The sequence below is a fragment of the Acidisoma sp. L85 genome, from assembly GCF_009765865.1.
In the GTDB taxonomy this organism is placed as follows: Bacteria; Pseudomonadota; Alphaproteobacteria; order Acetobacterales; family Acetobacteraceae; genus Acidisoma.
The window spans coordinates 444,208-501,003 of record NZ_LMUQ01000026.1 but is presented as its reverse complement, the minus strand read 5'-3'; the positions used below and the strand labels follow the sequence as shown (position 1 = coordinate 501,003).

Below are 56,796 nucleotides of genomic sequence, written 5' to 3'. Positions count from 1 at the left end.
CACCGGGGCGCCAGGTGCCACGCTCAGATGCACCGCTTCCTCGGGGGTCGCTTGCTTCACCTCGATCGAGCGGCGAGCCCGTGTCGTCACGATCTGCCGCCGGCGGAGGAAGTCATAGAGCGAGGCTTCCGAAAAATCCTGATCGACCAGCGCCGGGCATAGCGCGAAGGGCAAGAGGGAGGTGACGAGGCAGATCGGCGCCCCATCGATAAAGCGCAGCCGTTCCAGCACGAAGACCTGATCGCCAGGCACGAGGCCCAATGCGCTCGCCTCCGCCACGGGGCAGGGGATCACGGCCTGGGTCAGGATGCGGTTCTGCACCCGTTTGTGCTGCGTTCGAGCATCCTCGTCGAAGCCGATAAACGACTGCATCGCGTGGTCGGTATATTTTGCCTGAGAACTGAAGGTGCCCTTCCCGGGTAGGCGCTGGATGGCGCCCTCCTTCTCGAGCTCGGCGAGCGTGCGGCGGATCGTCGTCCGGCTCATGCCGAGTTCGGTGCAGAGGTCACGCTCGGAAGGGAAGGGTGCGAGCGGAGGCATCGCGCGTAGCCGATCCAGAAGCCGCGCCTTGGCTTGGAGGTAGCGAAGCACGCGCGGCGCGACGGCGGCGTCCTGGGTCGTGACCGTCACCTCTGATTCTCCTGCTTCGACAGGAATGGGCGGCCCGCAAAACCCGCCATCGCCACGGCAACTGCGGAAGAACGAACCGCCAACCGCCGCACCGTCACTCGCGCCGGGCGCCCACGCCCGACAGGGCTATGCCGAAAAGCGCGCAGACGACGCTGGTCACCACGACCAGAATGCGCAGGTTGGTCGCGGTCTCCTGGCCCTCGGCGGTGACCCGCGCACCCACCTCCCGCCGCGCCGTGGCGACCCGCTCGGCGAGGCTGCCCGTGTCGCCCAATACGATATGCGCCTGGTCGCCGAGCCGGTCCCGCATCGCTTCGAGCGCCGCCTTAGGGTCCGCTGCGTTGGCCGTGGCCAAGGCATCGTCCAGCGCCTGCTCACGAAGCATGCCTCGCGCATAGGGAATCGGCGTGGCGTAGCTCGCGAAAAGGCCCACCAGACAGACAAGGAGGAAGGAGACCGCGAGGAAGCCAAGCCGGTTGCCGTCTACGCGCTGCGCCATCGAAGAAGTTCCTGAACCCGCCGCCGCGCCTGAACGGCGAGCGGAAGCCCGCCTCTCGCCCCCTTCGCCCGCGCCGTCAAGCATCGCGGGAGCCGACCCCAGACTTGAAGCGTCGCAGTGCCGAGCCTGTCGTGCGTGAAAGGCCTAAAAGGACGAGCGGGATACGACCTGCCACGTCGCCCTTTCATTGACAGTGAGCCTCTCTCTCCTTATGCAGCGGCCTGTCTGGAACAGGGCCGGGAGACCGGCCCTTTCCGTTGTGAATAACTCCTGCCCGGTGCCGCACGGCCGCACCGGCCACGCTAAGATTGGGCTTCGTCATGAAGGTGCGTAACTCCCTGCGCTCTGCCAAGGTTCGCGACAAGAATTGCCGCGTCGTGCGCCGGCATGGCCGCGTCTATGTGATCAACAAGAAGAACCCCCGCATGAAAGCCCGCCAGGGCTGAATTTCGGATCGGGCGACCGGGCTCTGGTCCGGCTCGTCCGAGATTGCGGGCGGATAGCAAGGCAGCCCCGCGTATGGCGATCGATCTCATTTGTCTCGATGCCGACGACACGCTCTGGCACAACGAGACATTCTTCCGCCTGACCTACCAGCGCTTCGCCGCCCTGCTCGCGCCCTATAGCGAGGCAGGCATCGTCGCGGAGCGGCTGGCGGCGACTGAACGCCGGAACCTCTCCATCTACGGCTATGGCGCTAAAGGCTTCACGCTCTCAATGATCGAGACGGCGCTGGATGTCATCGGAGACGATGTCCCGCGGCCTGTCCTCAGCGAGATCCTCACCGCCGGCCGCGAGATGATGCGCCACCCGGTAGAAGTGCTGGACGGTGTAACCGAGGCGCTCGACGCTCTGGCGCAGCGCGGCAGGCTGGTTCTCGTCACCAAGGGCGACCTGTTCCACCAGGAATCGAAGCTGGCCTCGTCGGGCCTAGGCGAGCGCTTCTCCGGCATCGAGATCGTCAGCGAAAAGACCCCCGACATCTACCGCCGCGTCTTCGCCCGCTACGGTGCCGCGCCGGAGCAGGTCCTGATGGCCGGCAATGCGATGCGCTCCGACGTCTTGCCCGCGCTTGCCGCTGGCGCTTACGCGGCACTGGTGCCGTACGAGATAGCCTGGGATCACGAGTCGGATGCGGCACCCGTCGACCAGCCGCGCTACCGGGAGCTATTCAGCCTCGGGGAACTGGCAGGCTGGATCGACGAGATCAACGCCGCTTCAGCCTAGCGCGGGCCGGCGCCTACCCGGTCACGCCCGCCGCTTCTTCGCCTGGTCGGCGTAAGCCCGAAGCACCGCATTGATCCTGGTCTGATATCCTGGTCCCTGCTGCTTGAACCAATCAAGAATGTCGCTATCGAGCCGCAGGGAGAGCATCTTCTTCGACGTTGGTATCACTAGGGTGGCATTCTTGTACCAGTCGTCGGGCGCATCCCTGTAGTCGGGGTCATCGGCGATATCCCGTTCCAGTTGTTCCTCCGACTTCGCATCGAAGCGCGCCCAATCGGTCTTGCTTTCGCCTCGGGCACGCATCGCCTTTAGCTCAGCCGAGGTATAGCGCCTGATATCTTCTTTTTTCTCCATTTCTCGACCTCCGCATTGAGATGATCCGCATATCCTCGCCGCGTCGTGTAAAGACCGTTGTGGCGTAGCGGTTGTCGATCGTGCCCATTGCCAGCCAGCGTTGCTCGTTGCCTGCAAAGCGAGACTTTTCGGCGACGTGAGGATTTTCGAAGAAGACTATCGCATTCCGAAAATCGACATCATGCTTCGCGATGTTCGAGAGTCGCTTTGGCTCGTCCCACTCAAATTCTACACTGGCGACCCTAGCAGCTACCGTGTTGAGTGTAACTACGGAATGTATATACAACCAACTCGAACCCGAGGCAGGTACGATCGTCGCCTACCCCTCGAACGGGTCTCGCATCAGGATTGTGTCGTCCCGCTCCGGACTGGTGGAGAGCAGCGTCACCGGGCACTCCACGAGTTCCTCGATGTGGCGCACATACTTGATCGCCTGGGCCGGCAACTCACCCCAGCGCCGGGCGCCGCGCGTCGATTCGGTCCATCCCTCCAGCGTCTCGTAGATGGGTGTCGCGGCCGCCTGGGCAGCGGGAGCGGCGGGCAGGTGCCGCAGCGTTTCGCCGCCGAGGCGGTAGCCGACGCAGACGCGCAGCTCCGGCAGGCCGTCCAGCACATCGAGCTTTGTCAGGGCCAAACCCTGGATACCGCCCACCTTTACCGCCTGCCGCACCAGCACCGCATCGAACCAGCCGCAGCGGCGCGGCCGTCCGGTCACCGTGCCAAACTCATGGCCGCGCTGGCCCAGAATGAGGCCGGTTTCATCGTGCAACTCGGTGGGGAAGGGGCCGGAGCCGACCCGCGTCGTATAGGCTTTGGCGATGCCCAGCACGAAACCGACTGTGGACGGCCCAACCCCGGAACCCGAAGCCGCCGTTGCTGCGACGGTATTGCTGCTGGTCACGAAAGGATATGTGCCGTGATCGACATCCAGCATCACCGCCTGTGCGCCCTCGAACAGGATGCGGCGCCCAGCGCGCCGCGCCTCGTCCAGCCGCAGCCACACCGGCTCGGCGAAGGGCAGGATCAGCGGGGCCAGCTCCAGCAGCCGGTCGAGCAGTGCCGCCTTCTCGAAAGGCTCCGCGCCTAATCCCCGCAACAGCGTATTGTGGTGCAGCAGCAACTCGTCGAGCTTGGCGGATAACGTCTCGGGCTCGGCGAGATCGCAGACGCGGATTGCGCGCCGCGCCACCTTGTCCTCATAGGCCGGCCCGATGCCGCGTCCCGTGGTGCCGATCTTGCGATCACCACGCGCCGCTTCCCTTGCCCGGTCCAGGGCCGCATGAAGCGGCAGGATCAGCGCGGCATTCTCAGCGATGCGCAGCGTCTCCGGCGTGATGCTGAGCCCCTGGTTCGACAAGCGCAGGATCTCGGCCAGCAGCGCCTCGGGATCGACCACCACGCCATTGCCGATGATCCCGAGCTTCCCTCGCACCAATCCGCTCGGCAGCAGCGAGAGCTTGTAGGTCTCGTTCCCGACAACCAGCGTATGGCCTGCATTGTGGCCGCCCTGGAAGCGCACCACGATATCGGCGCGGCTCGCCAGCCAATCAACGACCTTGCCCTTGCCCTCATCGCCCCATTGAGCACCGATGACCGCGACATTCGCCATGATCGATCTTCCTAGTCGAGGGGCACGGCCGAGCCGTCCCGCAGAATATGAGTGCAAAGCAAACGCCGCGCCTCGCCGTCAGGATCCGCCTGAGTATCAAGCGCCGCAACCGTCGCGAAGCCATTCTCGCGGGCAACTCTCGGCGCGTCCCCGTCCGCATCCGCTGGCACATAAAGGCGTGGCCGGGGCGCGGGCTGCGGCGCCACATCCAGGATCGCGTCAGGGAAGAGGGTAAGCCCTGTCGCGGGCTCCTGCTCGCCGCTGATATAGCGGCCGCCCCGGCCGAGCTCCTGCTGCCGCCCGAGCGCGAAGACCGTGATGCAGGGACCGGTGTGATAGCGGAAGCCACGAAACTCCACGGGATCAACCGTGAGGCGCAGATGCGGCGCGCGAGCCTGGATGGCGGCGACCACCGCCGCCAGACGATCGGCCAAAAGCCGCGCCTCGCGTGGCAGCGCCGCCGCCGCTAAGGCGGCGAGGGCGCGCTGCGCTTCGCCAGCTGCCAGCAGCAGCGCCGTCAAGGTCTCCGCCATGCCGCCGCCAAGCTTCGCGACCGCGGCGGCATCCTTGCGATCGAGCGCATGGGCGAGGGCGGCGCGGCGATCGCCGGTGGCGCCCTCTGCGTCGAGAAGAAGAGACGCCATGGTCGGCATGGTGAGGTCGAAGCTGATCTCGGTCAGTCCCACCGTCGCCAAGGCATCGGCGCCCGCCAGCACGATCTCCGCGTCCGCCTGCGGTGCATCGGAGCCAATAAGCTCGATCCCCGCCTGTGCCACCTGCCGGTCCGGGGCGAGATGGTGGCCGCGCACGCGGAGGCATTGGCCGGAATAGGATAGCCGCAGTGGGCGTGGTGCGCCGGCCAGCCGCGTCGTCGCGATGCGCGCGACCTGCGGCGTGGTATCCGCCCGCAGCCCCATCATGCGCTGGCTCACCGGATCCATGAGCCGGAAGGTCTGCTCCGCGACGGCGGCGCCGGTGCCCGCGAGCAGACTATCCTCGAACTCCAATAGAGGCGGCCGGATACGCTGATAACCATGGGCGGCGAAGCAACCCATCATCGCCTCCACGGCGGCAGCCTCGACTTCCGCATCTGGCGGTAGCAGGTCGCGTAGTCCCGCAGGCAGCAAAGCCAGATTTGGCGGAAGGTCGTCGGTCACGGGCATGGGTCTCGCGCAGAGGGGGCAGGCCGCGGTCCGGCGGCGGCGCCTATAGCATCCGCCGGGTAGAAGGCAAAACCGCTGCGGCGCGAAACGCGAGATCCGGCAACTGAACGTTTGCTATTCGTAACGTTATCGGCACTCTTGAGCGATGCTCTTTGGCACCCCGGTTTTCGTGCTCGCCTTCCTCCCCGCGACGCTCCTGGGCTTTCACCTCCTGTCCCGCCACTCACCGCCGGCCGCGCTCGCTTTCCTGATCGGCGCCAGCTTCGTTTTCTACTCCTGGGGGCGCCTGGACGACCTGCCATTGCTCATCGGCTCGGTCCTCGCCAATTTCGCATTGTCTCGCGGTGTCTCCGGCATTCGCGGACGAGCTTGGTTCGCGGCCGGCGTTGCCGCCAATCTCGGTCTGCTCGCGCTCTTCAAATACGGCCCTCTCGTCGCCCCACTGATCCGCCTGCCGCTACCAGGGCTCGCACTGCCGCTCGGCATAAGTTTCTTCACCTTTCAGCAGATCATGTTCCTCTCCGCCTCCCGCAAAGCACGCGGGCGCATGAGGATACCTTTCCTCCCTTGCGCCGCCTTCATCGCTTTCTTCGCCCATCTCATCGCCGGGCCGCTCGTGCGCCCCGCTGAAATCATCCCGCAGTTCCGCCGCGCCGCCCGAAGTGGCATCCGCGCTGAGATGCTGGCCGATGGCGCCACCATCTTCATCCTCGGTCTCGCCAAGAAACTCGTGCTGGGCGATCTCTTCGCGCATTTCGCCGACCAGGGCTTCGATGCCGCCGCGCGGGGCGCCACACTGAGTCTTTTGGAAGCGTGGTGCGCGGTTCTCGCCTTCAGCCTGCAAATCTACTTCGACTTCTCCGGCTACTCGGACATGGCGATCGGCCTTGCCCGCATGTTCGGCATCCGCTTCCCGCTGAATTTCGCGAGCCCCTACAAAGCACGCACGATCCGGGATTTCTGGCGGCGCTGGCACATCACCCTCAGCCAATTCCTGCGCGACTTCCTCTACATCCCGCTCGGCGGCAACCGGCACGGCGAGGCCCGGCGCCTCCTCAACCTCATGGTGACGATGCTGCTCGGCGGCCTTTGGCATGGCGCGGCCTGGCGCTTTGTTCTCTGGGGCGGGCTGCACGGCCTCTATCTCGTTCTGCAGGAGACATGGGACCGCATCGCCCCGCCCTGGGCGCGCCTCCCGCGGTTCTGTGCCCAGGCGCTGACCTTGCTCGCCGTGATCCTTGCCTGGGTGCCCTTCCGCGCGGCGGATCTGCCGACAACGGAGCGCATGCTCCATGGCATGGCCGGGCTGAACGGTTTCGCGGTTCCGGCGCCGCTCGTGGCGCTATTACCGATCCTTGGACGGCTCGGCCGCGTCGTCCCTGTCCTGCCCGCGCTGGGGGATGCCCGAACCCTCAGCCTGCCGGACCTCCTCGCCAGCCTCGCGGTCGGCTGGGCCATCGTACTCTTCCTGCCGCATCTGCACGAGATGACGCCGAGGCGGCGCGCATGGTCGGTGCTGGCAAGTGGCGGCTTCACGCTTCAGGCGCTGTTCTTTTCCAGCGACGCGGTGCCCTTCCTTTATTTCCGCTTCTGAGGCGTGCCATTAGACGCCTCCTCGCCTTGGCGGGACTCTTGGCGGCCTCGGTGCTGCTCCACCTCGGCGCCTTCGCCTTCGTCCTCGACCGCCCGCTCAGCCTCGGCACGTTATGGCGGGAGTTGGACGCCAAGCTCGCCTACGCGGCCTCGTTACCCAGCCCGCGTCTCGTCATCCTTGCGGGCTCGAATGCCCTGTTTTCCCATCGCTGTGCCATCATCGGGCCGATGCTGCGGCTGCCCTGCGTCAATGGCGGCGTCGCGCTGGGCCTAGGACTCGACTACCAGTTCCTGCGCTGGGAGGCCGTGCTGCGGCCCGGCGACCTCGTCTATCTGCCGATGGAGCTGCAGCAATATGCGATGACTCCACGCGCGGCCGTGGCCGGTCCGGACCTCGCAATCATGCTGCGCCACGACCGAGCGAGCCTGCTCGCCCTGGGTCCGTCGCGCTGGCCCGCCGCATTGCTCTCCGGCACGCTCGAAGACTTGATCCTAAGTGTCGTGGAAATCGCGGCGAGTGCGGCGCGGCCCGACCTCGCCCGCCACGCGCTCGAGGACATCAACGACGCGGGCGACGGCATCGGCCACTCGCTGAGGCGCGCGGCGGCGAACCGCGCATTCCTGTCGGGGCTACACCGCTCCGACCCATCACTGCACGCCATCCTAGCCGGCCGCGGAACCCAGGAGATCGCCGCGTTCCTCGGCTGGGCTGCGGCCCACCAGGTTCGCGCTATTGGCGGCTGGCCCACTGAATTCGCCGACGCGCCACAGGATCCCCGGCTCGTCGACACCCTGCGCAGCTTCTACGCCGCCGAGGGCGCCGCCTTCCTCCCGCTCGGCAACCAGGGGCGCTACCCGCGCGGCGACTTCTTCGACACTCAGGATCATCTGGCCGAGGAATGTCAGGCCCGCCATTCCATCCGTGTCGCCCAGGCGCTTGCGCCTTTGCTTCACGAGGTGGGAGCGGCAGCGCCTTCAGGCTGGGCGGCGTCCCTAGCCGCCGCTTGCCCCGGCAACCCCGGATGATCAGGCGTTCCACGTGAAACTTGATCAGACTGCGGTTGCGCGGCAGGCGCCTCGGCGGCGGGGAGGTCGATCCAGGACAGGTGACCGCCCTTGCCGGCGCCTGTATCGAGGAAGATCGCGCGCCCGCCGGAACGGGCACGGATCTCGAGCGGCCGCCCATCGGGGCTCCGCCGGTCATGGCCGACATAGACCGTGAGATCGTCGGGGATGCGGTTGACCCATCGCAGGCTGCGTTCGGGGAAGCCATCGGTCTGGGAATGTCCGGTGGGTTCGCCGAACAGCGCCCGCGCCGTGACGCCCAGGGCACGGCCAATCTCCGTTTCTGGTGCGTCTCCCAGCAACATCTCGGTGTGGAAGCCCGCATGAACGAACATGCGGTTGCCGACCCGCAGCCAAAGAGGCGCCCGCCTGGCCTCCAACGCGAAGCGCTGCCGCAGCGGCGCATCGAGCTGCGCCAGTGTCGCGATCAGTTGCGGGTTCAGCCGCACCGCTTGCCCCGCCAGGACGCGCGCCAGCTTGAGGTCGTGGTTGCCGAGAAGAAACAACCCGCGCCCCTCGTCGATCAGCCGGAACATGAGCCGCAGCACCCCGGCGCTGTCCGGGCCGTAATCGACGAGATCGCCGAGCTGGATCACGAACCGGTCCGTATCGACGGCATAGGCGAAAGCTGTGGCGTCCCCATGCACGTCCCCGACCACGCGAAGCGGCCGGCCGGCGGGAGAACGAAGAGTACCAGTCTCGGTCATTCTGACCATATATGGGACATCGGCGGCTTGAGTCGCGCCTTCGCTGGCCTCAATCTGCATGGCTAGACATCAGCGCGGGAAAACCTGAGCACTCGGCCGGTGCGACAGGCTCAGGTCATGGCGACCGGAGCCTGTGGCGGCAACAGGCCCTGGCTTGCAGCGACGGAGGATAGGCGTGGAATATCGGCTTCTCGGACGGTCGGGCCTCAAGGTCTCGACCCTTACTTTCGGCACGGCGACCTTCGGGGGTGTGGGCGACCTCGCGAAATGGGGCAGCACGGATGTCACCAATGCCCGCCGCTTGCTCGACATCTGCATCGATGCCGGGATCAATACGGTGGACACCGCGAATCTCTATTCCTACGGCAAGTCCGAGGAGATCCTCGGCGAGGCGATGGAGGGGCGGCGCAATCAGCTCATCGTCGCGACCAAGCTCGGCTTCCCGATGGGCAAGGGGGTCAATGACCACGGCCTGTCCCGGTTCCAGATCATTAAGGAATGCGAGGCCAGCCTGAAGCGGCTGCGGATCAGTCATATCGATCTCTACCAGATGCATCAGTGGGACGGGCTGACGCCGCTTCAGGAGACGCTGGAGGCTTTCGATGCGCTCATCCGCGCCGGCAAGGTGCGCTACATCGGCGCCTCGAACTTTTCCGGCTGGCACCTCATGAAGGCGATGGAAACGGCGCGGGTGAACCACTTCGTGCCGATCGTCAGCCAGCAGATCTACTACTCGCTGGAATCGCGGGATGCCGAATACGAGCTCATCCCGATCACGCTGGACCAGGGCCTGGGCGTGCTGATCTGGAGCCCGCTCGCGGGCGGCCTGCTCTCCGGCAAATACCGTCGCGGCAAGACGCCGGAGGAGGGCGGGCGTCACCTCAATGACTGGCACGAGCCGCCGATCTACAATCAGGAGAAGCTCTACGACACGATCGAGGTGCTGGTGGCGATTGCCGAGGCGCGTGGCATTTCCGCGGCGGAAGTGGCGCTCGCCTGGCTGCTGGGCCGGCCGGGCGTAACATCGGTCGTCTTCGGCGCGCGAACCGAGGACCAACTGCGCAAGAACTTGCGCTCGGCCGACCTGACGCTGACGGCCGAGGAGCGCAAGAAGCTGGACGACATCAGCTTGCCGACGCTGATTTATCCGTATTGGCACCAGCGCAATACGGCAGCCGACAGGCTCGGCCCGGCGGACCTCAGCCTGATCGGACCGTATCTCGACAAGTGAGGGTTGGGGCCGCCGATCCATTCTCCGGACCGGCGGCCAAGCTTGGCCTTGTGTTGCACTGCTCGGTCGCGGGCCGCCGCAAGGCTCTATCCCACGGCAGGGCGCGGTGAATGCTACGCTCTGTCGATCGCAGTCTGAATGCAGCCGGGAAGGTTGACCAGGCCGCAGAGATGATGATCGCGCGCGGCAAGATCAGGACCCAACTCAGTCCGTCGTTAGACCCGACGCGGCCGAATAGCAGGTGGGAGCGGCCGGTTGGGGAGGGGAATTACGTGGGGACCATTCTCCATCGCAAAGTTGTAGTCGATCTCCCGCTTTATCGCTTCTGTGGCTCGAGTATCGCCGGTCAGATACGTGATCGCTCCCAGAAGGCAGTTCCCGAACTGGACTGTGGAACCTTTCCCATCACTGTCCGGACTTTTGCGACGGAAATAGTCGGTGAAGTTTTTGCCGATGAACGGGCTGTTCCTGCTCGCGCCGAGGAATATGAAGGCCTCCTTGCCGTGGGTTAGCTCCTCCGATGACTGCCCGGATGGGCGAAGGTGAAACCGCGCGGCGGGGCCTCCTCCTGCGCCGCCTTTGTCAGGGGGCGGCGTTGAAGTTCGGATTATGCGTGACATTCTGAAACTTTCATTTGGGCCGCGGGCGGTGCGGCCTAGAGGATGTTGACGCAACGGGCTGTCCAACCCTCCAGCGTCTGAACATGCCGCCCCACCTGCTTAACAAATGAATAAACCGAGGATCTTTAGATGCGCCAACGTTGATGCTTGTGGAATGCCAACGCGGATTAATTCAAACGCAAACGCGAAAACTTGCGAGGTTTCTTAGCGAAGCTTGGCTCACCCCCATTGTCTTGCATGACAGCGAATCGTCAGGCGAGCTGACGCTTTGTAGCCAGACATCACACTCCAGCCGCTCCGTCGCTTTCGCGCCCGATACCTAAAATCCGCGCCGCCGGACCCACCGTCCAGCCCTGCACGATGAGGGAAATAATCACCAGGACGAAGGCAGCGCCGAACAGCAAATTGGCATTCTTCACCCCCTCGAGCATTGGGATCACCGTCAGGAAAATCGGCACCCCGCCACGCAAACCGACCCACGAGATAAAGCCCGACTCGCGCCAGGAAAATCCCAGCGGCGTCAGACAGGCAAACGTCGCCAGCGGCCGCGCCACCAGGATGAGCACGGCGGCGATGGCAAGGGACGGGACAATGAGCGGCGTCAGAGCATGCGGCGTCGCCAGCAGCCCAAGCATCAGGAACAGCACGATCTGCGCGAGCCAGGCCAGCCCTTCGATAAAATGCCCCAGTTCGATGTCGGACGGGTAACGGCTCTGGCCCACCATGACCCCGGCGATGAACACCGCGAGAAAGCCGCTGGTCCCCAGCACCTGCGAAATGGCAAAAAGCAGCAGGATCGCGAAGAGGCCGAGAATTGGTACCAGCGAGGCCTCCAGCCGCACCCGCTTCAGCAGCATCACCATGCCGAACCCACCGCCAAGCCCCAGCAACGCGCCGCCGCCCATCTCCTTGAGGAACAGCGTCGCGACGCCACCGACAGTATGCGATCCCGGATGCACCGCTTGCTCGCATAATAGCAGCACCAGGAAGACCGACATGGGGTCGTTGAGACCGCTCTCGATCTCCAGCACCGCGTGGAGCCGGGTGGGGACATGGAACGGCAACCCGCGCAGCAGCGAGGCCACCGCGGCGGCGTCGGTCGGCGCCATCACCGCCCCAATCAGCAGACCGAAAACGATCGGCGTGCCGGTGAGAAGATGCGCCGCGATGCCAGTCAGTGCCGCGGTGATCAGGATGCCGACGGTCGCGAGCGCGGTCGCGGGCAAAGCGGCCAGCCGCACCGCCTGGCGATCGGTTTTTAAGCCACCCTCGAACAGGATAATCGCCAGCGCGATGCTGCCGACCAAGTAGGACGTGTTGAAACTCTCGAATTGGATGCCGCCCGGTCCATCCTCTCCGGCCAGCATGCCGATGACGAGGAAGACCAGCAGTAACGGCGCGCCGATGCGTCGCGACAAATGCCCTAGAAGGATGCTGACGAGGCCGAGCAGTCCCCAGACTAGGATGAGATCGTGGCTATAGGACATCGGAACCAGTCGCCAAGGTCATCGGGACACCACCTCTGTTCAGGCTGCATGATGACCGCCCGCTTGAGGAAGCGGAAGGGTCGGCGCAGATTGGAGCACACATGAACGACCGATCGAACCTGTTGCCGGATCCCGCCCTCGCGCCTGATCTCTTTGCTGCGCTCCACGCCATGAGTTTCGACGGCACGGGCATCACGCGAGAAGCCTATGGGCCGAAAGAGACCGCCGCCCACGCGCTGGTCCGGGCCAGGGCCGAGGCCGCCGGGCTTCTCACCGAGACTGATCACGCCGGCAATCTCTACATGACCCTCGCCGGTCAGGACCGCGACCTTCCGCGCATCATCCTCGGCAGCCATCTCGACAGCGTGCGCTCCGGCGGCAATTTCGACGGTGCCGCCGGAGTGCTCGCCGGCTTGGCGGTTGCCACGGGTCTGGCCCGATCCGGATTCCGTCCGGCACGCGACATCACCGTGATGGCGATCCGGTCGGAGGAGGCCGGAAGCTGGTTTCCGGTGAGTTACGTCGGCAGCCGAGCCGCGCTCGGCACGCTGCCGCCAGAAGCGCTCGACGTGCCGCGCCTGGACGACGGCGTGACGCTCGCCGAGCACATGCGTGGCGAGGGTTTCGATCCGGCGGCAGTGCGTGCCGGCCGCCGCGCGCTGGATCCGGCGCGGGTCGCCGCCTTTGCCGAACTGCATATCGAACAGGGGCCGAGGCTGGACGAAGCTGAAGTGCCTCTTGGCATAGTGACCGGCATTCCAGGCTCCCGCCGCTACCGGGCCGGCCGGGTCATCGGCGAATACAATCACTCAGGCGCGACACCCCGGCGGCTGCGCCACGATGCAGGCCTCGCGCTCGCGGAACTTGCCTATCGTCTGGACGCCGCTTGGGCTGAAATGGAGGCGGCGGGGCACACGCTCGTCTGCACCTTCTGCGTCCTTGCGACCGCTCCGGAAGCTGGTTTCACGATGATCCCCGGCGAGGCCCATTTTCAGCTCGATATGCGCAGCGAGCGGCGTGAAAGTGTCGATGTGCTGCATGAGACGCTGTTGCGCCTGGTGGCGGAGATCGCGGCGTCGCGCGGCGTCCGTTTCGACTTGGGCGCAGAAACCGGCAGTGCCGCCAGCCTGCTGGACGCCGCCTTGCAGGCCGAGATGGCGGCGGCGGCCCAGGCCTCGGGCGTCCGCTTCCAACATCTATCCTCGGGCGGCGGCCATGACGCTGCCGCCTTCGCTCAAGCGGGCATCTCATCCTGTCTGCTCTTCGTCCGCAACCAGCATGGCAGCCACAATGCACGCGAGGCCATGCGGATGGAGGATTTCGACGCTGCCTGTCGCGTCCTGATCCGCTGGGTTGTCAGCCGCGCCGGATAGCACCGCTCGTCACGGTTGTTCCGCGGCGGAGGCTGGCAACACGCGATGCTCCCCCCACATTTGCAAACAGGACAAGGGGGGCAGACATGGCCGCAACTTACGAGAATCGCGTCGCCTCACACCGGTTGGAGGCAGGATCCTCCGCAGCCTTGGTGGGCTCGCCGGCCGGAACGAACCTCGGCAATGCCTGCGCGGGTATGACGCCCGAGGACCTCGAACAGCTTCGCTGGGTCGCCGAGGTTCTCGGCGCCGATCGCAGCATGGCGATGCGCGTCGGCAGCTTCGTCAGTGACCAGGCGGAAGGCTTTGTCGATGCCGCCGGCCGCTTCATCATGAACAACAGCCGCTTCAGCGCCCGCAAACTCGCGGAGATGAGCCTGCGCCGCCTCTACGATACCGCGACCCGAGGCATGGATACGAGCGAGGTGGAGGATGATGGCCGGCGCGTCGCCGCGGCGGGCCGCCGGCACAAGCTGGTGAGCACGCTCAGCGGCGCCGCGACGGGTTTCGTTGGCGCGCCGGGCATGCTGTTGGACATCCCGCTGACCACCGGCCTCATGCTGCGCTCGATCGCCGGCATCGCTCGCGGCTTCGGCGAGGATCCCTCGACCGAGGAAGGCCGCCGCGCCTGCCTGGAAGTCTTCGCCCTCGGCACGGATGGCACGGCCGGGGCGGAGGGCCAGGTGAATTACTGGGCCGCACGCGCCGCCCTCAGCCATCTCGCGATCGACGGCTTTATGCGCCGTGTGGCGACGATGCTGGGCATCGCATTTTCGCAACGGCTGCTGACACGCGTGGTTCCGGTGGCGGGCGCCTTGGCGGGAGGGGCCATGAACTACGCCTTCATGGCCCACTACCAGCAGATGGCCCGGGTCCACTTCACGTTGCGCGGGCTGGAACGCCGCTACGATTCAGACACGGTGCGGGCTTGTCTGGACCGCCTCGTTCGACAGAACGGCCCGCGTGCCGCCAGATCGCTGAGCGATGACACGAGGCAGATCAGCGACTGACGAGCGAGGGCCGGACGGCGCGGGCGGCAAGCGCCCGTAAGGTCCGAACCGCAACGGAGTCGGTTCGGATCCCTCTGAGCAGTTACGCGATAACCTTAGGCTGGTTGGGTTTAAGCGCGATTCGAGAGGAACCAGTCGGAGCAGCACGGCCGTGGTTGTCTCGGTAAGGCGGGCCGTCAGATTTGTACAGAGTTTCCCTGGCATATTGGAGCGTGTTTGCGATTTCCGCCTGTTGCGTGGGTGGCAAGGAGGCGACAGGCACGCCGTGTTTGGTCTGTGACTTGACCACCAGCCCGGTCGCTAGCTGAAATCCTGCGGGGCATCCTGGCCCGCGGATCGCTTGGATCTCCTCGCCGACGCTCACCGCCGAAAAAAAACCCTCGGATCGCGCAACCCGAGTAGGGCAGTAACGCAGGACTTAATCCGCGTATCGAGCGCGCGACGTTGCACATCAGGGCCCTTATTGTCGTTTACTTGAAACCGGTCGCGGTCGGTGTTCCCACTCTTCTTAGACATGCACTCGGCGTAATTTGAATTGGTACCACGGCCACTTCCTCCATTGCGTTGAGAAGAGCGTAGTTTGAATCCAGGATGGTAAAGCGTCCGTTAGTTTACCTGCGTTCGGCAGGCTGCCCGCGTTGGATGCTAGGACTGCAAAAGGGGGAGATCGCCTGGGCGCGGCCTCGGCGATTTCTCCCTTGCCCCAATCGTTGCGCCACTCCTATCGCGAGTGGCTACGCTTCAACCGCCAGTTTCTTCCGCTGGTAGCACCCGCAGGCTCCAGCTCAAATCGCGGCTCGTGCCAGGGGGGATGCGCATCATCCCTGGCTTCTCGTCTAGCGTGCCGGCGAAGCCGGCGGGGTCAGCGAAGCCGTGCCAAGGCTCGATGCAGAGGAAAGGGGCGCCTCCCGGCTTCGACCAGATGCCGAGCTGTTCGAATCCCTCCCAGGCGATTTCCAGTGCCGGCGTACCGCGCGCGGAATAGCGCAAGGACCGGCTGGCGAGCTGCGTGAAGACCAGCGCGTCTTTCGCGAAAAGGTCCGGTTCGAGCCGCAGCACGCGGTCAATCACCGGCGAGACCGCCTCCTCCGTCAGCAAGCCATTCGCGACCCGATGCACCGGGGCATTCTCGGCCCGGGCGAAACGCACCTCATGAGCTTCCTTCGCCACGCCGGGCAGGATCGGCCAGGCAAAGCCCGGATGCGCACCTAGCGCCGCCGGCAGCACGACATCTCCAGTGTTGGTCAGGCGATAGCGGGCCGTCAGCGCCCCACCTTCGATGGCGTAGGCGAGTTCGAGCTGGAAGGCGAAGGGGTAGAGCGCGCGGCTCTCCGCGCTGTCCCGCAGCACCAGGCGGCAACCGGTGCTGCTTTTATCGGTCCAGGCGAACTCCATGTCGCGCGCAAAGCCATGTTGGCCGAGGCGATAGCTGTCGCCCTCGTGCAGGTAGTGGTCGTCGTGCAGGCGGCCAACTATCGGGAAGAGCACGGGGGAGTGCCGAGGCCATTCAGGACCCGCCTGCCACAGCAACTCGCGGCCGCCGCCGTCCCGGATCGAGACCAGCTCCGCCCCCCGCACGGTCACCGCGACGGATAGTCCGTCCCGGCCAAATTGATGGGTATCCGCTGTCCCGCTCTCCGTCGCCATCTGCGCCTCCCTTGCCGTTGTCAGGATAGGGCGATGCGCGGTGTAAGGGAAAGCTACGAGATGCGGCTTTGGCCGAACCCGGCGCGGCGACCCTTTGGCGCTCGATTGTGGCAAGCGTTCACGGCGCCAGTCGCCTGTTCAGATCGGTAAGCAGAGCGTGGACGGTTTCGTAATTCGCCACGCTCATAACTTCGAAATGCTTTGAGACTTGTAGGCTCCTGTCTGTTACCGTCTTTGCGCGCAGATCAATCTCGATATCGCCTCCATTGCAGCGCACGACAGTGGGACGGCCAGCGTCGAATGTGACATAGCACTCGCGGAGTAACCCACGTTCTGCGCGGAGCACGAAGCTCACCGTTGTATTCCCCCATAATCCTGGGATGGCGGGTCTGGAACACAGCGTTTCGGCCAGGATGCTGGCGTCTGGCGGGGAACCCGGACTCGGCTTTACCCACATCCGGTCGCGATTCTTCTCGGTCAATGGCGTGGTTAGAGCGCCGGCGTTGAAAGCGGCGCACGAGGTATCACCTTGATAACTCGCATTTGGCAAAAGTCGCTGACTGGACATTATACGGCTCATCTATTTTCATCCTTCGATAGCTCGCCTGACGTCACGCGCGGAGCGAGGACGGTCACCTGACCGGGCGAACCAGGCTGGATCGAGGCTGGCCGACACTCCCTTAAAATTTCACCCCCAGCCGCAGGCAGAGACTAGGACCGCCGCATGGCGGCGAGCGGCGCCCGACCCGGATGGCTTGCCGCCCCCACAGCGAATGTGCGAGTTTAGGGCTGCCTTAGGAGGTTCCTCCGTGCGTCGCCCACGCCCGCTGCTGCCGTTGTCCTCCGACCGTCCGCTCGTCGGCCCTCCCTAGCGGGCCCGTTCGGCGGAATGACGGAATGCAACAGAGACAGGAGTAGGTCGTGATCGATCTGCACGAATGGTTTAGCGAACATCATGTGACGGAAGTCGAATGCCTGGTGCCCGACATCACCGGCATCCCGCGTGGTAAAATCACGCCCGCGCAAAAATTCCTCCAGGGCGGCGCGCTGCGCATGCCGGAATCGATCTTCATTCAGTCCGTCACCGGCGAATATCCGCCCGACGAGGAAGACCGCCTGACCGACCCCGCCATCATCGACATCACCCTGGAGGCGGATGCTTCCACCATCCGCCTCGTGCCTTGGGCGCGCGAACCGACCGCGCAGATCATCCACGACTGCCACTACAAAAATGGCGACCCGGTGCCGATGGCGCCGCGTCAGGTGCTGCGCCGCGTGCTCGCCCTCTACAAGGAGCGCGGCTGGGAGCCGGTGCTCGCCCCGGAACTCGAATTCTATCTGGTCGGCCGCAACACGGATCCCGACTATCCGCTGGTCCCCCCTGTCGGCCGCTCCGGGCGGCAGGAAACCGGCCGCCAATCCTACTCAATCGATGCGGTCAACGAGTTCGATCCGCTCTTCGAGGAGATGTATGATTTCTGCGAGATGCAGAATCTCGACCTGGACACTCTCATTCACGAGGAGGGCGCCGCACAGGTCGAAATCAATTTTCTGCACGGCGAGCCGCTGAGCCGCGCCGATCAGGTCTTCCTGTTCAAACGTACGGTTCGCGAAGTCGCACTTCGCCACGACATCTATGCCACCTTCATGGCGAAGCCGATGAGCAGCGAGCCCGGCAGCGCGATGCATGTGCATCAGAGCATCGTCGATCCAAAAACGGGCCGCAATCTCTTCGCGGGCGAGGACGGCAAGGCCAGCAAGCTGTTCCGCAACTACCTTGCGGGGCTGCAGAAATACACGCCGGCCGTCATGCCGATCCTCGCGCCGAATGTGAATTCCTATCGCCGGCTCTCGCGGTTTTCCAATGCTCCGATCAATCTCGAATGGGGCTACGACAACCGTACCTGTGGCTTGCGGGTGCCCTACGGCGAACCCGCCGCGATGCGTGTCGAAAACCGCGTGCCGGGCGCCGACGCCAACCCCTACCTCGCCTTCGCCGCGACGCTCGCCTGCGGGTATCTCGGCATGGTGGAGGAACTGGAACCGACGGCGCCGTTCGAGGGCTCGGCCTATTCGATGCCCTATGCATTGCCGCGCGAGATCAGCCACGCTCTCGATGTCATGGAACAATGCAAGCCAATCCACACAATGCTTGGCGAGAAGATGATCGAGGTGCTTCTGGCGGTAAAGAAGCTCGAATACGATACCTACCTGCACGTCATCAGCTCTTGGGAGCGTGAGCATCTGCTGCTGAACGTATAATGAGCGCGCGTATCGGCGGTTCGGATTCCTCCGCCCCGAGCTACTACGAGGCGAGCCGCCGCGGTTCGGTCATTGCCGAACCGCTCGCTGGCGACATCAATGTCGAGGTCGCGATCATCGGCGGCGGCATCACAGGCTGCTCCGCGGCGCTCGATTTGGCCGAGGCCGGCGTCAGTGTCGCGCTTCTGGAGGCGCGGGATTTCGGTTGGGGCGCTTCGGGCCGCAATGGTGGCCAGGTGCTGCCGGGTTTCGCCATCGGCCAATCGCGGCTCAACCGGCTCGTCGGCACCGCCGATGCGCGGCTCTTATGGGATATGTCCGTCGAGGCGGTGCGGCTGGTCGAGCAACGCATCAGTCGCTACGCGATCCCCGCCGACTACACCCGTGGCTATCTCCACGCCGCGATTCGCCCGCGCCACGAGCGGGAATTGGAAGAGGCGGCGGAGGAGATGGCCACGCTCGGTGTCGGCGGTGCCGAGGTTCTGCGAGGCGCGGCAATGCGCGAGCGTATCCGCAGCGCGCGGTATCGTGCCGTGCTGACCGATCCTCTGGCCGCGCATATCCATCCGCTGAACTACACGCTCGGCCTCGCGAAAGCCGCGCAAGCGGCGGGCGCGGTGCTGCTGCCGCAAACACCGGTTCAGGCCATCGAACAAGGCACCACGCTTCGCCTGCGGACGCCGAAGGGCAGCGTGACTACAAACACGCTGCTGCTGTCTGGCGGCGCCTATCTCGGCCGGCTGTGGCCGGAGGTCGCGGGCTATGTGATGCCGGTCGGCACTTATATCGTCGCGACCGAGCCGCGTGCCGATGTCCGCGACTTGCTGCCGCGCAACGATGCAGTGGCCGACTTGAACTTCGTGCTCGACTATTACCGGCGCTCAGCGGATGACCGCATGCTGTTTGGTGGCCGCGTCTCCTATTCCGCGATCCCCCCGCGCAAGCTTGCGGAAACCATGTTGTCGCGGATGCGGAAAGTCTTCCCCGAACTCGCCGATGCGCGGGCTGAGTTCACCTGGGGCGGGCTGGTCGATATCACGCGCCATCGCGCCCCGCATTTCGGCCGTCTGGCGCCCAATGTGCTTATGGCCCAAGGCTTCTCCGGTCATGGCGTGGCACTCGCCGGCCTCGCGGGCCGGGTATTGGCGGAGGCCGCGCGCGCTCAGGCTGAGCGCTTCGACGTATTCGCGCGCATTCCGCAGGTCCGCTTCCCCGGCGGCCGCGCCTTCCGCGTCCCGGCGCTCTTGCTGGCGACGAGCTATTATCGGTTGCGTGATATTTTGTGAGTATCGGCTGCGTAACGGCAGTCATCGAAAAGGATTTTGTTAATCGGCATACCCAATAGTTCCGACACGATGAAACTAGCGGACGGCTGGACCCAAGCGAAGACCGCCTGACAGTCCTGTTTGTCGGCACCGATGATTTTCACGATTGGGAATGCAGCATGATCCATGGCTTAGGCATCTTGGATAGGACGCCTCCACCGAATCAGCGCAGCCAACCGCGGAGCTTTGCACTTAACGCAAAAACCGCTGCGGGCGGCTCAAAAGAGAACAGACCTGCCGGCGTCGTCTGTGATCCATCCGTGCCCAGGCCGAAGGCCGATGGATTCATGGCGCCGGAGATCCTAGCGATGGCCCCGAACCGAGACAATGTGTCACTGCTGATATCTCGGGTCGGAGCGCTTTCAGGGCACCGTTTAGTAAATCCGGAGAACCCTTCGGAGGTTATTGCCTGGGAGCACCGCAGCGGACTGCAAATTGTAGGCCGCTATGGGGAACTTTTGTTCATCAGTCATGTTAACCTTCCTCACATCATCCTGATTGCCAACGGGCTGCAACCCGACATCCGTCTTTTGCGCAACGGGAATGCATAATCGCGAGGTCAAATGACCGACCGGGAAAAAAATGTCGCCATGGGTTTGTTGAAATTCGCTGCCACCGCGGCCCAGGACCGAGACGAACGCAATTGGCGGCGCGCAGCTATGTAGTGGTCCGGTAAGCACGGCGGCGCCACACGTCGTCAGGTTTCGAAGGGCGCGTTGCCGTCACGTCGCCCGGTCGCGCGATATCCAGCCTGACCGATGAACTCCGATTGCCGCTAGCCGCCGTAGGTGCTGAGCGTCTGCCGCAGCGGGTTCGCACCTGGATTATTCGCCAGCATCTGAACGGCGACCTCAGGTGCTGAGTAAGGCTTGCCGTAATAGGCTGCGTTCCCCTTTGGGTCGGCCGAAAGCACAGAGCCTTCGATCGAGGCTCCGGCATAGAGGCCGCGGGTCTTGGCGAAGGTCACGATATCCGCGCGCATCGCGGTCGTGGTGGCTCCGCCAACCCCCGCGCCGATCGAGGCGGCCGAGAACGACGCGTCGCCGCCGAGCTTGAAGCGGTCGTTCATGACGGCCGTCAGCGCGCGGTCGTTCATGATCATGATCATGAGTTCCGCATCCTGCACGCCGATCTGCGGTCCGAAACTGCCACTACCCAAGGAATAGAACGCCGGGTCGGACCAGGATCCGGCCGCCGCCCGTCCCATCAGCACACAAGAGCCGCCGGACCCGCCGATGACCACGCCCGCCTTGAAGACCTGCGGGCAGATGATGACCGCACGGGCACTGCGCAACGTGCCCACCAGATCCTTGGACTGGCTGCTGCCCAGCATCTCCTGCAACGCGAGGGTCGAGCGATCCACCAGATCCTGCTGCTGCGTGGTAGTCACCACGCCCTGGGCGCAGCCCGCGACGCCGAGCGGCAACAAGACGGTAAGGGAAAGGCCAAGGAGACACTGCCGCAAGCTTCGCATCAAGCCCTCATTCTCTCGATTCGCGGTCACTCGACCGTCAACAAAGAATGACATGATCCTCTAGCGCCGAACGCGCAAGTTCTCGGAAAGGCTGTGATCGAGTGACGTCAACTGTTCCGTTTGGACGGCGGTCAGTGTTCAAGGTCAGGGTTTCACGCCTGCTCCAAGTCGTGTTGTCTGGATGGTGCAGACGCCCGTTGAACCAAAACAAGTGCCAAGCGGACTTGTGGAGCGGTCTCCTGGCGGTTAATCCGGGTGGTATGCTCGATCAACTCAAGGCCAATAACCGTGCCTGGGCCAGCCGGAAGGTTGCGGCCGATCCCGGCTTCTTCCGTCGGTTAGAGAACCAGCAGGCGCCGGAATATCTCTGGATCGGGTGCTCGGACAGCCGGGTGCCAGCTAACGAGATTGTCGACCTCGATCCCGGCGAGCTATTCGTCCACCGCAATGTCGCCAATCTCGCACCTCCGCAGGACGCGAATTACTTGTCGGTGCTGCAATTCGCGGTGGATGTCATCAAAGTAAAGCACATCATGGTTGTGGGCCATTACGGCTGCGGCGGCGTGCGCGCCGCGGTCGATGGTCAGCGCCTCGGCCTGGTGGATCACTGGCTGCATCCGATTCGCGAAGTCTGCGAAGATCACCGGACTGAACTCGATGCGATCGGCAATGAGCGCGCGCGTCTCGATCGCCTTTGCGAGCTTAATGTGATCCGCCAGGTCCGCAACGTCGCCTCCGATGTCTTCGTGCAGGACGCCTGGTCGAGAGGCCAGCCGCTCGCTGTTCACGGCTGGGTCTATTCTCTCTCGAATGGCTTGGTGAACGATTTGAATGTTACGGTGAGTGTTCCGGGCGACGTGGCGCGTTTGCGAAACGGCTCCTGAACCCGGCTAACCGTCACTCAGAATACCGGCACGCCCGCCATCGTCTCGTTGGCGGATACCACGCGCCAGGCCAGGCCGCGCCGCTCCAGGCGAGACAGCGAGATATTGCCCACACTGAAGCGCAGCGCCGCATCCGCGCCGACGCCGAGGGCAAAGGCCAGGGCCGCCCGGATCACCCCGCCATGGCACACTAGAACGAGGTCGGCATCGCCGTGATCGTCCGCCAGGCGCTGCAGCACCGCGCTCACGCGGTCGATGACCTCGCCGAAGCTCTCACCTTCATGCGGCCGCTCTTCATGCGAGACCGGCCAGAAATCGTGCGGCGGCATGCGGACATGCTGGTGGAGCACCGCATTCTCGATCCCTTGGAGCGCACCGAAATTCTGCTCGATGAGGCCGGGCTCAACGGTAAGCGGCGTCTCCGGATAGCCCCCCTCGAAAATCGCTCGCGCCGTCAGCACGGTGCGGGAGAGGGGGGTCACGAACCACTCCGCTTGGGGCGGCAAGCGCTGCCCGAGCGTCACATAGGCCGACCGCTGACCGGCCATGGTCACTTCACAAATGGCGACATCGCGGTTGCCGTACAGCGCCACGCGCTCCTCGGCCGCGACCAAAGCGTGCCTAATCAGCCAGAAGCGCGTGGTGTCCATGCCGCTGAAAATCCCTACTCGCCGATGGTGATCAGAGCGCCGCGAACCCTTGCGGCGCGAAACTGGCTGGCGAAGAGCAGGCTCGCCAGGATCAGCCAGATACAGTTGAGGCCCGCCGCCCAGCCAAGCTGCTCCCAGGCGATATGCCCTGAATGCAGTGCCGCGCGCATCCCCTCGAAAACATGGGTCGCCGGGATCGCCCGCGAGACGGGCTGCAGCCAGACGGGCAAGACAGAAACCGGATAGAACACCGCGGAGAGCGGCGTTAGGCCGAAAAGCAGGGACCAGGCAAGCGCCTCGGCTCCCGCGCCATGGCGCAGGATCAGCGAGACCACACCCAGCGCCACCGCCCAGCCCATGATCATGAGGTTCGCGAAGAACAGCACGAGCACTGGTCCGAGCGAGAAAAGGTTGAAGGCATAGAGCACCCAGGCCAGCAGGATCGCCGGCAGAAGACCCAGCGCGACCCGCATGGTAGCGACCCCAATCAGCCCGGCGATCAGCTCCCAAGGGCGCAATGGGCTGACGAAAACATGGCCGAGATTGCGCGACCAGATCTCCTCCAGGAAGCTCACCGCGACACCCATCTGGCTCCGCAGCGCGACTTCCCAGAGCAGCACACCCGCCAGTAGCGAGGTTCCCGCGACCATCAGCCCGCCGCCAGCGCCACTCATCCGTTGGGTGAGGAATTGCGCCGTAAAGCCCCAGATGCACATCTGCAGGATCGGCCAATAGGCGAGTTCCAACAGTCTCGGCCATGAGCGGCGATAGAGGCAGATGTGGCGGTAGAGCAGTCCCCAGATCCGCCGCAGCGAAGCCCGGCTCATGCCGGGACCTCCGTGCCCTGCCGGCGATCGCGCGCGATATCGAGGAAGACATCCTCGAGCGTGTCCCGGTCATAGCGCGCCAGCAGCATGCTCGGGCTGCCCTCATCCACGATGCGACCCCGCCGCAGCATGAAGACCTGCCCGCAGAGCCGCTCGACCTCCGCCATATTGTGAGAGGCGAGCAGCATCGAGCAGCCGGATTCCGCGCGATACCGCTCCAGCCAGCCCCTCACCAGGTCGCCCGTATCTGGATCGAGGCTCGCGGTCGGTTCGTCCAGCAGCAGCACCTCCGGACGGTTGATAAGCGATTTCGCGAGCGCCACCCGCGTCTTCTGCCCGGCCGAAAGCTGACCGGCCGGACGGTTCATCAGCTCCCCGAGGTTGAGTTCCTCCGCGAGTTCCGCGATGCGCCGGTCGGCGCGCTTCACATTGTATAAGTGTGCGTAGACGGTGAGGTTCTCCCGCACCGTCAGCCGCCCGGGCAGAGCGATATAGGGCGAGGAGAAATTCATGCGGGCCAGGGCTGCGAAGCGGTCCCGCGCCATGTCGTGGCCCAGAACCTCGATCCGCCCACCACTCGGAACCAATAGTCCGAGCAGCATGGCGATCGTCGTCGATTTGCCGGCCCCGTTGCCGCCGAGCAGTCCAACGGTCGCGCCCCGTGGCACCGCGAAGGCAATATTATCCACCGCGACGGTCTCGCCATAATGCTTGGTCAGGCCCGTCACGCGGATCGCATCCATGGGCCTCCCTGTGCCGCCGCGCGCCGAAGCTGTCGAGCCCCCTCTATCGCCGACTCGGCAAGCCGAGGTTAGCTATAGGGATGTCTCTTGAGTTCAGGCCGGCACCTTCAGCACTTCCTCGCGGCCTGCGCGTCTACGCGATCGGGGACGTGCACGGCTGCGCCGCCTCCCATGCTGCGATCCTCGGCATGATCGCGGAGGATTACGACGCCCGTCCGGCGTTGGAGCCACTGGTGGTCCATCTCGGTGACCTGATCGACCGAGGTCCGGATAATGCCGCCGTGCTGGCGCGGGTAGCCGCCGGCTCTCCGATTCCTGGGCGCCTCATCAATCTGCTCGGCAATCATGAGGCGCTCTGTCTTGAGGCGATGATGGAAGGCGGCGATGCGGCGCGCCATTGGCGGCGCCAGGGCGGTGACGCTTGCCTCGCCGATTGGGGCATTCCCAAGCGCAGCCGCCCGGAGGATTGGGCGGCCTTGATCCCGCCCGAGCAGCTTGCCGTCCTGCGGGAGGCGCGGCCATGCCTTCGCCTCGGCGGTTATTTCTTCACCCATGCCGGCATTCGGCCAGGGCTGTCGCTCGATCAGCAGAACAATGAGGATCTGGTCTGGATCCGGGAGCCTTTCCTCTCCTCCGCCGCGACACACGAGGCGGTGGTAGTGCATGGGCACACACCACGCAGCGAGGTGACGCTACGTCCAAACCGTATCGGTATCGATACGGGCGCGGTTTATGGCGGTAAGCTTACGGCGCTGGTTCTCGAAGACGACCGCCTTGCCCTGATGCAGGTGCCGGGGCCCAAGAAGCCGCGGAAGTAGCTCACGGTTCCTCTCAACCCGCCTGCGGCACGGTCACGCCGATCATGTCGCCCTCACGGATGATGCTCGCCAGGCGCTCCTCCGACCAACCTTCAGTGCCGTCCGGACGCATCGGCAGCACCATCCAGCGATAATCCGCGGTGCTATCAACTACCCGGAGCGTTACCTGCTCGGGAAGATCGGTTCCCCACTCGAGAAGAACGCCGCGCGGATCGCGAACCGCGCGCGCCCGGTAGCTGACCGATTTGAACCAGAAGGGCGGATAGCCGAGAACCGCCCTTGGATAGCAACTGCACAGGGTGCAGACGACTAGGTGGTGGACCTCGGTCGTATTCTCCAGCACGCCGAGCGGCGGCATTCCGCGCATCGGGATGCCGAGCGTCTCAGCAGCGCGCGCCCCATCCGTCAGCATAAGCTCCCGGTAGTCTTCATCCATCCACGCCTTGGCGACCATGCGCGCGCCTCCCGCCGGGGAGGCGGCATCGGTGATCGCGATGCGCTCGGTGATTTCTTCCTCCGAGGCGATCCCCTTCGCCGCCAGCACCCGCCGCAATGCTATCAGCAGCGCGTCGCTATCCAATTCGGCGATGTTCACGAAGATGTCTCCAACCAGGGGCCGAAGATTTCGATGAGGATGTCATCGTCCGCACGACCGCCATCCCATAGGCCGTACCGCTTGAACTGGACGTGGTAGAGCGGCAGCCGTTGGGCGGGGCGGCCGAAGGCAAGGTCCTCAGGATTTGGATAGTCGCCGAGATGCCGGAGCACCGTTCCGATCTCGCCGCGCACATAATGCGGCGTCCGGATATGGCAGGGTCCGCGTGTTTCCGGCCAATCGTCCCGAACGCGAACCTGGGTTCCGGGCGCGATCATGGCGTCGCCTCCAAGGCAGCCTGCAGTTCCGCGGCAGTGACGACGTTTTTGGCGAGGAGCGTCGCGGTGATCGAACGCAGCCAGCGCTGGTAATAGGTCATCCGAAGATAATCCTCCTCGGACAGCGCCTCGACTCCCCGCCGCAATTCGTCGACGGACATGACCTGCTTCATACCGAGCAACTGCCGGATCGCGTCAACTTCGCGGTCGAATGCCGTCAGTTCGTGCGGCTCGGCGTCGATCGCATCGCACATATAGCGTGGCACACCACCAAGGTCGTGCATCGCGCGGGGGACATCTCGCTCCATGGGGGCAGGATACCCGTCTTGCCAAAGGAACGAAACGGATAACCCGGCCCCTGGCCGAGAACCGCGTTCGATACTGCCTCACCGCCAAGGATGGCGCCGCGCGATCCTTCAATTGCTCGCGTCTCATGCAGCCTCAACGATTGTGATAGCGAGGCCAAGCCTATCGCCAATGCGGATTTTACAGAGCGTTACAGAAAGGCAACAATTTCACTTAAAAAGTCTAAAATACTGTTACACTGGCGGGTGTCATTGCAAAATTAGAACAAGCGTTGGTCTCATTGACGAAATAATCAAAAATCGTGGCTAGTTTTGTCCAAAAATACGTCTTGCGGTAAGGTGATTGGGAGCGCCGAAAGGCTGCCGGCTGAAACAACACCGTCTCTCGCTGGCGCGCGAGCTCTCGAAGAATCGTTCGAGAAAGCGTATGAAGTCTGACCAAAGGCAGAGTTCCGCTACCGGTTCGCCGAGCCGGGATAGGTCAAACCAAGCTGAGAAATAGGCCCAACGTGAGGGGCTTACGAACCTGGCACCGGACACTTGATGATGAGTGATCCTGTTTCCAGGCGCCGCGGCGCGGCCTCCAACGGGTGCAGTACAGTCCTCGCCACGGCCTGCTCGACCGATGCGCGACAGACCTCTGGCGCCGAACCCTGTGCCATCCGGTAAGGCGGTTGCAAAGCAAGGCTCGCCCGATAGATGAAGTTCTCGTTTCTAAAAAAAAATTAAGTAAAGTCTGCTGGACTGCTCCGACTGCCTTGCTCTTCGGAACCTGGCCGGTCCGAAACCTCGCTCAACGACCCTGAAGGATCCCTACATGTACGCCTCGGAACTCGCACTTTCGCCACAGCCGGTGCAGCTTGGCACCTCGATACGCTACGATCCCCGCGCCGAAATGGCGATGCGACTTCCTTCCTGGGTGCAACCGTTACTAACTTGGATCACCGCGAAGCCGGCCCCGGGTGAGGAGCCTGCCCCGAAATCGCCGCTGGCCTTCGTCCGGGAGGCCGCTCTCCTCGTTGCCGGCGGCTGCGCCCTGTCCGCACTGGCGATTTCCTTTATGACTGTGCAGGAGCCGTTGTTCTGGTTGCTTCTGGTGTCAGGCCTGCTGGCAACCACTTCGGGGCTCGGCGTCTTCCAGGTCGTGATCTTCCACCATTGTGCGCATGGCACGATATTCCGCACGCGGGCGCGCAACAGGACAGTGGGGCGGGTGGTTTCGGCAGTCCTGTTGTTCAAGCACTTCGATCGTTACCAGAGCGAACATATGCTGCACCACAACGCGAAGAAGCTCTTCACCGACGATGACGAATTCACCGACTTCATCCTCGGGATCTGTGACCTCGCGCCGTCTCTGGATCGCCACGAGCTCTGGCGCCGGTTACTGGTCGATCTGGTTTCTCCCCTGTTCCACGGGCGCTTCCTCTACAAGCGCATTCGCGGCAGCTTGGGATCGCATGAGCGCTCGCACAACCTCATCGGCATCGGGGCCTGGGGCACGCTTCTGATCCTCGCCGCCTTGACGCACATGCTTGGCATCTTCTTTGTCGCTGTCGTACTGCCCGTTACGGTCCTGCTGCAAATCGCGACTGTCTTTCGCATCCTGTGCGAGCATCGTGTGCCGCCGGTCGAAGTCCTCATCCGCCGCGGCCCCGACCTGGTGTGTCAAGCCACAGCCGGCGTCTTTCCAGGCGTGCGGCCGCCCGAGGCCCGCGCCACAACTCTGCCTGGTCTCGCTGCTTGGCTCATCTGGTGGACGAACATGCTGACGGTGCAGCTCTTCGTGCGCTTGTTCGTACTCGTGGGCGATGCGCCCTGCCATGACTTCCACCATCGGCGGCCAGCGAATAAGCGCTGGACGGACTACGCTCACGCGCGTCAGGCCGATCTGGAGGCCGGCTGCCCGGGCTTCCCGCTCAACTACGTCGATACCTGGGGGCTATTCCGCGCGATCAATGAGAATCTTGGGGCGCTGGCGCGTGCTCCAGCCGACCTGCTGGGATGAGCGGCGTGGTTACCGGCCGTCACCCGGGCGAGGCGCCTGCGGCCGCGTCCGGCGCGAGGCGCATCCTGCTCGGCGGCACGATGACCATCACGGTGGTGCCGCGACCGTCTGCGCTGTCGATGATCAACTTCCCCTGATGCGCTTCGGTCAGCTGCCTGGCGATCGGCAAGCCCAAGCCAGTGCCGGGAAACCTGCGGCTCAGAGTGTTCTCAAGCTGTACGAAAGGCTCAAGCGCGCGCGGAATATCCTCCGGCTGCATGCCGATGCCGCTATCGCGAATGGCAATCTCTACGCCATCTCGCGTCGTGCTGCGCGCCGAGACGGTGATCTTGCCACCGGTCGGCGTGAACTTGATGGCATTGCCGAGGAGGTTCGAGAGGATCTGCCTGAACCGGTCGTAATCGATGAAGCTTTGCAGCCTCGGCACCACCGGAAGCAGCTCGACGACGATCCCGCGCGAGGCGGTCTCCGCCGCGAAGGCCCGCACCGACGCCTGCAACAGCTGGCCAACCGGAACCCAGTCCAACTGCAACCGCGGCACCGCATTGCTGAGGCTGGAGAAATCGAGAATGTCCCGGACCAGCGAAAGCAGGCTCTGGCCGGCGTCTAGAATCTGCCGCGCGAACTCCTCACGGTCAGGTGGCCGTGTCCCGCTATCCAACAGAAGCTCCGAGAATCCGATGATCGCATTGAGTGGCGTGCGCAGCTCATGGCTCAAGGTCGCGAGGAACCGGGCGCGCGCATTGCTCGCCTCTTCGGCGGCCGTCGCGGCCTGACGCAATGTGGTCTCGGCGAGTTTGCGTAGCAGCACGTCGATGTAGACGGACAGCGCGCCTTCAACCAGTTCCTGGTCGCTGGCTTCGAAAGGGCGATGGATATTGCCTTCGGTATGATTACCCAACAGCAGCGCCCGCCGGCTGGCAGGCTCATAGGCCCAGAGCAGGTAAGGTACTCCGAGCAAAGCCGCCAGCGCTTCTCCGGCCGGTCCGATTTTCTGGCCCGAAGCGGTGTACAGAAAGCTCGGCGGTTGCTCCAGCGTCACCTGGGCGCCGACCTTTGGCCCCAAGCCGTGCTCGATCACGAAGCGGCCCGGCGTGGCGGGATCCTCGGTCAGGAAGGCCGCGCGGTCGCAGACGGAAGTGTCCGCGATCGACGCCAGCAGCGGCTCGCCGATCGCTTCGGCCGGCATATCGCGGTTGACGATCTGATAGGCGCCCCGAATCAGCCGCGCGACGATCCGGCTGCGCCGCGCCTCCCGTGAGGCTCGGCTTTGCTCCTCTTGCAGCCGTAACAGCCTCGCGCCGATCTCGTTATATTCGCGCTGGTAGTATTGCAGCTCGCGTTCGAGCCGCTCGATCTTGCCCGCAAGCTCGCCGCTCATGAGTCCCGCTGGAGGATACTCAGCACGCCGGTCCAGTCGAGCGGCCGGCTGTAATTGCCGGCGAAGGGGGCGATCTCCACGCCCGAATAAAAGCCCATGAAGGGGAAGGCCGGCGCGAGGCTGCTTATCACAAGCTCGGCTTCCTCCGTCGCGGCTCCGCTCATCACGCTGGCGCGCCCGGCGCAGTCGATATAGAGGCCCAGTACGCAGTCCTGTCCGGAAATGCGGGTCTTGAGATCCGCGACGCCGCGCTCCACCGAATCCAGCATCAGCGAGTTGTCGCGACTCATGATCTGGACCCGCGTGCCGACGGCGAAGTCAGGCTCGAACAAAGTAATCGAGCCCGCGGCGGGATCCGCACGCAGGATGAGCCGGTTGACGTAGTTATTTTCGTCGTAGGGCGCGAAGGGATCGCCCTGCTTCTGGCCCAGCGTCGCGACCAAGGAGAGCTGCTGTCCGCTCGTTGTTCCAAGCTCGAGCCCGAGCATGCGTTCGACGACCGTAAGCGCTGGCTGACCATCCAGCTCCAACACCTCCGGCCCATTGATGCGCGTGATCTCCATGAATGTGCTGACGGGACGGCAGCCGTGCAGGATGACCGTCGTCGCACGCAAATTCGGCGGGAAGACCAGCGCCGCCATGGCGTGCTTGCGCACCTCGCCGCCCTCAAACACCCAGCCGTCAGAGATATTGATGTCGGTGAGCAGACCGCCGCCGATAACGTGAAGCGCGCGCCCCCCGAGCCCTTCCTGGAACCCTTCCATGAGCTGGCTCGCCGGATGCAATCGCAGCGGCGAGACATTCGCCACGCTGTCGAACAACAGCATGACGGCCGAGCCATCGATCGAGTTGCCTTGAACGACCACGCCCAGCCCAAGCCCCGCCGCGCGTTCGTCGGCCAGAAGATCGCGGGTGGTGAAAATCCGCGGAGTCACGTTAGCGCCGGTGAAGGTGATAAGCCCGATCTCGAACCCGCTATAGCCAAAGGCCGTCCCGGCAATCACGCCAGCCGCCGATCCGCCCGCGAGCGGAACATCGCCGAACGCATCCCTCAGGGCGCTTAGTGCTGCCTCCGGCGGATGCTTGCCACCAATGAAGGCCAGGACGAGTTCGGGCCTGTCCGGTCCCAACTGATCGCGGCACGACCGCACCGCCGTCGAAGCATGCACGTCGCGAGCGTAGGCCGTTCGGATCATGATACCGCCGTTGTTCGGGTTTACGTTTGCGCTGGGGCGCGTAGCGTTTCATCGCGATCGACCAGAGGCGAGCGCAGCGTGACCTTGTTGCGCCCGCTGCGCTTGGCTTCATAGAGTGCGCTGTCCGCCTGTTCGATCAGGCTGAGGGCCGAAAACGCGGTTGCCGACGCTGCCACGCCTATGCTGACCGTGACCCGCACCTCCGGCTCGATGAGCGCCTGTTCGATGGCGATCCTCAACCGCTCCGCGACATTCACGGCGGAATTCTCATCTGAGGCGGCGACGATGACGACGAACTCTTCGCCGCCGTAGCGGGCGACCAGATCGACCTCCCTGAGATTGACCCTGAGAATCGCGGAGACGCCCTGGAGGACGCAGTCGCCAATGCGATGCCCGTGGCGGTCATTGATATCCTTGAAATGATCGACGTCTATCATCAAAGCCGCAAAGCCTTGGTTCACGGCGTCGGCGTAAAGTCCATCGAGATGGCCGATCAGGTAGCGCCGATTATAGAGGCCGGTCAGCGGATCGATGACCGCGAGTTGCAGTGCGGTCCCGACATCGGTTCGCAAGCGGTCCTGATAGTGCTTCCGTCGGATATGGTTGCGCGCTCGCAAAAGGAATTCGCTCTCATCGAGCGGCAGCATGAGGCAGTCATTGGCGCCGAGATCGAGACCGCCGATGACGAGACCACGCTGACCGGGTTCGCCGACCAGCAGCAAGGGCGTGTCGCGCGTCATGTTCGCCGCGCGCAGCTTTGCCACCAGCCGCAATGGATCACCTGCCATCGGCGAAAGGCTGATGACGATCAGATCGAAGGGCGCGACCTCGGTTGCCGCAAGCGCCGCGCTCTCGTCTTCCGCCAAAACCGTCGCTATGCCGTCACGGCTGAGAACATCGCGCAGACGCTGCGCGCGGATCATCAGATCATCGACGATGAGCGCCCGGCCCGGCTCGGAGACTGCCTCATGCAGGCCATTCGCGGTCAGCCCCAACGCGAGCGCGGTGTCGCCCCGGGCGCGCCATTCGTCCAGCAGGCGCTTCAGCCGAATGATGCCACGCAGCCGGGCCAGAAGAATCTCATGCTCGACGGGTTTGGTCAGGAACTCGTCCGCCCCGCAGGCCAGTCCCTGCAGCCGGTCCGCTGGCTCCTTGAGCGCCGTCACCATGATCACAGGGATATGGCACGTCGTCTGCTTAGCCTTCAGCGAACGGCACACCTCGTACCCGTCCAGTCCAGGCATCATAACATCAAGTAGAATGACGTCAGGCTGCCAGTCATCCGCGAATGCAAGCACGTCGCGACCGTCACGGATCGACTTGACTTCGTAATATTCGGCGGCGAGGCGGACTTCCAGAAGACGGACATTGGCCGGGACGTCATCGACGACCAATATGCGGGCCGTCAAGATGGCCTCCGTTTAGAACGCACGCCCGGTGCGGGAGCGACTGGCGCTCCGCCTCGCGTTCTTGTCAGCAGCGGAAACAGCGGGGGGAGGGCGCGTGCGATCGGGCGTACTCCCTGTGCGAATATGGCGGGCACATACATAATTTGCTCAAACGGCGGTAGGCTGGCCACGCCCAAAAGGGCACTAAAGCATTAGCATAGCATAGCCTAAATGGGGGGCACTAGCCTGGACTCGGCCGCCTTCCCCAAGTGTCATGCTCTTCCCTTCAAGCAAGATTTTTACAAATTCTTCCTGTCGCCCCTTTACTCCGGAGCCGGAACAGCGGGTATGCGCGCCATGAGATCTGCTTGTTTTTCTAGAATTACTTTGGTGATACTATGAATTTTGGTGGGGCGGTTCTGGCGGCGCTCAATACTCGATCGATAGGGGTGAGGCGGCGCCCGAGATCGCCTCGGGCTGCCCGGCCGATCAGTCGATATTCACGAACTCGGCCCCTAGCGAAGGGCAATACGTCTGCCCTAAGGTGATTTTGTGCACTGCACTCTAGCGGGGGCACGTCGCGGAAAGGCAGGCGCGTGACCGATTTCGAATTCATCGTCATCGGCAGCGGCCCGTCGGGCCGCCGGGCCGCGATCCAGGCAGCCAAGCTCGGCAAAACCGTCCTGGTGGTGGAACGTGGACGGCGTGTCGGCGGCGTGTCGGTCCATACCGGCACTATTCCCTCCAAGACCCTGAGGGAGACCGTGCTCAACCTCTCCGGCTGGCGGGAACGCGGCTTCTACGGCCGCTCGTACCGCGTGAAGAAGAATATCGAGGCCAAGGACCTCATGGCCAGGCTGCACATCACGCTGGACCACGAGGTCGATATCCTGGAGCACCAGTTTGCGCGCAACGCGGTGCGCACGATCGAGGGCACGGCACATTTCATCGACCCTCATCGCATCGAAGTCGTCTCGGCCAAGGGCGACAGCCGCGTATTCTCGGGCGAGAAATTCCTCATAGCGGTCGGCACCCGGCCCTACCGTCCAGCCAGCATTCCCTTCGATGGCGCGAGCGTTCTCGACAGCGACGAGATCGTCGAGCTGACACGCCTGCCGCGCAGCCTGACGGTCATCGGTGCGGGCGTCATCGGCGTGGAATACGCCACCATCTTCAGCGCGCTGGACGTGCCGGTGGCGCTGGTCGAGCCGCGGGAGAGTTTCCTGGATTTCATCGACCAGGAGATCATCGAGGACTTCACCCACCAAATGCGCGATCGCGGCATGACGATCCGTCTCGGCGCCAAGGTGACAGCGGTCGAGATCGAGAACGGCTGGCCCGTCGCGGCGTTGGAGGGTGGCCGACGCGTGCGCTCCGAAATGTTGCTTTATGCCGCCGGGCGCGTCGGGGCGACGGATACGCTCAACCTTCCGGCTTGCGGCTTGGAGGTCGACCATCGCGGCCGCCTGAAAGTGCATCCGCAAACACTGCAGACTGAGGTTCCCCATATCTACTCGGCCGGCGACGCGATCGGCTTTCCCAGCCTCGCCTCGACCTCGATGGAGCAGGGCCGCATTGCGGCCTGCCACGCTTTCGACGTGCCGATCCCACCCGCCCCGGAATTCTTCCCCTATGGCATCTATTCTGTCCCGGAGATCTCAACCGTCGGCATGAGCGAGGAGGAAGTGCGGCGGCGCGCCATCCCCTATGAATGCGGCATCGCGCGTTTCCGGGAGACGTCGCGCGGCCATATCATGGGCCTCGATACCGGCATGATGAAAATGATCTTCTCGATCCGCACGCGCCGGCTTCTGGGGGTGCATATCGTCGGCGAGGGAGCCACCGAACTCATCCACATCGGCCAAGCGGTCCTCAACCTAAAGGGCACGCTAGACTACTTCATCGACAATACCTTCAACTATCCGACTCTCGCGGAGGCGTACAAGATCGCGGCGCTCGATGCCTGGAACCGGATGGCAATACCCGGTCGCGGCGCCGCATCTCAGTCGGGCGCCTCCCACACGGCGGCCGTCGTTCCGATCGCGCCCGTCACCGCTGGAGCCGCGGAAGAGGAAGACGCCGCCTGAGCTTCGTCGCCAGACGCCCGCGCCAACTCCACTGGGAGTTCAGATGGCGCGGGAAGCTCGGGCGATCCAATCAGGACTGTCCCATCTAATTCTGCGGGGACCGCCGCGACGCTCACCACACGCAGGTTGCCGGATAGGACTTCAGGCTCTGCCAAAGCCACGACCTCCGCCGTACAGTCCGAACCGACCATGATCCGAGGTCCCGTCGTGATCGCCCCCTCAACCTCGATGTCGCGTACGAGCAGCGGCTCGGTGCCGATTTGACCCTTGGGGAGGGCAGTAGCCTCGGCTGGCGTTTGATCTTCGGTAGGACCATCGGCCGAGAGCAGGATAGCCGGTGCCGGTAGCGCGGGTTTCAGGACCTGGCCGATCCCGGCATCAATAGCTCTCTCGGAGAAGCGCTCGCCAACGAGCGTGACGCCGAGGGCTGCCGCTTCGGCATTGCGTTTCGCGTCGTGATAGAGTTCGACGATCTTGCTCGCGAATGCTCCGGCGCCATCGGCGAGCGTAAGCGCCTCCAGCGCCAGCGGCAGATGCATTCCCTCGATCGCGCAGGCTGTGGCGATGCAAGGCAGGGCCGCGGCCATGCTGGTCAATACTTTGCCCTTCAACCCGGCTCCGAAGCGCAGCGGTGCCACGGTGAGTCGGGTTCTCTGCAGAAGACTGCCGAGATCCGCCACATGTCCTATGGGCAATATGCCTCGCCGCCGCAGCGCTTCTATCGCCGGTGGCATGGCGCTGCCCGCCAGAAGGCAGGTGATCTCGGGATCGAGCTGCCACACAAGGGGCATGATTTCATGCACAAGCCAAGTTGCGGCATCCACATTTGGCTGATGGTTGTAGCCTCCGACGAAAAGGATGTGACGCCGCTCGGCGAAAGGCAGTGGACGGGGACCGACGCGCACGACCCACGGAACAACGGACGCGCGTACTGCGCCCGCGGTTTCCTGCGCCAGAGCCAACGCCTCGGCTGACGAATGGACGATCACGCCATCGGCCGCCTTCATAGCGCCGATCTCAAGCAGCTTGATCGAGGCAGCTTTCGCCCGCAGACCTTCGGCACTTTCCACCACGGCCTGACGCTCGGTGCGCAAATAGTGGAGATCGGCGACGCTATAGATGACGCGACAGCCGGGATAGCGCTCCTTCACCAGCGCCGTGTATTTCACGGCATTGACCATGCGATGCAGATAGACGACGTCGTAATGCGCCGGGTCGCGGCGAAGGATCTCCTCTACGGAACTGAAATAGGGATGATAGTAGCACTGCACACCGATGCGCTGCAGTGCGTCCGTATAGGGCGGGATCCGCGCCATATTGTCGGCGCCCACGAAAGCGACTTTGTAACCGAGCCGCATCAGCGAGAGAATATGTTCAAAGGCGGCATTGGAGCCTGCATCCTGATCCGGTGTCGGAACGGAAGAGTCAATAAACAGCGCGCGTTTGGTAACGTGACGCTCGCTATCCTTGTGCGGCGGATCTGACCGGTCTTGGTGATACTGCAGGACATGACGCCAGCGCTCGAGGAACCTGCGTTGATGGATACGCTGGTAGCGCTTCATACCGGGACCCGCGACATCAACGCCCGAGGTGACGCCCTGATGGTGCAGCACGCGGGAGGCGGGTTGGACCACGACGCGGCGCCCGGCCTCTCTCACACGAAAACAGAGATCCGTATCCTCATAATAGCCAGGCGCGAAATCACTCGAGAAGCCGCCAAGCGTCTCGAAGAGATCGCGCGGTATCATGAGGGCGGCGCCCGAGACGTAGTCGCAGTCGCGGAGGAAGCAGTATTCGGGCCGTTCGGGATCTTGCCTGCCGCCATAATTCATCGCATCGCCCATGCGCCAGACGATCCCACCAACCTCCTGTAGCGTCCCGTCAGTCGAGAGCAGCTTCGAGCCGACGACGCCGATGCGGGGATCGCGCGTGAAGGTCTCCAACAGCTCGTCGAGCCAGCCCGCCTGGACTTCCGTGTCGTTATTGAGGAAGAGGAGGTGATGGCCGCGTGCCACCACGGCGCCAGCATTGACCGAGCCGACGAAACCCAGGTTGCCGGCATTGCGGATAATCCGTACCCCGCCGAAGATCCGCCCGGCGAGGAGTGTGGCATCGGTCGAGCCATCGTCGACGAGGATGATCTCGGCTTTTGCCACCGACGGATAACGCAGCATCGATTCGAGGCAGCGGCAAGTGTAGTCGAAGTTGTTAAAGACGGGGATGATGATCGAGACCTCGGGGGCATCGCTGCTGGGCCAGTCGAGGTGGCCATGCGATTGGATTGCCGCTTCGACCAAGCCACTTAGCCGATGCGACAAGCTCGGCTCGCCAGAAGCGAGCTCGGCAAGACGCTCCTGCCGCGCCGCCGCCGAGGCTTCCCTGTCGCGAAGAGCCGCTTCGACGCGGTCGAATTGCACGAGGAAGAAACGCGCGAGTTCGACCAACTCCTTTGTGTCAGCCGCGTTTTCCGCTGCGTGCGAAACCGCGTTTGTCAGCAGGCGCTGTGTCTCGTGACCCAACAGTGCCTCTGCATTCTCGAGCACAATCGGGGAACCCTCGAGATCAATGTCCCTGCCGGCGACACGAACCCTAAGATGCACGCGAAGGGTCTCGAATAGGCGGTGGGGAAGACGAATCGAGAAGCCGTGATGACCGGTACCCGCTCCCACCTCGACGAGATCGGCCCGGAACTTATTTGCCTCGATGCGGCAGATGACTTGGGTATCATGGACGATCTCAATCACGAGAGGCACGTTGGGCAGGACGGGATCGAAGCACCAGCCGCCAATTTCGTTCCAGTCCGCGCAATCGACAAAGCCGACGATGGAGGGACGGACTGTAGTTTCTCCCATGGGCGCCGAAATCCTCTCATCCTGGGGCGTCGCGGAGAGTGCGGCGCCATGACGAATACAGTTAGATGCCGGCGAGCGACCGAGCTTGGTGTATACCGCCGCATGCATGAAAACTGCGTGACCAAAAAGGCTGTCCGTGAGCATGCTCCGGAGCTGCTAAATCGAAGTGCCCATGTGGCGCGGCACGAGGGGAGCGGAGGATCCGCTATCTCCGCTTCATGGGTGGAAACTGCATCAGCCGGCTTGGCCGACCGCGAGCGCGGAGGCCAGGCGGTCAATGCGGGCGAAGGCTGCGAGGATCGTGTCGTTCGAGGGCGGATCGGAGGTCGCCCCGGCAACGCGCCCTTCATAAAGTCGCAGTTTGATGGGTGTCAGTTGAAAAGCGCCTTGCTCACCTACCAAATTGATGACGGCCAGCCGATACTCGCCGTCGCTCCATTTTCCGTTGAGTGTTAATCGCGCGAGGAAGCCAGAACGGCTGGGAGCGTCAGGAAAGAGTTCGAGTACGTCCTCGCGCCCCTCTCGCTCCGTCTCCGCAAAGATATGTAGCGGCCCGCCTTCTTGAACGAGACAGAGGTCGACGCGACCAGCGACATGCAGGTCCGGCACGACAATCCAGCCACGCACCATGAGGCTGTCGCAGGGAAAGACATCCTCGGCCGCCTGGAGATCGTCGATACCGATGCCGCATAGCTCGTCGATGTAGTTCTCGGCGCCCTGCACCGTGATCCAACTGCGAAGGCCGGGCGGTGGCGTGAGCTGCACGCGGCGGGGGCGTGGCGGATCGAAGATGTGGCGTGACGGGGTTAGGTCCTTCCAACCTGCCTTCGGCAGAAGATGGAGCTGACCGACATCGAGTTTGAGCGGACTGCTGTCCAGCGTCGCGACCGGCGCTACGTCATGATAAATTTCCAGCACCGTGCGCGCATAGGCGCGGCTATCGACCCAGAGTTCGGGCGTGATATTCGCGCGAATGGCAGTTCGGACATCCGCGCTCGATCGCAGCAGTTCGAGGCAATCCAGCACAGCGCTGACATCGCCGACATCGACCTTGAAGCCGTTGACTCCATGGATGACGCGGTCACCCAACGCGCCGATATTGGTCACGATGGGGATGAGGCCCGCCTGCCACACCTCCGAGAGCGAGATGCAGTAAGTTTCCGGCCAAATCGATAGATGTAGCGCAACTTCGGTAGCTGCCACCGCGACGTCGCCGGGATTGAAGCGCCCGTGATATATCAGATTCGGCTTTCCGAGGGTGGCAAAGACTTTTTCGTATTGCGGATCAGCTTGGCCGAAGATGTGGAATTTAAACAGTGAGGCGGGCGCCGTGGTGATGATGTTGAGAACCGCGTCGGCCCCCTTTGACCGGATAAAATTGCCGACGACGGCGATCTCCAGAACATAATCTCCGCTATGCGATGCCTTCTCCTGCCGCAGGTCGGGCACGGCATTGGCAGGGCTGGGAATGCCGAGCGTCACCGTGCGCGTGCGGGCGGTGAAGGGGAAGATCCGGCGTAGCAGATTACGTGAATAGTCGGAGCCGAAAAGCAGGACATCAATCGAGCGAATGACCTGTTCCATGAAGCCACGTCGCTGCTGCTGCACGCCGACCGGAAGACCCTCGGCGACCTTCAGGCAGACGTCGCAGGCGCTGATCGACTTGGTGCCGATGTCACAAAATTTCTGTTCAAAGTTAAGGAGATTGTAGCGGGCGCAAACAAGAAAGAAATCATGCGCCGAGAAAACCGTGCCACATCCAGCAGCCTTCGCGATCATCGGCAGAGACGCCGCGTGATGGCCAAGATGCTGGAAATGGACGACGTCGATGCGGTAGGTCGCGAGAACGCTAGAAAGTGCCATTTCCTCGAACTGGTCGCAAAGCGTATCCAGCCAGCCGACATCCGGCGTCTCGAACCGTTCCAGCGATTTGCCGTTCGAATCAAGGAGCTGGCAGGCACCGCCGCGCCGCAGCCAGAAAAAGATTTCCGCGTCCTTCTCCAGCATGGAGCAAAGGGTGCGTTGATAGACCTCGACGCCACCCCATTGATTTTCCTGGATGGTGGAATGAGTACACATCAGAATCCGGAGTTTGCGACCCTCGCGCCGGTAGGATCGACTTCCTGCCTCCGGCGCCGGCCGATGCGCCATGGAGAGCTCGCGGTCGAGCAGGGTCTTCAGCCGATGCTCATAGAGATGGCTAGTGCGTACGGCCTCCTGTGTGCGACCTGCCTGGGCCGCTCTTCTCTTCGGGTCGCGCAGCAGGCGGCCCACGGCATCGAGAAGCGCGTTGGTATCATCGACGGCGGTGACGCCGGGGAGTTCGCGAAAATGCTCGCGTCCGATGGCCGAGCCGGCCTCGACCACCTGCGCTGTTCCCGCCAGCCCTAACTCATAGAGCCGCGGCCCTGGCGCGGTCGCCTGGCTGGCTTCGCCGTGGCTGGCATAGTTTCGAAACATAGTCAGAGTTACACGGCTCGCATTCGCGAAGTCGATGAACGCTTCGTGGCTGACCGGGCGTTGCAAAGCGAGGGCGGCGAGGCTGGCGGGCAATGGAGGTAAATACTCGTTCGTCGGACAAATGAGCTTGAAGCGCGCGGCGGGGAAGGTCGCGATCAATTTCTCCAAGATAGGAATGCGGTTCGGCCACATAGTCCCCGCGAAGAAGATGTCGTAGTTCAGCGCGCTGTCAGGCTTGATCTCGCGAAAATGTAGATCGGTGCTTGCTCCCAGCGAAAGAAACCGCCCTTTCGAACCATAAAGTGCGACGCAGGAGGGGTCGTTCGTATAAACGACGTCGAAAACATCGATGTTCCGTCGGTTGTAATCCGACATGAAGGGATCTTCGAACAACCACAGAATACAGCGCTGAAACGCGCCGCGAGCGTGACGGATGAGGCTCTTGTTCAGACGCTGACCGTCGATACAAATGAGCGTGTCGAATTTGCCGGTTGCCGCCAAGGGCAGCAGCGTTCGGTTGTCGGCAAGCACGACCTTGTCCCCCACCAGACGCTTCAGCGCCGCATGGACTCCGAGCGTAAGATAAGCGTTGGGATTGTGGGTAAAATTGGTGTTGTATAAAATGATCATGCGCGCTTCTTGCTTTGCAGAAACTCAATGATACGACGTGCGCGGTGCATATAGGTGTGCTCCGCGCGAGCACGTGCCTGAGCACGCTGTGCAGTGGCGGAGCGGAGCTTATCCGATGCGAGGAAGCGCTGAAGCAGAGAGCCGAACTCGCTCGGATTGGAGAAGCAGGGCAGCTCTTCGGCCGTGAAGTAACGGCTCATCTCCAGCGTGTCTTCATGGAAGAATTGCACGCTGCCCGCCAATGCCGCCTCAAATGTGCGCGGTCCGGGGCTGGATGGCGCGATCATGTAGCGCTTGTTGTCGAAATGCAGGCTGCGGCCGAGGTTCAGAATGATCTTGGCGCGGCTGTAGAGCGCGATTAGCTGGTCCTTCTCGATCCGCCGATCCGAAAATCCGGCACCGAAGCGACCCCATCCCGGGCCGATGATCGAGACGTTCAGTCCGGTGAAATTGCCCCGTATATCCTCGACAATCTCCTGTCGGCTGGAAAAGGCGACGCCGCAGAACAGTACATCGATCGGACGTTCCATCTCGGCGCGCCATGGAACGAAGTGGCGCCGGCCGCAGCCCGCGAGCGGGAGGTGATAGGTCTGCGGATGCTCGTAGAATCGCGCGCCCCAACGGTCACAACTGAAGATGACGTCGAAGATGCTCTCGATCCTATAGCTCGCATCCTTCTCATAGGGATCTTCGGTCGCCCAGAAGACCGTGGCGGCGCCACAACGCTGCGCCTCTCGCGCGACCTCTGTGAAATAGACAGTTTCCGGCAAGTAAGATCCAATGCCGAGGACGATATTTGGCCTCAGCGCGGCGACAACATTCGGTGCGCCGCTGATGTGTGTTGTAATGACGTTCTCTTCGCCGATGAGCTCGACCCAACCGTCCTTGATTGACTGGCGGATCTGCGCATTTGCTTGCGATTCCAGCGCAACGCCACCGCAGATGACGACTTTCAAATCTCCGGCCTTTCCCGCTATGAGGCTTCAATGGCATAAAAAAATTTAGCCCAAGCGCCAAAAAGCGCGACGTCGGGCAGCGGCCGTTAAAATATGTGTTGAGGCTCTAGCTGCCTCTCCGTTTGGATCGACGGCGCGCACCCCTATTACGGATGCGGGACTAAATTTTTCGTTATCGCGCGCGGGTCAAAGATGGTTGCGTCGAAGCGCGGGGCGATTCCCGGAGGCTAGTGCACCGGCCGCGTGCCGGTGCAGCGTGGGCTACAGCCAGCCCGCGTCGACGATGAAGTCGCGGGCGGTGACCAGCCGGCTATCATCAGCCGCAAGCCACAGCACCATGCGCGCGATGTCCGGGGCATGCAGGCGATCCGGAATGCACTGGCCCTGCGCCCGCTTCGCCTCGCCCTCTGGCGTCATCCAGAGGTCAAGCTGGCGTCCGGTGATGACCCAGCCGGGGAAGACGATATTGGCGCGGATATGATGCGGCCCGAGATCGCGGGCGAGGGCGCGCGTCAGGCCGATGACGCCGGATTTCGCGGTCGTATAGGCCGGCATGCCGCCCTGGCCCATCATGAAGCTGGTCGAGCTCATATTGATGATCGAGCCGCCGCCCGCTGCGATCATGTCGTCCTTGAGGGCCTGGGCGCAGAAGAACTGGTGGCGGATATTCGTCGCCATCCGTTCGTCCCAGTATTCCGGCGTCACCTCGTCGATGGCGTGCCGGTCGTCCCGCGCCGCGTTGTTGACGAGCACTGTGAAACCGCCGCCCAACTCGGCGCGGAGCTGCGCGATCGCGATGCGCAGGGCGGCAATGTCGCGCAAATCGACGCTGGCGAAGCGCGCGCGGCCGCGGCCGTCCGGCAGCCGAGCCAGCAGCGCATCCGCGGCCTTGCAGTCCAGGTCGAGGAAGCCGACATGACTGCCCTGGGCGACGAAATGCTCGACGATGCTGGCGCCGATGCCTGAGGCACCGCCCGTGACGAGCACGCGCCTGCCGGCGAGGCTGGGATAGGTCGCGAACTGATCAGCCATAGGATGAACCTAGAAAATCGAATCCAAGAGGTTGCCGAGTGGGCCCCTGTTGCCTGGCTTGACCAGAGGCGTCTGACCGGCAGCCGGGCTGCGGCCGAGAGCGGCATTTTCCTGCAGGCGCTGACGCTCGCCTGCGGGATCGACCTCGGCCACCGGAGCCGCAGCGCGGCCGAGCGGGTTCAGGCGATTGCTCAGCTTGCGGCTGCCCTTGTCCTTCTGGCCTTGTGCATCGACTTCCTCACGAATATCGGCAGGCGCGGCCGGACCCGCCGCCTGGACCAGCGCGGTATCGCCGCCGGTCGTGGGGCCGCCGCCGATCGCGGCGCCACCGATCATCGCATCCTCGGCCTGCTGGCGTACCGCGACGTCCTGCGGCCGCGAGGCGCCCGGGTCGGGCCGTGGCAGAGCCTGGGCGGCGACATTGAGGTCGGGCGGCATGGCGAGCGCCGGCTGCGTCGTGACCTGGAATTCATCGGGCGGGTCGCGCTGCAAGCCGATCGTCTTCATCACGCTGTCACTGCAGCCGGCCAGCACGAGCGGGGCCAGCAGCAAAGCCAGTCGGGTCGTCACCTTGGATGCCATGCTTCCCTCAGCCCCGATTGCGGGCGCCGGGCAGCGCCTCGCGCCCCCCGGGCAACAGGTTGTCGATGACCAGCGCCGCGACACCGCAAACGATCGCCGCATCGGCCAGGTTGAATACATACCAGGAATAGCCCAGCGCATGCGCCTGAATGAAGTCGACCACCGCGCCGTAGCGCAGCCGGTCGAGCACATTGCCAACGGCGCCGCCCGCGATGGCGCCAAGGGGCAGCGCGATGGCGAGGCGTGTCGTCCGCATCAGCCAAAGCCCGAGCACCGCCACGACCACGAGGGCGAAGATGGCAAGGCCAAGATGCGCCGCCGTTCCCGTGCCAGTGAGTAGCCCGAAGGTCACGCCCTGATTCCAGACCATCGTGAAGTTGAGCACCGGCAGCAGCACGACCTGCCCGACCTGCGGCAGGTGCAGCCCGTGCAGGATCCACCACTTGCTCGCCTGATCGGCGGCGAGCACGAGAAGCGCCGCCAAGACACCCGAGAGCACAACTGGCGAGCGGCGCGTCATGCCGGCTTGACGGCTTGGGCAACTAGGCCCGAGGCCAAGGCGTCGGTGCAGCGCAGGCAGAGTTTCGTGTCGCCATCCACCTCAGGCAGCACGCGCCAGCAGCGAGCGCATTTCTCTCCGGCGGCTGCCTCCGTCTCGGCGTTCGCTGTTTCGGCTACTGCCAATCTCACGGTGGAGACGATCAGGTTGTCCGCCCAGTCAGCAGCGGATAGGAGCGCGTCCTCGCTCGCGGGGAAGGACAGAACAACTTCGGCCTGCAGCGACGAGCCGATCAGGCCGCCCTGCCGCATCTCCTCGAGCTTCGAGGTTGCCATGCGACGAATGTCGCGGACCCGCGCCCATTTCGCCGCCAGCGCCTCGTCGCGCCACTCCGCCGGGATCGCGGGGAACTGCCGCTCATGCACGCTGCCGCCCTCGGCAAAGCGTGTCGTCCAGGCCTCCTCGGCGGTGAAGACCAGAACCGGGGCAAGCCATGCGGTGAGGCATAGATGCAGGTGATCAAGCACCGTCCGAGCCGCCCGTCGCCGCGGCGCATCGAAACGGTCGCAGTAAAGCGAATCCTTGCGGATATCGAAGTAGAAGGCCGAGAGATCGATCGCGCAGAAATGGTGGATCGCCGGGTAAACCCCGGTCCAGTCATGGCTCTCGACCGCCTCGCGCACCAGCGCGTCGAGCTCCGTCAGGCGATGGAGCACCCACCGCTCCAACTCCGGCAATTCGGCAAGCGGCAGGCGCTCGGCCTCCGAGAAGCCGTCCAGACTGCCGAGCAGCCAGCGCAGCGTGTTCCGCAGGCGGCGGTAAAGCTCGCCCTGCTGCTTGAGGATTTCCGGCCCGATCCGCAGGTCATCCCGCGAATCCGAGGACATCACCCAGAGGCGTAGAATATCGGCGCCGTATTTCGCGATGACGTCCTGCGGCTCGACCCCGTTGCCGAGCGACTTCGACATCTTACGGCCCTGCTCATCCACCAGGAAGCCGTGGGTCAGCACCGCTTTGAACGGCGCGCGCCCGCGCGTGCCGACGGCTTCGAGCAGAGACGAATGGAACCAGCCGCGATGCTGGTCCGAGCCTTCCAGGTAGAGGTCGGCGGGCCAGGGTAGGCCGCGCGCCTCCAGCACGAAGGCATGGGTCGAGCCGCTCTCGAACCACACATCGATAATGTCCCGCACCTGCTCAAACTGCTCGGGATCATAGGCGTTGCCGAGGAAGTCGGCGGCGGGGCGGGCGTACCAGGCGTCCGCGCCTTCGGTGGCGAAGATCTCCACCACGCGGGCCATCACGGCGGGGTCGCGCAAGGGCTCGCCAGTGCGGCGATCGACGAAGATGGCGATGGGCACGCCCCAGGCGCGTTGGCGGCTCACGCACCAGTCGGGGCGCGAGGCGACCATGCTGCCGATGCGGTTGCGGCCCTGGTCGGGGATAAAGCGGGTCTCGGCGATGGCGGCGAGCGCCTTGCCCCGGATGTCCTGCGGCCCGTCCATGCGGATGAACCATTGCGGTGTCGCGCGGTAGATCACCGGCGCCTTGGACCGCCAGGAATGCGGGTAGGAATGTACCAGTGTGCCGCGCTTGAGCAGCCCGCCTGCCGTTTCCAGCGCTCCGGCCACCGCATCCGCCGCCTTGAAGACATGCATGCCCGCGAATAGCGGCACCCACTCATTATAGGTGCCGTCATCCCCCACCAGATCGGGCGTTTGCAGCCCATAGGTGCGGCCGAGCACGAAGTCGTCCTCGCCATGGCCTGGCGCGGTATGCACGAAGCCGGTGCCCGCCTCGGTCGTCACATAGGCCGCCGGTAGCAGCGGCGCGTCATGGTCGTAGCCCTGACCACGCAGCGGATGGGCGGTGATGACGCCCTCCAGATCGGCGCCCTTATAGGTCGCGCGGATACGGTGGCCGGTGATGCCGGTCTCGGCCAGGAAGCCGGGCAGCAGCGCCTCGGCCACCAGCACCTTCTCGCCCGGACGCGCCAGCGAACCTTCACTCGCCGCTTCGACCTCGACGAGCGCGTAATCGATCTCGGGACCATAGGCGATGGCGCGGTTGCCCGGCATGGTCCAGGCGGTCGTCGTCCAGATCACCACTGAGGCGCCGGCAATCTCGGCCGGTCCGCCCGAAATGATCGGGAACCGCACCCAGACGGTGGTGCTCTTATGGTCGTGATATTCGATCTCGGCCTCGGCAAGGGCGGTCTTCTCAACCGGGCTCCACATGACCGGGCGCAGGCCGCGATAGAGCGTGCCGTTCATCAGGAACTTGCCGATCTCGGCGGCGATGGCGGATTCCGAGGCGAAATCCATCGTGGCGTAGCGATGCGCGAAATCGCCCATGATGCCGAGGCGGCTGAACTCCTCACTCTGGATCGCCAGCCACTTCTCGGCATAGGCGCGGCATTCGGCGCGGAACTGCAGGACGGGCACGTCGTCCTTGTTGCGGCCGGCCTTGCGATATTGCTCCTCGATCTTCCACTCGATCGGCAGGCCGTGGCAGTCCCAGCCTGGGATATAGAGCGCGTCGAAGCCGGCCATCTGATGGGCGCGGTTGATCGCGTCCTTCAGCACCTTGTTCAGCGCATGGCCGAGATGGAGGTTGCCGTTCGCATAGGGCGGGCCGTCATGCAGGATGAAATAGTCGCGGCCGGCGGAGGCCGCGCGCACGCGGTCCCACAGTCCGGTCTCCTCCCAGCGGGCGAGCGTCGCGGGCTCGCGCTTGGGCAAGTCGCCCTTCATCGGAAAGGCGGTGCGTGGCAGAAAGACCGTGTCGCGGTAGTCGCGCGTGGGCGCTGACCCTGCGCCGGGCTTTGTTATCGTATCGCTCATGGGCGGCGGTATGGCCGAAATCAAACGCGATGGCTACTCATCCGACGCGATCCCTGCTCCTCCGGCGCTACAGGAACGACACCGGATCGACATCCAGATCCACCCGCACGCTACGCGGCACCTCAACCCTCGCCAGCCACTCCCGCAGGATCGGCTGCACCGCGATGTCGCGCCGCGTCTTGAGCAACAGCCGCCGTCGATGGCGGCCGCGCAGCATCGCAAGCGGGGCGGGGGCGGGGCCCAGCACCTCGATCCCGGAGCCATGCGGCGCGGTCCGGCCGAGATCCCCCGCCACTCGATCAGTCTCCACCGGATCCTCGCCAAAGACGATAAGCGCGGCCAGGCGACCGAAAGGCGGCCAATGCCCAGGCCGCCGGGCCGCTGCCTCGGCCGCCATGAAGCGCTCGATGTCGCCACCGATCAGCGCTTGCATCACCGGATGCTCGGGCGAGAAGCTTTGCAGCAACACCCGCCCCGGCGCCTCCGCCCGGCCAGCGCGGCCGGCGACCTGATGCAGAAGCTGCAGCGTGCGCTCCCCAGCGCGTAGGTCGCCGCCGGCCAGGCCGAGATCGGCATCCACCACGCCCACCAGCGTCAGATGCGGGAAATGCCAGCCTTTGGCGACGATCTGAGTGCCGATGATGAGATCGACCGCCCGCTCGGTGATCGCGGTCGCCGCCCGCGCGGCGCCTTCGGGGCCGCCCAGCGTATCGCTCGTCATCACCAGCCGCCGCGCCTCGGGAAACAGCAGTGCCGCCTCCTCGGTGATCCGCTCCACGCCCGGGCCGATGGAGGCGAGGGTATCGGGCTCGCCGCAGGAGGGGCAGGCTGGGGGCACCGGCTCGGCATGGCCGCAGTGGTGGCATTGCAGCAGGCGGCGATGCCGGTGCTCGACGAGCCAGGCGGTACAATTGCGGCATGCGAAGCGGTGGCCGCAGCGGCGGCAAAGCGTCAGCGGCGCATAGCCCCGGCGATTGAGGAAGAGCATCGCCTGCTCACCCCGCGCCAGGGTTTCGCCGATGGCGTCGATCAGCGGAGGGCTGAGGAAATGCCCCCGCTCAGGCGGGGTCGCCCTCAGGTCGATGGGTATCACCTCGGGCAGGCTTGCGCCGCCGTGGCGGGCGCTCAGCACGAGATGCCCGTAGCGGCCGGCCTGCGCATTGGCGAGGGTTTCGAGGCTCGGCGTCGCCGAAACCAGCAGGGTGGGCGCCTCCTCGAGCCGAGCGCGCACCACGGCCATGTCGCGCGCGTGGTAGATCACGCCCTCCTCCTGCTTGAAGGCGCTTTCATGCTCCTCATCCACCACGATGAGGCCAAGATCTGGAAAAGGCAGGAACAGCGCCGAGCGGGCGCCAACTACGACCGAGGCCTCCCCGGAAGCGACAGCACGCCAGGTATGGCGGCGAGTGGCGGGCGTGAGATCCGAGTGCCAAACCGCCGGCGCCACGCCGAAGCGGCGCGCGAAACGCTCCAGCCACTGAGCGGACAGCGCGATCTCGGGCAGCAGCACGAGGCTCTGCCGCCCCAGCCGCAGCGCCTCCGCCACCCCTTCGAGATAGGTCTCGGTCTTGCCCGAGCCGGTGACGCCGTCGAGCAAGGTGACCGAGAAGGCGCGTGCCTGAACGCTGGAAACGATATGCGCGGCTGCTTCGGCCTGCGCGGCAGACAGCGTCGCCGCGCCGGGATGATCGGGCTGAGGCGGCGCGAACCGGCGCTTCCGCTCCAGCAACACCGGGCGCAGCAGCCCGCGATCCGCCATGGCGCGGGCGACGCCGCTGCCGACACCCGCCTCCTGGATCAGCTCGGCAAGTCCACGCGCACGGCCATCGGCCAATACTTCCAGGACCCGGCGCCGGGCCGGGGTCAATGACGCATCCTCCGTCGGCACTTCGGCGGCCACGAATCCGGTGGAGCTGGTGGACGGTGGGCTGGCGAGGAGCGGTGCCCGGATCGCCATCGCCAATACCTCGCCGGGCGCCGACAGCGTGTAGTTCGCGACCCAATCGACGAAGCGGCGCAAGGCGGCGGGCAGGCGCGGCAATTCCGGTGACGGTGCAAGGGCGCGCAATCGAGCAGCCGGAAAATCGGGGTCCGGCGCCGTATCCCATACGACGCCATGCACTTGCTTGCCGTGCAGCGGTACGCGCACCACGTCACCCGCCGTCACCTCGGAGCCTGGCGGCACGCGGTAGTCGAGCGGGGCCGCAAGCGGGAAGGGGAGCAGCACGGCCACCCTGCGGACTGTCTCGCCGCCAAGCAGGTCGCGCTCGCTTCCCTTCATTTGCCTCCTCGGCAGCAGGGGGTCATCATCCGGGTTACCCTGGATCGCAACCGGTCCTTCGGGGACGGAGCCGACAAGCCACAGGACGCCATGAAACCCTTCACCGACACGGGGACGCCTCTGCGCCTGCCGCTTCAAGCTGACCGACGGGACGGACACGGTCAACGCAACCCCAGCGCGCTGACGTGTCACCACGCTAGGACGCTATGATGACTGCCGAGGCGGCACGCCAGTCCTGGCTTATATGGCTTGCCGCTGAGCGGCGCGCCGCCCGGCTCACGGTCGCCACCTACGGCCGCGACACTGCATCCTTCCTCGGCTTCCTCACCCGCCACCTCGGAGCGGAGCCTTCCTCCGCTGACCTCGCATCGCTCACCCAGGCCGATTTTCGCGGCTGGCTGGCTGAGGCGGCGGCGGACGGCAATGGCAACGCCACCCGTTCCCGCAAATTATCGGCCGTGAAATCCTTCCTCCGCTACGTCGAGCGCGAGGGGGGCGCCGGCACGCCTGCATTGAGCCTCGTCGCGAGCCCCCGCGCGCGGAAACCGCTGCCGCGCGCCCTCTCGCCGGAGGACGCTAGGAGCATCGCGGACGAGATCGGTGAAGTCTCGGACAGCGCGGCGATCCAGGCACGGGACGCCGCATTGTTCACGCTCCTCTATGGCTGCGGCCTTCGCATCTCCGAGGCGCTGGCCCTGTCGCGCGGAGAGGCGCCGCTGCCTGGCTCCGACGCCGCGCTTCGCGTCCTGGGCAAGGGCGGCAAGACGCGCATCGTGCCCGTGTTGCCGGCGGTGCGGACCGTCATGGCGTCCTGGATCAGATACCATCCCCAGACCGAACCCGACGCGCCGCTCTTCCTGGGCGCGCGCGGCAAGCGTCTCGATCCCGCGATCGCCCAGCGCCACCTCCGCGCCTTCCGCCGCTTGAACGGTCTGCCCGAACACGCCACCCCCCACGCTCTCCGCCACTCTTTCGCGACGCACCTGCTGGCAGCGGGCGCCGATCTGCGCTCGATCCAGGACCTGCTCGGCCATGCCAGTCTCTCCACAACCCAACGCTATACGGCGGTGGACACGGCGCAACTCATGGCCGTGTGGAAACGGACACATCCGCGCGCTTGAGGCTGTCGCGCAAACCAAGCGGCGCGTCGATGTGGCGCTGGCGGCCTTTCTTGGTCTCGGCATCGCCTGATAAGACAACGGCATGACTCTCCACGTAATCGGTCCAGACGATCCCGTGCCCCCCGAGGCGCGCGGTGCCACGGTGGCGCTCGGCAATTTCGACGGGGTGCATCTCGGCCACGCGGCGGTGCTGCGGACGGCCCATGCCGCGCGGCCGGATGCGCCGCTCGCCGTGCTCACCTTCGAGCCGCATCCGCGCGAATTCTTCCGGCCGGAAGACCCTGCCTTCCGCTTGACCCTCCTGGCCGAAAAAGCCGATGCCCTGGCCGGTCTGCACGTTGCCTGGCTGTTCGAACTGCGCTTCGACACCGAATTCAGCCGGCATTCAGCGGATTACTTCGTGAGCGCGCTGCTGCATGACCGGATCGGCGCGAAGCACCTCGTTTGCGGCGCCGACTTCGCCTTCGGCCATCGCCGGGGCGGCGACGTGCCTTTCCTGGCGGCTCGGGCTGAGGCCCTCGGCATCGGCCTCTCGATCGCCCCAGCGTTTTCCGATCTCTCTGGCCCGATCTCCTCCACCCGCATCCGGCGGCTGCTGCAGGACGGCTATCCGGAAAGGGCGAATGCGCTGCTGGGCCGGTCCTGGAGCATCCGGGGCGTCGTGACCCATGGCGACAAGCGCGGCCGCACCATCGGCTTCCCGACCGCCAATGTTCCGCTCGGTCGCCACCTTGAACCCGCCCGCGGCGTCTATGCCGTGACGGTCCGGTTGCCGGATGGCAGTCACTATGGCGGGGTCGCCAATATCGGGCGCCGCCCGACTGTCGCCGACACGACGGAGAGCCGACTGGAGGTCAATCTCTACGATTTCGACGGCGATCTCTACGACCTGGAGCTTACCGTCAGCGTCCATGCCTTCCTGCGCGCCGAGCAGAAATTCCCCAGCCTCGACGCCCTAAAAACGCAAATCGCCGCGGATGCCCAAGCGGCCCGGCTGCTGCTGCAAGGTTCCGCCTCGCCTTGAGGCCGAGCGCGCTCGCTACGGGTGACTACTTCGCCACCGTCCCTGACCGAGATGCGCCGCCACATAGGCCAAGGCGCCGAGCGCGGTGATCCAGAAACTCACCGGCCAGTCGGTGTAGAAGGCGAGCACCAGGCCGCCCCAGGCTTGCGCCACCGCGATCAGCACTGAGAGCAGCACGCCTCGGCCGAACCGCGCAGTCAGCCGCTGCGCGGTTGCCGGCGGCCCTACCATCAGGGCGAAGACCAGCAGCACGCCCACGATCTGCGCGCATTCCGCTGTCGCGACCGCAACCACGATCATGAACAGCACGGCCATGAGACGCAGCGAGACGCCGCGCGCTTCCGCCAGCTCCGGCTGCAGGCTGGCGAACAGCAGCGGCCGCGCCATCAGCGCCAAGGCGAGCAGGCTCAGCAGGCTCAAGGCAAGGAGCAGCCAGAGTGTGTGCGTATCGACGCCAAGCACATTGCCGAACAGCAGCGCCGTCGCCTGCGCGGCATAGGCCGTGTAGAAATGCAGGAACAGCAGTCCGAGGCCGAGCGATAAGGCCAGGACCAGGCCGATCGCCACGTCGCGCCCCTGCATCCGCTCGCCCATCGCACCCATGCCGATCCCGCCCAGCACGGTCACGGCGAGCAGCCCGGTCAGCGGCGAAACACCCACCAGCACAGCTCCGGTCGCGCCGGCAAAACCCACATGCGAGAGCGCATGGCCGGCGAAAGTCTGCCCGCGCAGCACCAGGAATGCGCCGACCGCACCCGCGAGCACCGCGACGATCGTCGAAGCCAGAAAGGCATGGCGCATGAAGTCGAAGGCGAAGAGGGAGATCATGGGGCGGCGCCTCCTGATCCCATCACCCCGCTACCCGTGCGCATGGTGGTGGCAGCCGATCTCCGCCTCGCTGCCATCGGCCGCCATGACAAAGATGCGGTGCCCGAAGCGAGCTACCTCGATCGGCGAGCCGTAAAGCCGCGACAGCATCGGCCCGGTGATGACGTCATCTACCGGCCCAATCGCCGCCTGGCCGCTGCCGAGGTAAAGCACGCGGTCCATCGCCCCCATCAGCGGGTTGAGTTCATGCGCGCTGAACAGCACCGCGATGCCAAGCTCTGTCTGCAACTGACGCACCAGTGCCACCACGCCATGCTGGTGATGCGGATCGAGGCTGATCAGCGGCTCGTCCAGCAACAGCAGCCGAGGCTGCCCGAGCAGCGCCTGCGCCAGCAACAGCCGCTGCCGCTCGCCGCCTGAAATCTCGGAGAGCGGGCGCCCCGCCAGCCCGGTTCCATCGACGAGATCGAGAACGCGGGCCACCTCCCGCCGCCCCTCGGCACCGAGCAGCGGAAGGCCCCAGCGGTGGCCACCCGCGGCACTCGCCACGAAGTCGCGCCCGCTGATACGGCCGATCGCCGGATTGCTGCGGGTCTGCGGCATGTAGCCGACCGCCGGATTGCCGCGACGCGCCGGGCTGCCTAGTACCCGGATCTCTCCCGCCGCCGCAGGCACGAGGCCGAGGATCGCGCGCATCAGCGTCGTTTTCCCAGCGCCGTTGGGGCCGAGCACGCCGATGAACTCCTCCGCCCCGATGCTCAGCGTGATACCCGAGAGGATTGCCCGGCCGCCGAGTTCGAGGCGCGCCCCGACCAGATCGATCGCTGGCGCGGCAGCCCTCATTTCGCGGCGGTTTCGGAGCCGAGCGCGTCACCCAGCCGATTGAGCGTGGAGAGCTGCCAGGTCTGGAAGTTTGGACCGACGGGCTCCGTCTCCGTCACGCCGATCACCGGCACGCCAGAGGCCTTGGCGATGCCGAGGAGGCGTTCGGCCGCGCTGTCGCTCGCCTGGCTGTTATAGATGAAGAGGCGCACGCGGTGATCCTTGAGATCCGTCTCATAGGCGGCGGTATCGGCCGCACTCGGTTCAGTATCGTTCATCACCGCAAGCTGAAAGCGTTCGTTGCGCATCCGCAGGCCGATAGCGGCCGCCATATAGCCAAAAACCGGCTCCGTGGCCGTCACAGGCTCACCGGCGTAATGGGCGCGCAGTGCAGCGATCTTGTCGTGCACGGGTTTCAGCGAGGCGAGGAAGGTCGCCAGCCGCTGCTCATATTGTGCTTTCCCGGCGGGGTCGGCCTTGACCAGCGCGTCGGTCAGCGCGCGGGCGACCGCGGGCATCGTTGCCGGATCCCACCAGAGATGCGGATTGGCGCCGGTCTGGCGATGGGTCAGCTCGGAGACGACGATTAGAGCCTGCGTTTTGCTGCCACCGACCTGCAACAGCTTTGCCATCCAGGGATCGTAATCCGCGCCATTCTCGATGACGATATCAGCGCCCGCCATGGCCCGGGCCGTCGAGGGATCGGCCTCGAAGAGATGCGGGTCAGTATCGGGATTCGACAGGATGGCGGTGACATGCGCGCCGGGGCCGGCGATCTGCTGGGCCACGTCGCCGTAGAAATTCTCACCCGCCACGATTTCCACGGTCTTCGCTCGCGCGAAAGCGGGAAGCGCGGCACATGCCAGTCCCGCCACAAAAAGGGTCGCCATCCATTGGTGTCGCATCGTCCCGTCTCCTTGACTAAGTGTTATGGTATAACATACCAACTGCCGCGTCGAGCCGGGTCTGATTGAAAATCGTCCCCTGTTACATTATAACAAACCGATGTCTGAAACCGCCTTCTCCGCGCCGACCGAGTCTTTGCTGCGCGAGGCCGAGGCTTTCTGCGGCCGCCGTCAGGCGCGGCTGACTGAGCAGCGGCGTCAGGTCCTGGGTCTCATCCTCGAGAGCCCCAAACCTCTCGGCGCCTACGACCTGCTGGACCGCATGCGAGAGGCAGGCGCGCAATCCGCCGCGCCACCGACCATCTATCGCGCGCTCGACTTCCTACTTGCCCAGGGTCTCATCCACAAGGTCGAGCGGCTATCGGCCTTTATCGGATGCACCCACGCCCTGCAGCCGCATGATCACGATGACCACGCGCTGCACAGCGTTCAATTCCTCATCTGCAAGAACTGTGGCCGAGCTATCGAAATCAGCGATCCAGCGATAGGCAAGGCGCTCGCTGCCGCCGCCGCGAGCGCCGCTTTCACGCTCACCGGCATGACGGTCGAGGCCGAGGGCCTCTGCGCCGCGTGCGTGACGGCCGTGGGCAGCGCCGCCTAGAAGCTCTCGACCCAGGGCCGCAGCTCGACTTCCCAAGTCCACGCACTGCGATGCTGGCGATGGATATGGAGGTATTCGCGGGCGATCGCGTCAGGGTCTAGCCATTTGTCCTCGCCCGTCAGCTCGGTACGGCCGCCGGTGGTTCCTATGCCGCCATCGATGATGAAATGCGCGACGTGAATGTTGCGAGGCGCCAGTTCCCGCGCCAGGCATTGCGCCATGCCGCGAAGTGCGAATTTGCCCATGGCGAAGGCCGTCGATCCAGGCAACCCCTTAACGCTTGCCGTAGCACCGGTGAGCAGGATGCTGCCCTTGCCCCGTGCCAACATGCGAATTGCCGCCGCCTGGGCGACGTAGAAACCGCCCAACGCCGTAACGGTGACGGCTTGCGCCAGCTTCTCGGCCTCAAGCGTGTCGATCGCTCCGCGATAGCGGCCGCTCGCATTGTAGACCACGAGGTCGGGCGCGCCAGAATCATCGTCGAGCTTAGCGAAGAGCGCCGAAACCGCCGCCGCGTCGCTGGCATCGCAGCGATGGAGCCCAGCACCGGTCTGCTCCGCCAGCGGCCTGAGCTTCTCGATATCGCGGGCCGCCAAGGCGACCTTCATACCCTCAGCGGCGCAAAGTTTTGCCAGTGAGGCGCTTAGCCCCGAACCGGCACCGACGATCAATACAGTCTCCGAAGCCGCCACGGCCTATCTCCTCGCTACGACGCGCGAGACATTGTTCCGCGGGCGGCCTCGGCACAAGCCACCGGACCGCCAAGCTCTATCCCCGCGGAAGCTGGCTGGGGTCGAACTGCTCCCGCGTGTCCCAGAAGGACCGGGCGCCCTCCATCTGAGCATCGTTCGGCGAGGCCCCGATATCGGCGAGCATATGGGCGCTCATCGCCGTGAGCTCGTCCCGCTCGCGTGAGATGCGCCGGGCCCGCAAAACCGCATGCCACAGGCTCTGGAAGAGGCGCAGCGGCCTGACGCGGGCCGCCAATCCGGCCTGTTGCGTTATCGGGGAAGAGTGAGTAGCGTTACTGTGTATTTTCATGAAAACGAATAACAGCATCGATGCCGTCACACAACATCTTCGCGCCCTCGCGGGTGCGGAGGCGCCAGGTGCGCGCTTGCCCTCGGTGCGCGACCTCATGCGTGACTTGCATGTCAGTCCGGTTACGGTTCAAGCCGCGCTCGAGCGGCTAAGCAGTGAGGGCGTGGTCGAAGCGCGGCCGGGGCAGGGCACCTTCGCGCGCGGTCCGGCCAAAGTCCCGCCACCGGCTGACCTCGGCTGGCAAAGCGTGGCGCTCGGTGCCGGCCGCGTGGTGACCGACGGTTTGTCCTCGCTCCTTGTTATGCCGCGGCCCGGCACGCGCCCGCTGAACCTCGGCTATCTGCCGGAGGAACTGCAGGCGACAGCGCTGCTGTCCATCGCGGCCGGGCGAGCGCTACGGCGGCCCGGAGTCTGGGGCCGCATGCCGATCGAGGGGCTGGAAGCCCTGCGCGCCTGGTTCGCGGCGGCGAGCGGTTTCTCCGCCCATGAGGTGACGATCTGCCCCGGCACCCAGGCAGCCAATGCCGCCGCCTTTCGGGCCCTCGCGGGCAGCGGCGACGCGTTGCTGATCGAGAGCCCAACCTATAGCGGCGCCATCGTCGGCGCGCGGGCGGCGGGTCTGCGGCTGGTGCCCGTGCCTACGGACGAGGATGGCGTGCGGCCCGATCTGCTCGAGGACGCCTTCCGCCGCAGCGGCGCCCGTTTGTTTTACTGCCAGCCGACCTACGCCAATCCCACCGGCGCCGTGCTGTCCCGCACCCGCCGGGCCGAGGTGCTGGCCGTGGTGCGCCGCGCCGGCGCTTTCCTGATCGAGGACGACTGGGCGCGGGATTTCGGCCTCGACGGCGATCCGCCCCCGCCGCTGGCTCCGGCCGAGAATGACGGCCACGTCGTCTACGTCCGCTCGCTGACCAAATGCGCTGCCCCAGGCTTGCGGATCGGCGCGATCTGCGCGCGTGGCGCGGCTCTGGAGCGGTTGCGGGCGACGCGGCTAGTCGAGGATTTCTCGGTGCCCGGCATCATGCAGGAAACCGCCCTGCACCTCGTCACCTCACCAAGCTGGGAGCGGCATTTGCGGGTTCTGCGCGCCGAACTGCGGCGAAGGCGCGATAGACTCGCCGCCGCCGTGTTGCGACATCCCGGTCTCGGGACAGTCAACGAGCCGCCCGGCGGTCTCCACCTCTGGCTACGGTTGCCGCCAGGCGTCTCGGATGCGGCGGTGGCGGCCGAGGCCGCGCGGAGGAATGTGCTGGTCTCCGCCGGGCAGCACTGGTTTCCGGCGGAAGCCTCGGACCCGTATCTTCGCCTCAGCTTCGCGGCCTCTCAGCCCGATTGGATCGAGGAGGCGGCCGCTACTTTGGCCGCCATTGTCGCGGAGGAGGTCGCTCGCGTGGGCTGAACCGTCGGCTTAACACGATGACGCAAAAGCTGTTTGCCCGGCCCACTCCCGTTGCTTCGCTGAAACTCCTATGATAGGTGCCGCCCCTCGGGCACAATCAGCAGGAACGGCCTCCGCTTAAGAATATTCGGGGGAAGTTTCGACAACAGATTGCGGGTAGGACACGTGGCCTCTGGCTCCAGCACGACTTCATCGGGCCAGATACTCGCTGGCCGTTACGCTGCCGCGCTCTATGACTTGGCGCAGGAGCAGGGTGCCCTCGACCGCACTACGGAGGAGATGGACGCTCTCGGCCGTCTCATCGACGAGAGCGACCCTTTCCGCACATTCCTCGGCAACCCGCTGATTGACGCCTCTGAAGGCACCAAAGCCCTGCGCGCCGTCTTGCAGGAGCAGGGTTTCGGCAAGCTTGTGCAGGATTTCGCCGGCGTCCTTTCCGACAACCGCCGCCGTTTCATGCTACGCAGCGTCGTCACCGCCTATGCGCGCA

At 64.7% G+C, this 56,796-nt stretch carries 51 protein-coding genes (1 of these 51 only partly in view); 19 read left to right on the top strand and 32 right to left on the bottom strand.

Features of this window, described 5'->3' with window-relative positions:
* Positions 1-630, bottom strand: partial view of a GntR family transcriptional regulator gene (locus tag GSQ83_RS08220; protein WP_158802373.1) — the 5' portion only. The gene continues 132 nt to the left of window position 1, outside the view; only the first 630 of its 762 coding nucleotides appear in the window; it begins with the start codon at positions 628-630; its stop codon lies beyond the left edge, outside the window.
* A gap of 94 nt (positions 631-724) precedes the next feature.
* Entirely contained in the window at positions 725-1,129 is a 405-nt protein-coding gene (locus tag GSQ83_RS08215) for a hypothetical protein (protein WP_158802372.1), read from the bottom strand.
* Between the two features lie 320 nt (positions 1,130-1,449).
* Between GSQ83_RS08215 and ykgO the strand changes: the two genes are divergently transcribed.
* Both ykgO and GSQ83_RS08205 read left to right on the top strand, forming a co-directional pair.
* Positions 1,450-1,575, top strand: a complete 126-nt coding sequence (gene ykgO / locus GSQ83_RS08210) for a type B 50S ribosomal protein L36 (protein WP_048863340.1) — start codon at positions 1,450-1,452, stop codon at positions 1,573-1,575.
* A gap of 73 nt (positions 1,576-1,648) precedes the next feature.
* The gene (locus GSQ83_RS08205; RefSeq protein WP_158802371.1) at positions 1,649-2,356 is read left to right on the top strand and encodes an HAD family hydrolase; all 708 of its coding nucleotides are present in this window, start codon (positions 1,649-1,651) and stop codon (positions 2,354-2,356) included.
* A 21-nt stretch (positions 2,357-2,377) separates the two neighbouring features.
* Here GSQ83_RS08205 and GSQ83_RS08200 read toward each other — a convergent pair whose 3' ends face one another.
* The 4 genes from GSQ83_RS08200 to GSQ83_RS08185 are packed head-to-tail and all read right to left on the bottom strand — an operon-like array spanning position 2,378 to position 5,476.
* Positions 2,378-2,710: a BrnA antitoxin family protein gene (locus GSQ83_RS08200; protein WP_158802370.1), complete on the bottom strand. Its 333-nt coding sequence runs from the start codon at positions 2,708-2,710 to the stop codon at positions 2,378-2,380.
* Complete coding sequence (locus tag GSQ83_RS31120) at positions 2,670-2,996, bottom strand: BrnT family toxin (RefSeq protein ID WP_216849973.1); 327 nt, start codon at positions 2,994-2,996, stop codon at positions 2,670-2,672. The genes GSQ83_RS08200 and GSQ83_RS31120 overlap by 41 nt, the downstream gene beginning before the upstream one ends.
* A gap of 33 nt (positions 2,997-3,029) precedes the next feature.
* The gene (locus GSQ83_RS08190; protein WP_158802369.1) at positions 3,030-4,319 is read right to left on the bottom strand and encodes an adenylosuccinate synthase; all 1,290 of its coding nucleotides are present in this window, start codon (positions 4,317-4,319) and stop codon (positions 3,030-3,032) included.
* An 11-nt stretch (positions 4,320-4,330) separates the two neighbouring features.
* On the bottom strand, positions 4,331-5,476 hold the full coding sequence (locus tag GSQ83_RS08185; protein WP_158802368.1) for an ATP phosphoribosyltransferase regulatory subunit: 1,146 nt from the start codon (positions 5,474-5,476) through the stop codon (positions 4,331-4,333).
* 151 nt (positions 5,477-5,627) lie between these two features.
* On the opposite strand from GSQ83_RS08185, the gene GSQ83_RS08180 reads away from it, so the two are divergent.
* Together GSQ83_RS08180 and GSQ83_RS08175 are read left to right on the top strand one after the other, a co-directional pair.
* Positions 5,628-7,076: an MBOAT family protein gene (locus GSQ83_RS08180; RefSeq protein WP_158802367.1), complete on the top strand. Its 1,449-nt coding sequence runs from the start codon at positions 5,628-5,630 to the stop codon at positions 7,074-7,076.
* Between the two features lie 38 nt (positions 7,077-7,114).
* A complete protein-coding gene (locus GSQ83_RS08175) occupies positions 7,115-8,101 on the top strand; it encodes a hypothetical protein (protein ID WP_158802366.1) in 987 nt (328 codons plus the stop codon).
* Here GSQ83_RS08175 and GSQ83_RS08170 read toward each other — a convergent pair.
* The gene (locus GSQ83_RS08170) at positions 8,026-8,847 is read right to left on the bottom strand and encodes a metallophosphoesterase (RefSeq protein WP_174246643.1); all 822 of its coding nucleotides are present in this window, start codon (positions 8,845-8,847) and stop codon (positions 8,026-8,028) included. The two genes, GSQ83_RS08175 and GSQ83_RS08170, sit on opposite strands and share 76 nt — an antisense overlap.
* A gap of 175 nt (positions 8,848-9,022) precedes the next feature.
* On the opposite strand from GSQ83_RS08170, the gene GSQ83_RS08165 reads away from it, so the two are divergent.
* Complete coding sequence (locus GSQ83_RS08165) at positions 9,023-10,078, top strand: aldo/keto reductase (RefSeq protein WP_158802364.1); 1,056 nt, start codon at positions 9,023-9,025, stop codon at positions 10,076-10,078.
* 901 nt (positions 10,079-10,979) lie between these two features.
* On the opposite strand, the gene GSQ83_RS08160 is transcribed toward GSQ83_RS08165, so the two are convergent.
* A complete protein-coding gene (locus GSQ83_RS08160; RefSeq protein WP_158802363.1) occupies positions 10,980-12,185 on the bottom strand; it encodes a potassium/proton antiporter in 1,206 nt (401 codons plus the stop codon).
* A gap of 101 nt (positions 12,186-12,286) precedes the next feature.
* Between GSQ83_RS08160 and GSQ83_RS08155 the strand changes: the two genes are divergently transcribed.
* Complete coding sequence (locus GSQ83_RS08155) at positions 12,287-13,558, top strand: hydantoinase/carbamoylase family amidase (RefSeq protein ID WP_158802362.1); 1,272 nt, start codon at positions 12,287-12,289, stop codon at positions 13,556-13,558.
* 86 nt (positions 13,559-13,644) lie between these two features.
* On the top strand, positions 13,645-14,568 hold the full coding sequence (locus GSQ83_RS08150) for an EcsC family protein (protein WP_158802361.1): 924 nt from the start codon (positions 13,645-13,647) through the stop codon (positions 14,566-14,568).
* A 741-nt stretch (positions 14,569-15,309) separates the two neighbouring features.
* Here GSQ83_RS08150 and GSQ83_RS08145 read toward each other — a convergent pair.
* Positions 15,310-16,215 carry an aldose 1-epimerase family protein gene (locus GSQ83_RS08145; protein ID WP_158802360.1) on the bottom strand — a complete coding sequence of 302 codons (906 nt, stop codon included), beginning with the start codon at positions 16,213-16,215 and terminating at the stop codon, positions 15,310-15,312.
* A 921-nt stretch (positions 16,216-17,136) separates the two neighbouring features.
* Here GSQ83_RS08145 and GSQ83_RS08140 point away from each other — a divergent pair.
* The 3 genes from GSQ83_RS08140 to GSQ83_RS08130 all read left to right on the top strand — a co-directional run bounded on the left by GSQ83_RS08140 (position 17,137) and on the right by GSQ83_RS08130 (position 20,353).
* Positions 17,137-18,477, top strand: coding sequence for a glutamine synthetase family protein (locus GSQ83_RS08140; RefSeq protein WP_158802359.1), 1,341 nt, complete (start codon positions 17,137-17,139; stop codon positions 18,475-18,477).
* Positions 18,477-19,763, top strand: coding sequence for an FAD-binding oxidoreductase (locus GSQ83_RS08135; RefSeq protein ID WP_158802358.1), 1,287 nt, complete (start codon positions 18,477-18,479; stop codon positions 19,761-19,763). The genes GSQ83_RS08140 and GSQ83_RS08135 overlap by 1 nt, the downstream gene beginning before the upstream one ends.
* A gap of 326 nt (positions 19,764-20,089) precedes the next feature.
* Complete coding sequence (locus GSQ83_RS08130; protein WP_158802357.1) at positions 20,090-20,353, top strand: hypothetical protein; 264 nt, start codon at positions 20,090-20,092, stop codon at positions 20,351-20,353.
* Positions 20,354-20,577: 224 nt separating this feature from the next.
* Here the strand turns inward: GSQ83_RS08130 and GSQ83_RS08125 are convergent, their stop codons facing one another.
* Positions 20,578-21,276 carry a lipid-binding SYLF domain-containing protein gene (locus GSQ83_RS08125; protein WP_158802356.1) on the bottom strand — a complete coding sequence of 233 codons (699 nt, stop codon included), beginning with the start codon at positions 21,274-21,276 and terminating at the stop codon, positions 20,578-20,580.
* 197 nt (positions 21,277-21,473) lie between these two features.
* Between GSQ83_RS08125 and GSQ83_RS08120 the strand changes: the two genes are divergently transcribed.
* Positions 21,474-22,160 carry a carbonic anhydrase gene (locus GSQ83_RS08120; RefSeq protein WP_254065560.1) on the top strand — a complete coding sequence of 229 codons (687 nt, stop codon included), beginning with the start codon at positions 21,474-21,476 and terminating at the stop codon, positions 22,158-22,160.
* 17 nt (positions 22,161-22,177) lie between these two features.
* On the opposite strand, the gene GSQ83_RS08115 is transcribed toward GSQ83_RS08120, so the two are convergent.
* Genes GSQ83_RS08115 through GSQ83_RS08105 form a run of 3 tightly spaced genes read right to left on the bottom strand, consistent with a single transcriptional unit; the run spans position 22,178 to position 24,380 of the window.
* Positions 22,178-22,810, bottom strand: a complete 633-nt coding sequence (locus GSQ83_RS08115; RefSeq protein WP_158802355.1) for a histidine phosphatase family protein — start codon at positions 22,808-22,810, stop codon at positions 22,178-22,180.
* Positions 22,811-22,824: 14 nt separating this feature from the next.
* Entirely contained in the window at positions 22,825-23,637 is an 813-nt protein-coding gene (locus GSQ83_RS08110; protein WP_158802354.1) for an ABC transporter permease, read from the bottom strand.
* Positions 23,634-24,380, bottom strand: a complete 747-nt coding sequence (locus GSQ83_RS08105) for an ABC transporter ATP-binding protein (protein ID WP_158802353.1) — start codon at positions 24,378-24,380, stop codon at positions 23,634-23,636. Before GSQ83_RS08105 ends, GSQ83_RS08110 begins: the two co-directional genes overlap by 4 nt.
* Before the next feature lie 80 nt (positions 24,381-24,460).
* Between GSQ83_RS08105 and GSQ83_RS08100 the strand changes: the two genes are divergently transcribed.
* Entirely contained in the window at positions 24,461-25,198 is a 738-nt protein-coding gene (locus GSQ83_RS08100; protein ID WP_158802352.1) for a metallophosphoesterase, read from the top strand.
* Positions 25,199-25,211: 13 nt separating this feature from the next.
* Here GSQ83_RS08100 and GSQ83_RS08095 read toward each other — a convergent pair whose 3' ends face one another.
* Genes GSQ83_RS08095 through GSQ83_RS08085 form a run of 3 tightly spaced genes read right to left on the bottom strand, consistent with a single transcriptional unit; the run spans position 25,212 to position 26,355 of the window.
* A complete protein-coding gene (locus GSQ83_RS08095) occupies positions 25,212-25,793 on the bottom strand; it encodes a nitrile hydratase subunit alpha (protein WP_158802351.1) in 582 nt (193 codons plus the stop codon).
* Positions 25,790-26,071 carry an SH3-like domain-containing protein gene (locus GSQ83_RS08090; protein ID WP_158802350.1) on the bottom strand — a complete coding sequence of 94 codons (282 nt, stop codon included), beginning with the start codon at positions 26,069-26,071 and terminating at the stop codon, positions 25,790-25,792. Before GSQ83_RS08090 ends, GSQ83_RS08095 begins: the two co-directional genes overlap by 4 nt.
* Complete coding sequence (locus GSQ83_RS08085) at positions 26,068-26,355, bottom strand: SH3-like domain-containing protein (protein ID WP_256367076.1); 288 nt, start codon at positions 26,353-26,355, stop codon at positions 26,068-26,070. The genes GSQ83_RS08090 and GSQ83_RS08085 overlap by 4 nt, the downstream gene beginning before the upstream one ends.
* 838 nt (positions 26,356-27,193) lie before the next feature.
* On the opposite strand from GSQ83_RS08085, the gene GSQ83_RS08080 reads away from it, so the two are divergent.
* Positions 27,194-28,381 (top strand): fatty acid desaturase, encoded by a 1,188-nt coding sequence (locus tag GSQ83_RS08080; protein WP_158802348.1) that lies wholly within the window; start codon positions 27,194-27,196, stop codon positions 28,379-28,381.
* 19 nt (positions 28,382-28,400) lie between these two features.
* Here GSQ83_RS08080 and GSQ83_RS08075 read toward each other — a convergent pair whose 3' ends face one another.
* The 3 genes from GSQ83_RS08075 to GSQ83_RS08065 are packed head-to-tail and all read right to left on the bottom strand — an operon-like array spanning position 28,401 to position 32,367.
* Positions 28,401-29,762 carry a sensor histidine kinase KdpD gene (locus GSQ83_RS08075; protein ID WP_158802347.1) on the bottom strand — a complete coding sequence of 454 codons (1,362 nt, stop codon included), beginning with the start codon at positions 29,760-29,762 and terminating at the stop codon, positions 28,401-28,403.
* Positions 29,759-30,958 (bottom strand): FIST signal transduction protein, encoded by a 1,200-nt coding sequence (locus tag GSQ83_RS08070; RefSeq protein ID WP_158802346.1) that lies wholly within the window; start codon positions 30,956-30,958, stop codon positions 29,759-29,761. Before GSQ83_RS08070 ends, GSQ83_RS08075 begins: the two co-directional genes overlap by 4 nt.
* Before the next feature lie 20 nt (positions 30,959-30,978).
* Positions 30,979-32,367, bottom strand: a complete 1,389-nt coding sequence (locus tag GSQ83_RS08065) for a PleD family two-component system response regulator (protein ID WP_158802345.1) — start codon at positions 32,365-32,367, stop codon at positions 30,979-30,981.
* A 575-nt stretch (positions 32,368-32,942) separates the two neighbouring features.
* Here GSQ83_RS08065 and sthA point away from each other — a divergent pair.
* Positions 32,943-34,433 (top strand): Si-specific NAD(P)(+) transhydrogenase, encoded by a 1,491-nt coding sequence (gene sthA, locus GSQ83_RS08060; RefSeq protein WP_158802344.1) that lies wholly within the window; start codon positions 32,943-32,945, stop codon positions 34,431-34,433.
* On the opposite strand, the gene GSQ83_RS08055 is transcribed toward sthA, so the two are convergent.
* The 8 genes from GSQ83_RS08055 to GSQ83_RS08020 form a co-directional block, all read right to left on the bottom strand.
* On the bottom strand, positions 34,349-37,285 hold the full coding sequence (locus tag GSQ83_RS08055; RefSeq protein ID WP_158802343.1) for a glycosyltransferase: 2,937 nt from the start codon (positions 37,283-37,285) through the stop codon (positions 34,349-34,351). The genes sthA and GSQ83_RS08055 overlap by 85 nt on opposite strands.
* A gap of 234 nt (positions 37,286-37,519) precedes the next feature.
* Positions 37,520-40,375, bottom strand: a complete 2,856-nt coding sequence (locus GSQ83_RS08050) for a glycosyltransferase (RefSeq protein ID WP_158802342.1) — start codon at positions 40,373-40,375, stop codon at positions 37,520-37,522.
* Entirely contained in the window at positions 40,372-41,331 is a 960-nt protein-coding gene (locus GSQ83_RS08045; protein WP_254065558.1) for a glycosyltransferase, read from the bottom strand. Before GSQ83_RS08045 ends, GSQ83_RS08050 begins: the two co-directional genes overlap by 4 nt.
* 261 nt (positions 41,332-41,592) lie before the next feature.
* A complete protein-coding gene (locus tag GSQ83_RS08040) occupies positions 41,593-42,363 on the bottom strand; it encodes an SDR family NAD(P)-dependent oxidoreductase (protein WP_158802341.1) in 771 nt (256 codons plus the stop codon).
* Between the two features lie 9 nt (positions 42,364-42,372).
* Positions 42,373-42,933 carry a DUF3035 domain-containing protein gene (locus GSQ83_RS08035; protein WP_216849972.1) on the bottom strand — a complete coding sequence of 187 codons (561 nt, stop codon included), beginning with the start codon at positions 42,931-42,933 and terminating at the stop codon, positions 42,373-42,375.
* Between the two features lie 19 nt (positions 42,934-42,952).
* Positions 42,953-43,465: a signal peptidase II gene (lspA, locus tag GSQ83_RS08030; protein ID WP_158802339.1), complete on the bottom strand. Its 513-nt coding sequence runs from the start codon at positions 43,463-43,465 to the stop codon at positions 42,953-42,955.
* The gene (ileS, locus tag GSQ83_RS08025) at positions 43,462-46,284 is read right to left on the bottom strand and encodes an isoleucine--tRNA ligase (RefSeq protein WP_158802338.1); all 2,823 of its coding nucleotides are present in this window, start codon (positions 46,282-46,284) and stop codon (positions 43,462-43,464) included. The genes lspA and ileS overlap by 4 nt, the downstream gene beginning before the upstream one ends.
* Positions 46,285-46,351: 67 nt before the next feature.
* Positions 46,352-48,565, bottom strand: a complete 2,214-nt coding sequence (locus GSQ83_RS08020) for a primosomal protein N' (RefSeq protein ID WP_158802337.1) — start codon at positions 48,563-48,565, stop codon at positions 46,352-46,354.
* 209 nt (positions 48,566-48,774) lie between these two features.
* On the opposite strand from GSQ83_RS08020, the gene GSQ83_RS08015 reads away from it, so the two are divergent.
* Both GSQ83_RS08015 and GSQ83_RS08010 read left to right on the top strand, forming a co-directional pair.
* The gene (locus tag GSQ83_RS08015; protein WP_158802426.1) at positions 48,775-49,686 is read left to right on the top strand and encodes a tyrosine recombinase XerC; all 912 of its coding nucleotides are present in this window, start codon (positions 48,775-48,777) and stop codon (positions 49,684-49,686) included.
* An 82-nt stretch (positions 49,687-49,768) separates the two neighbouring features.
* Positions 49,769-50,710, top strand: a complete 942-nt coding sequence (locus GSQ83_RS08010; RefSeq protein ID WP_158802336.1) for a bifunctional riboflavin kinase/FAD synthetase — start codon at positions 49,769-49,771, stop codon at positions 50,708-50,710.
* 15 nt (positions 50,711-50,725) lie between these two features.
* Here GSQ83_RS08010 and GSQ83_RS08005 read toward each other — a convergent pair whose 3' ends face one another.
* From GSQ83_RS08005 to GSQ83_RS07995, 3 genes are read right to left on the bottom strand one after another with little or no spacing between them, the layout of a single operon-like run.
* Positions 50,726-51,538 carry a metal ABC transporter permease gene (locus GSQ83_RS08005; RefSeq protein WP_158802335.1) on the bottom strand — a complete coding sequence of 271 codons (813 nt, stop codon included), beginning with the start codon at positions 51,536-51,538 and terminating at the stop codon, positions 50,726-50,728.
* A 30-nt stretch (positions 51,539-51,568) separates the two neighbouring features.
* Positions 51,569-52,381, bottom strand: coding sequence for a metal ABC transporter ATP-binding protein (locus tag GSQ83_RS08000; RefSeq protein WP_158802334.1), 813 nt, complete (start codon positions 52,379-52,381; stop codon positions 51,569-51,571).
* A complete protein-coding gene (locus GSQ83_RS07995) occupies positions 52,378-53,265 on the bottom strand; it encodes a metal ABC transporter solute-binding protein, Zn/Mn family (protein ID WP_158802333.1) in 888 nt (295 codons plus the stop codon). Before GSQ83_RS07995 ends, GSQ83_RS08000 begins: the two co-directional genes overlap by 4 nt.
* 100 nt (positions 53,266-53,365) lie before the next feature.
* Here GSQ83_RS07995 and GSQ83_RS07990 point away from each other — a divergent pair, with 100 nt between their 5' ends.
* Positions 53,366-53,866, top strand: coding sequence for a transcriptional repressor (locus GSQ83_RS07990; protein ID WP_158802332.1), 501 nt, complete (start codon positions 53,366-53,368; stop codon positions 53,864-53,866).
* Here GSQ83_RS07990 and GSQ83_RS07985 read toward each other — a convergent pair.
* Both GSQ83_RS07985 and GSQ83_RS07980 read right to left on the bottom strand, forming a co-directional pair.
* Positions 53,863-54,558 (bottom strand): SDR family NAD(P)-dependent oxidoreductase, encoded by a 696-nt coding sequence (locus GSQ83_RS07985; protein ID WP_158802331.1) that lies wholly within the window; start codon positions 54,556-54,558, stop codon positions 53,863-53,865. The two genes, GSQ83_RS07990 and GSQ83_RS07985, sit on opposite strands and share 4 nt — an antisense overlap.
* A gap of 76 nt (positions 54,559-54,634) precedes the next feature.
* Positions 54,635-54,925, bottom strand: a complete 291-nt coding sequence (locus GSQ83_RS07980) for a DUF1127 domain-containing protein (RefSeq protein ID WP_158802330.1) — start codon at positions 54,923-54,925, stop codon at positions 54,635-54,637.
* Here GSQ83_RS07980 and GSQ83_RS07975 point away from each other — a divergent pair.
* Both GSQ83_RS07975 and GSQ83_RS07970 read left to right on the top strand, forming a co-directional pair.
* Entirely contained in the window at positions 54,906-56,306 is a 1,401-nt protein-coding gene (locus GSQ83_RS07975) for a PLP-dependent aminotransferase family protein (protein WP_158802329.1), read from the top strand. The two genes, GSQ83_RS07980 and GSQ83_RS07975, sit on opposite strands and share 20 nt — an antisense overlap.
* 165 nt (positions 56,307-56,471) lie before the next feature.
* Positions 56,472-56,796: F0F1 ATP synthase subunit delta (locus tag GSQ83_RS07970; RefSeq protein WP_174246637.1), on the top strand; the 325-nt coding region annotated here is incomplete at its 3' end.

Bases quoted from the DNA above. Each gene is read 5' to 3' on its own strand.
- GSQ83_RS08215 (WP_158802372.1), bottom strand. From the start codon at position 1,129: ATGGCGCAGCGCGTAGACGGCAACCGGCTTGGCTTCCTCGCGGTCTCC.
- ykgO (WP_048863340.1), top strand. From the start codon at position 1,450: ATGAAGGTGCGTAACTCCCTGCGCTCTGCCAAGGTTCGCGACAAGAAT.
- GSQ83_RS08205 (WP_158802371.1), top strand. From the start codon at position 1,649: ATGGCGATCGATCTCATTTGTCTCGATGCCGACGACACGCTCTGGCAC.
- GSQ83_RS08200 (WP_158802370.1), bottom strand. From the start codon at position 2,710: ATGGAGAAAAAAGAAGATATCAGGCGCTATACCTCGGCTGAGCTAAAG.
- GSQ83_RS08190 (WP_158802369.1), bottom strand. From the start codon at position 4,319: ATGGCGAATGTCGCGGTCATCGGTGCTCAATGGGGCGATGAGGGCAAG.
- GSQ83_RS08180 (WP_158802367.1), top strand. From the start codon at position 5,628: ATGCTCTTTGGCACCCCGGTTTTCGTGCTCGCCTTCCTCCCCGCGACG.
- GSQ83_RS08170 (WP_174246643.1), bottom strand. From the start codon at position 8,847: ATGACCGAGACTGGTACTCTTCGTTCTCCCGCCGGCCGGCCGCTTCGC.
- GSQ83_RS08160 (WP_158802363.1), bottom strand. From the start codon at position 12,185: ATGTCCTATAGCCACGATCTCATCCTAGTCTGGGGACTGCTCGGCCTC.
- GSQ83_RS08155 (WP_158802362.1), top strand. From the start codon at position 12,287: ATGAACGACCGATCGAACCTGTTGCCGGATCCCGCCCTCGCGCCTGAT.
- GSQ83_RS08150 (WP_158802361.1), top strand. From the start codon at position 13,645: ATGGCCGCAACTTACGAGAATCGCGTCGCCTCACACCGGTTGGAGGCA.
- GSQ83_RS08145 (WP_158802360.1), bottom strand. From the start codon at position 16,215: ATGGCGACGGAGAGCGGGACAGCGGATACCCATCAATTTGGCCGGGAC.
- GSQ83_RS08135 (WP_158802358.1), top strand. From the start codon at position 18,477: ATGAGCGCGCGTATCGGCGGTTCGGATTCCTCCGCCCCGAGCTACTAC.
- GSQ83_RS08130 (WP_158802357.1), top strand. From the start codon at position 20,090: ATGGCGCCGGAGATCCTAGCGATGGCCCCGAACCGAGACAATGTGTCA.
- GSQ83_RS08125 (WP_158802356.1), bottom strand. From the start codon at position 21,276: ATGCGAAGCTTGCGGCAGTGTCTCCTTGGCCTTTCCCTTACCGTCTTG.
- GSQ83_RS08115 (WP_158802355.1), bottom strand. From the start codon at position 22,810: ATGGACACCACGCGCTTCTGGCTGATTAGGCACGCTTTGGTCGCGGCC.
- GSQ83_RS08110 (WP_158802354.1), bottom strand. From the start codon at position 23,637: ATGAGCCGGGCTTCGCTGCGGCGGATCTGGGGACTGCTCTACCGCCAC.
- GSQ83_RS08105 (WP_158802353.1), bottom strand. From the start codon at position 24,380: ATGGATGCGATCCGCGTGACGGGCCTGACCAAGCATTATGGCGAGACC.
- GSQ83_RS08100 (WP_158802352.1), top strand. From the start codon at position 24,461: ATGTCTCTTGAGTTCAGGCCGGCACCTTCAGCACTTCCTCGCGGCCTG.
- GSQ83_RS08090 (WP_158802350.1), bottom strand. From the start codon at position 26,071: ATGATCGCGCCCGGAACCCAGGTTCGCGTTCGGGACGATTGGCCGGAA.
- GSQ83_RS08085 (WP_256367076.1), bottom strand. From the start codon at position 26,355: ATGCACGACCTTGGTGGTGTGCCACGCTATATGTGCGATGCGATCGAC.
- GSQ83_RS08080 (WP_158802348.1), top strand. From the start codon at position 27,194: ATGTACGCCTCGGAACTCGCACTTTCGCCACAGCCGGTGCAGCTTGGC.
- GSQ83_RS08075 (WP_158802347.1), bottom strand. From the start codon at position 29,762: ATGAGCGGCGAGCTTGCGGGCAAGATCGAGCGGCTCGAACGCGAGCTG.
- GSQ83_RS08070 (WP_158802346.1), bottom strand. From the start codon at position 30,958: ATGATCCGAACGGCCTACGCTCGCGACGTGCATGCTTCGACGGCGGTG.
- GSQ83_RS08055 (WP_158802343.1), bottom strand. From the start codon at position 37,285: ATGGGAGAAACTACAGTCCGTCCCTCCATCGTCGGCTTTGTCGATTGC.
- GSQ83_RS08050 (WP_158802342.1), bottom strand. From the start codon at position 40,375: ATGATCATTTTATACAACACCAATTTTACCCACAATCCCAACGCTTAT.
- GSQ83_RS08040 (WP_158802341.1), bottom strand. From the start codon at position 42,363: ATGGCTGATCAGTTCGCGACCTATCCCAGCCTCGCCGGCAGGCGCGTG.
- lspA (WP_158802339.1), bottom strand. From the start codon at position 43,465: ATGACGCGCCGCTCGCCAGTTGTGCTCTCGGGTGTCTTGGCGGCGCTT.
- ileS (WP_158802338.1), bottom strand. From the start codon at position 46,284: ATGAGCGATACGATAACAAAGCCCGGCGCAGGGTCAGCGCCCACGCGC.
- GSQ83_RS08020 (WP_158802337.1), bottom strand. From the start codon at position 48,565: ATGAAGGGAAGCGAGCGCGACCTGCTTGGCGGCGAGACAGTCCGCAGG.
- GSQ83_RS08015 (WP_158802426.1), top strand. From the start codon at position 48,775: ATGACTGCCGAGGCGGCACGCCAGTCCTGGCTTATATGGCTTGCCGCT.
- GSQ83_RS08010 (WP_158802336.1), top strand. From the start codon at position 49,769: ATGACTCTCCACGTAATCGGTCCAGACGATCCCGTGCCCCCCGAGGCG.
- GSQ83_RS08005 (WP_158802335.1), bottom strand. From the start codon at position 51,538: ATGATCTCCCTCTTCGCCTTCGACTTCATGCGCCATGCCTTTCTGGCT.
- GSQ83_RS08000 (WP_158802334.1), bottom strand. From the start codon at position 52,381: ATGAGGGCTGCCGCGCCAGCGATCGATCTGGTCGGGGCGCGCCTCGAA.
- GSQ83_RS07995 (WP_158802333.1), bottom strand. From the start codon at position 53,265: ATGCGACACCAATGGATGGCGACCCTTTTTGTGGCGGGACTGGCATGT.
- GSQ83_RS07990 (WP_158802332.1), top strand. From the start codon at position 53,366: ATGTCTGAAACCGCCTTCTCCGCGCCGACCGAGTCTTTGCTGCGCGAG.
- GSQ83_RS07975 (WP_158802329.1), top strand. From the start codon at position 54,906: ATGAAAACGAATAACAGCATCGATGCCGTCACACAACATCTTCGCGCC.
- GSQ83_RS07980 (WP_158802330.1), bottom strand. From the start codon at position 54,925: ATGCTGTTATTCGTTTTCATGAAAATACACAGTAACGCTACTCACTCT.